A 56,279-nucleotide genomic window follows, 5' to 3' on the forward strand; every position below is an offset into this window, starting at 1 on the left:
AGAAAATCCTTGCCATCGATAACGCTGCGCCGCACTTCATCCAGCAGTGCCAGTTGTGTGCGTTGTTCCGTTACCGGCGCCATGCGTAACCAGTCAGGGAAATCCTGCTGGCGGACGAAAGCCTGGGCCAGGTCGATGGCCCGGCGCAAGTTGGTATCGATGGCGGTGTTTGTTATTCGAGTAAGGAAACTGGCGAGTACATCCTTGTCCGTGATGCAAACGCGTAACGCCTCACAATGGGCCAGGAAGTGTTCAATGGCCGATTGCATGCGATCGTTCAACACGTTGCCTTCAATCAACTGGAACGGGCCCAGTGTGTATTGTTGGTCCAGTTGATAGTGCGCCGTTGACAGATTTTCCAGCAGTGTCTGAGACTGGTTATTGTCGTCCAGGCGCTGTTGCAGTTGCTTCTGCGCGATGGCGATGTCGTCGAACGATTCCAGACCCATGGCCGGCGTCCACAGGATCGCACGCCCGGAATGCTCGACGTCCATGCCTCCGCGCTCGGTCAACAGTACGCAATGCGCAAGCGACAGTGCATCGGCTTTGCCTGCGCAGGTAACGCTGAGCGACCAGGCATCCGGCCGGAAGCCATTGAGCGACTGACGATCCCTGCGTTTGGCGTGTTTTGCATCGAACACGGCGTCGACAATCTTTCGTTCGGCCGTCAGCCAGGAACCGCTGAGATTCCTTATGTGTGCCTCAGCGCGCACGCCATCCTCAAAGGCCTGTGCCAGTTTCCATCGAATACCTTCGAGAAACACGCGTTGTTCGGCGTTGCTGGTGGTCGGCTGATCCTTGAAGTGACTGCCAAGATTCTCCTCGGCGCGTTCAAGCTGTATCGCCAGTTGCCTGGCCTTGTCGGTCTGCACCCGTGACGACAGCGGTGCACTGGAAAACAACGGTCGGGTACTCCAGCGCTCGTTGACGTCGAGCTTGAGCAGACGCTCATGAATCATCGAACGGATATCCAGCGCTTTGTCGAAAAGCGCATGGATGTCGGTTGTGCGTTCACTCTGGCGGAAGAGCTGCAAGACGAATTCAATGTTTTGCCGTTGTTTGGTGAGGATTGCTTCAAACAGCGTGCTGATGATGTCGCCGCCGATGTTTTCCCCGGACACTTGCGCGTGGGCAAATCCGAGATAGCGATTGCGCTCCTCCAGGTTCATCAGTCCGTACAGCTCGTCTTCATGGCCGGCGGCATTGAGTTTGGCGGTCAGCGTCTGTTTGAGATCGGCGTAGTTGGTGACGACTTGCAAGCCTTGGGTAGGGGTGTAGAGATAAGCCTTGTCATGGTTGATCATCAGCGACCCGGCCAGTTCGATGTAGGCGGTGTCCTCGCGCAAGCACACGGTTTCGAAGTTGGGCCGCCGGGACGCCACATTCGGTTCGCGGATCACGCTGTGCAGGGCGTCGAATTCAGTGGCAGACAGGATTTCCGCTTCGCGCTTGAGCATCAGATCTGCACGCATTTGATCCTTTAACGCCTGGCTGAAGTACGTGCGCCTGGGCGAGCCATCGAATGCAGCGGCATTCCAGTAGGCCTCCAGCTGTCGAAACAGCAGCATGGTCAGTCGTCCCGATGCGGACTTGATCGCATCGGCCCAGGCGGTCTGGTCAGCCGCCTGGCTTGCGCGGGCCGGGTGGGAAAATTCCGCTGTCTGGCCGCGCGGCCAGCCCTGACGGCGAAAGTGCAGCAGCAGCGCTTCACTCAATGACAGCGAACTGACCCATTGCCTCATCTCCGCGTGCAACGGGGCGCTGTCGAGGTAAAAACCGACGCGGGTGCGCGACTGCGGCAAATCGGCAAAATGCGGCTCGAGCAGTTCGTCGAGAATGTTCTCCAGCAAGCTGGCGAACGACGGCAGACGTTTCAGCTCATCCAGCACATCGCGGGCGCAGGTGTCCTGAGACTGGCTGATCGCCGTTTTTTGATCGTCAAACACATCACCTTCGATGGTTTCGCGGGTGAGGGTGATGCCGCGTTTCTCTACCAGTTCCTTGCGCAGCAAGACACTGAGAAAGGCCAACAGATCATCGGTTTCTTCAGCGTTATCGAGGCGTGTTTGCAGCGCGTCCATCAGCGTCTGGTAATCGCTGTATTTTTTCAGACCGTCGTAAGGTGTGTACAAAAACACGCCATGGTCATCCGGCCCGGTGCCGAGAATAAAACTGCCGGGCAGGGGGATGGCGAGTTGCTTGTCGGCGTTTAGCAGAATGCGTTCGGCCAGCATGGGTGGGGTTTGTTCGCTGCGCAGGGCGTGGGTCGCCAGTTGCACATGCGCGAGCCAGCTGAAATCTTTGCTGTTGAGGCCGTGGGTCGGACCCAGGCTGGCATGCCGGCCCGGGGATTTGAGTATCTCGGGGAATAGCAGGAGGCTGGACATCATTGGAACTCTGAACGGGGCGCCGTGGGCGGGGAGTTCAAGAGTAGGTACGCAGGTCGCTGTGCAGGCGGTACATAGTTACCGCACACGTCGAGTTGAAATGTGCCATGAGCCAATGCCCGTCATCGCCAATACAAGGGTTGACAGCCGACAGCTGTGGCATGGTTAATCGGCGGGCAAGTCGTCCGTACGCTGTTGTTCCCTCCAATAATCATTCTGGAGCTTCAGATGTCTGCGCCACACGATCATGTGTCCTCTGCTGTCTCGTCCTCGTTGTCTCTTGAAGCGCTGACGCAACTGCTTGAAACGATTTTTCTGCGCCACGGCACTTCCGCCGAAGTCGCCCGAGTGCTGGCCGCCAACTGCGCCGGCGCCGAGCGCGATGGTGCCCACAGCCATGGCGTGTTCCGCATACCCGGGTATGTCTCGACCCTGAACAGCGGCTGGGTCAACGGCCACGCGGTGCCGCAAGTCGAAGATGTCGCTTCCGGTTTTGTGCGTGTCGATGCCGGCAACGGTTTCGCCCAACCGGCACTGGCCGCCGCCCGGTCGTTGCTGGTGGAGAAGGCGCGTAGCGCCGGGATTGCCGTGTTGGCGATTCGCAACTCGCATCACTTCGCCGCGCTGTGGCCGGACGTCGAGCCATTTGCCGACGAGGGGCTGGTAGCACTGAGCGTGGTCAACAGCATGACTTGCGTGGTGCCGCACGGCGCCGACCGGCCGCTGTTCGGCACCAATCCGATTGCGTTCGCCGCGCCACGGGCTGGCGCCGCGCCGATTGTCTTCGACCTGGCCACCAGCGCAATCGCCCATGGCGACGTGCAGATCGCTGCGCGCAAAGGCGAGCGGTTGCCCGCCGGAATGGGCGTGGACAGCCTCGGTCAGCCGACTCAGGATCCCAAGGCGATTCTCGAGGGCGGGGCGTTGCTGCCGTTTGGTGGGCATAAAGGTTCGGCGCTGTCGATGATGGTTGAGCTGCTGGCGGCCGCATTAACCGGAGGGAATTTTTCTTTCGAGTTCGATTGGGCCAATCATCCCGGGGCGAAGACGCCGTGGACCGGGCAATTGTTGATCGTCATCGACCCGAGCAAAGCCGCCGGGCAGAGTTTTGCCGAGCGCAGTGGTGAGCTGGTGCGGCAGATGCACAGTGTCGGCCTCAAGCGGTTGCCGGGCGATCGCAGGCATTGGCAGCGCAGCAAGTCGCTGGCTGAGGGCATTGTGCTGGATGCGCAGACGCTGGCGCAGTTGCGTGAGCTGGCGGGGGCGTGATCAAAGATCAAAAGCCCCTCACCCTAGCCCTCTCCCCGGGGGATAGGGGACTGACCGCGGTGAATGGCGGATGTGCGCCGACGTGAAAGATCGAGTTGAGCTCAGGTTCTGAAAGCCCGGAACTGGTTCAAAGCCGGCAAAAATACGCAGGCATAAAAAAGGCGAACCCAGCGGGTTCGCCTTTTTTGTGTGCCTTGACTCAGCGACGGCCGAGCAGCAAGCCAACCACCAGACCGAAACCGGCGGAGATCGCCACGGTCTGCCACGGATGACCGCCGATGTAGCTTTCGGTGGCATCAACCGCCGGTTTGGTGCGATCACGTACGCTCGACACCGAATCCAGCGCCTGTTGCAGTTTCAGGGCGATTTGTCCGCGCAGCGTTTCCGCTTCCTCGCCGACCAGTGAGGCGCTGCTCTTGAGCAGTTTGTCGGACTCTTGGATCAGAGCCTGAAGTTCGCTGAAGGCCTGATCCTTGATTTGATCTTCGGCGGCTTGCACGGCGGATTTGCGGGCCATTGGGTGACTCCTTGCAGTTGAATGGACAGTGATCAATGGAGTGTGGCGCTTGCTGAAAAGTTGCACTGAATTTAGGTCAGAAATAAAAACCTGCGCGGGAGATTTCCGTCGAGCGTGTAAGATGTCGCCATTTTACGCAGCAGGATAATTCCCCATGAGTTTCAATCTGGCCGACAAATCACTCGCAGAGCGCGCTGCGCTGGAAGACGAGAAATCCCGTCTGTTCGAACTCTGGCAAAACAATCTGGGCAAAGCCAAAGGCGAAGCCGCGCGTTTGTTCGGCGAGCGCGGCAAGCGCAAAGGCAAATGGGCCGAGTGGGTCCGCGCAGAACTGGACGGCATGTCGCCGCCGGAGTTCGCCAACATGGTGCGCAGTGAAGTCAATCGCCTGATGGCCGCGAACAAGTAACGCTTCAGGTGAACGTCGCGGCAATCGCTTCGCGGACTTTGACCACCACCGGATCGATCTGCGTGCTGGTACGCCAGCCCAGTTCGATCGGATAACGCGGCAGCTTCAGCGGGCAGGGCAGCAGCGCCAGGCCGCTGAGCTCAGCAATACTTTCGGCGGCATGCGTCGGAATCGTCGCCACCGCCCGACTGCCCTTGAGCAAATACGGCAGCGCGGCGAAATGCGTGGTCGACGCGCACACCCGTCGAGTCAGGCCCAGCGTCGCCAAGCCCTCATCGGTGATCCCGATAAAGCCGCCGGACGACACCAGGATGTGCTCGCGGTCGACAAACTCCTCAAGATCGATCTGCTGCTGACCGGACGCAAGGCTCGCCGGATCGACCAGACATGCATAACCGCCTTCGCCCAACACCTGACGGCTGAGCAAGCGCTCGGCAAAGCCTCCGGCGGTAATCGCCAGATCGATGCTGCGCTCCATCAGCGCGCGGGCGACGATCTGGCTATGGGTCTGACGAAAGATCAGGCGCAACTTCGGAGCGCTGCGGGCAATTTCCTCGATCAGGCGGCGACCGTAGGCAATTTCGAAATCATCCGACAGTCCTACGGTGACCGAGCGGCCGTCGTACTGGTTGGCCGCCGGGTCGACCATCGCCAGGCTTTGCCGGCACTTGTTCAGCGCTTCGCTGACCACCGGTTTCAATTGATTGGCCTTGAGCGTTGGCGCCAGGCCGCGCCCGGTACGCACAAACAATTGATCGCCGTAGACCTCGCGCAAGCGGCGCAGCGCCGCACTGACCGCCGATTGTGTCACCCCCAGTCGCAATGCTGCGCGGCTGGCGCTGGACTCTTCATGCAGGGCTTCCAAGACTTTCAGCAGGTTGAGGTCGACCGTGGCGATATTCATTTGGCTCATATCATTCAGCAGTGAATGGGGCTTTATTCATGATCGCGTGGCGCCGCAGAATCGGCAACCACTGAACCTCATGGAGTTATCGCGATGGCCAAATCGATTGTTGCTGCGCTGCAAATCGGCGCTTTGCCCGAAGGCAAAAGCGCGACCCTGGAACAGATTCTGAGTTGGGAGGGCGCGATCATCGAGGCGGGCGCGACACTGGTGGTGATGCCGGAAGCGCTGTTGGGTGGTTATCCGAAAGGCGAGGGCTTCGGCACGCAATTGGGTTATCGCCTGCCCGAGGGGCGCGAAGCCTATGCCCGATATTTTGCCAATGCGATCGATGTGCCGGGTGCCGAAACGCAAGCGCTCGCCGGTCTGTCGGCGCGCACCGGGGCCAACCTGGTGATCGGCGTGATTGAACGGGCTGGCAGCACGTTGTATTGCACGGCGCTGTATTTCGATCCGCAGGCCGGGCTTGTCGGCAAACACCGCAAACTGATGCCCACCGGCACCGAACGGCTGATCTGGGGCAAGGGCGACGGCTCGACCTTGCCCGTGTTCGACAGTCAGGTTGGCAAGCTCGGCGCGGTGGTGTGCTGGGAAAACATGATGCCTCTGCTGCGCACGGCGATGTACGCCAAAGGCATCGAAGTCTGGTGCGCGCCGACCGTCGACGAACGCGAGATGTGGCAGGTCAGCATGCGCCACATCGCTCATGAAGGCCGTTGCTTTGTGGTCAGCGCCTGTCAGGTGCAGGCGTCACCGAATGAACTGGGCATGGAGATTGCCAACTGGCCGGCGGATCGCCCGTTGATTGCCGGGGGGAGCGTGATTGTCGGGCCGATGGGCGACGTGCTGGCCGGGCCGTTGCGGGGCGAGGCGGGGTTGCTCACGGCGCAAATTGACACCGATGAACTGGTGCGGGCGCGGTATGACTACGATGTGGTCGGGCACTACGCGCGGCCGGATGTGTTTGAGTTGAGTGTGGATGAGCGCGCCAAACCGGGTGTGCGATTCAACACATAACCCCAGTCTTATTGAGAACCTGTGGGAGCGAGCTTGCTCGCGAATGCGTCATCACATTCAACATTTTGGTTGACGGATATTCCGCTTTCGCGAGCAAGCTCGCTCCCACAGGAGTTAGTTACAAGCTTAAGTTTTGTGTTGTTGCAGCCATTCTTCCCGGGAAATTTCCCAGATTTCTCGTGGAAAACGCCCACCGACGAAATCATCTTCATCGGTCCGGATCAAGCGCATCCCGGCGCGCTCCGAGAGTTTGCGCGAGCCGGTATTCGGCGCCGCTTTCGGCACGCGCATCAGCGGGCGTTGAAGTACGTTGAACCAGTAATCGGTCACCGCTGCGCTCGCTTCGGTCATAAAGCCCTGACCTTGCCACGCCGGTGTCAGCCAGAATCCACGGTGGTTGTCAGTTTGATCCATCAGGCTGATGTTGCCGATCAACTGTTCGGGCGCGGACTTGCGGCGAATCGACCAGTGCCATTCGTTGCCCGCCGCCACGGCCGGCAAGGCAACATCGCGCAAATAGGTGAGGGCGCCGTCTTCGGGATACGGCCATGGCACCGCCGCGTTCAGATAACGCACCACATCCCAGTGGGGAAACAGTTGCTGCACGGCGTCGGCATCGGCCAGTTGCAACGGGTGCAGGATCAGTCGTTCGGTGTACAGCGTCGGTGTGTCTTCCATAAACCTGCAGCCTCCCTGAATGTCTTTGGGGAAAGAAGCAGGCTAACGCATTTTTACCAGGTCGCGGCAGTGGCCTTGGGCAGGCTGAGCTTGCCGCTGTCGACAAAACGCATGGTGCCAAACAGGCCGCCGGCAAGCTTGCCGCGCAGCACATAGGGCAGATTGTCGAGGGTTTGCGTCTGGCTCAGGCCCAAGGTCTGGCGCAGTACCGAGAACGCCGAGATGCTGACCGGCACGCTGACAATGGTTTCGGAGAAGCGTGGGATCGAACCGCTCTGATCGCTGACACCCGAGGCCAGTGAATGACCGTTGACCTCCAGATCCAGCGCGATGCCGTTGTAGTCGATGGCCGTCTCATTGGGGTTCTGTACGCGAATCTTGATGGCGAAGCGCACTTCCAGATCCTGGCTCGGCAACGGTTCGAGGCCGACTACGTTGATGTTCACCGGATCACGGTTGGGGAATAGCGCACAGGCGCTGAGGGACAGCAGAAGCAGTGACAGAATGACGGCTTGAAAACGGCGCATAAACGGTCTCTCAACAAAAAAGGGCTGAACCGTCGCCGGCTCAGCCCTTTCTATTGAAGGCCAGACGTTAGCGGTTCAACTGTGCGACAGCCGCCGCTGGGGCAGGTTCACCTTTGGCCGGCATATCCGGATTTTCCATGACCTGAAGAATAGAAGCTTCCGGGTCGAAATCGTCTTCTTCCAGCTCAATGAATTCTTCCGGCAGGAAGATGTTCAGCACGATAGCGCACAACGCGCCGACAGTGATCGGTGATTCGAAGATGTTGCGCAGCGCTTGCGGCAGTTCGCGCAACACTTCCGGCACCGCCGCGATACCGAGGCCCATGCCCAGCGAAATCGCCACGATCAGCATGTTGCGTCGATGCAGACCGGCTTCGGCGAGGATCTTGATCCCGGCCACCGCCACAGTGCCAAACATCACCAGTTCGGCGCCGCCGAGTACCGGTTTCGGCATCAGTTGCAACACCGCGCCGATCATCGGGAACAGTCCCAGCAGCACCAGCAAACCGGCAATGAAGAAGGCCACGTAACGGCTGGCCACGCCGGTGAGCTGAATCACGCCGTTGTTCTGCGCGAAGGTCACCATTGGCATGCTGTTGAACACGGCGGCCATGGCCGAGTTGAGGCCGTCGGCGAGCAGGCCGGACTTGATCCGCCGGATGTACAGCGGGCCTTTGACCGGTTGCCGGGAAATCATCGAGTTGGCGGTCAGGTCACCCGCGGCCTCCAGCGGCGACACAAGGAAAATCACCGCCACTGGCACGAACGCCACCCAGTCGAAGTTGAAACCGTACTTGAACGGCACTGGCACGCTGACCAGCGGCACCTCTGGCATCGCGGCGAAATCCACGGTGCCCATCAGCCATGCGACTACGTAGCCAAGGGTCAGGCCGATAACGATCGCGCCCAAGCGCAGAAACGGCACGTCGACGCGGTTCAACACAACGATGGTGCCTATCACCAGCGCCGCCAGAAACACATGGCTGGCTGCGCCCAGATCCGGCGCGCCGAAACCGCCGGCAATGTCGGTCATCGCCACTTTGATCAACGACAGCCCCATCAGCGTGATGATGGTGCCGGTGACCACCGGGGTAATCAGCATGCGCAGTTTGCCGATGAACTGGCTCAGCACCACCTCAATGAACGCGGCAAAAAAGCACACGCCGAAGATCGTCGAGAGGATTTCATCGGTGCCGCCACCGCGCGCCTTGACCATGAACCCGGCGCTGAGAATCACGCTGATAAAGGAAAAGCTGGTGCCTTGCAGACACAACAACCCCGAACCGACCGGGCCGAAACGCTTGGCTTGCACAAAGGTGCCAAGCCCGGAAACGAACAGCGCCATGCTGATCAGGTAGGGAATTTCACTTTGCAGACCGAGGGCGCCGCCCATGATCAGGGTCGGGGTGATGATGCCGACGAAGCTGGCCAGCACGTGTTGCAGCGCGGCAAACACTGTGGCGGTCAGGTGCGGACGATCGTTGAGGCCGTAAATCAGGTCGTTGTTGCGCGGGGCTTTTTCAGAGGCGGTCATGGTGTTTTGCGCGCCGCGAGGCGGGGCCGGGTCAGAAAATGGAGGCGCAGAATGCCGGAAGAGGGCGGTAAGGGCAACGAGCAATAACTGCCTGAAAGGTCAGGTTTTATGGGTCGCTACGGCAAACGCCCGTGTAGGAGCTGTCGAGTGAAACGAGGCTGCGATCTTTTAAGATCAAAGGATCGTCCGATCGCGGCCCGAGCCTGCGGCAGCTCCTACACGAGATTGAATGCGCCCAGTAAATCCTCTTCAAAAGCTTTTTGCGCATCCCCCGGCACCTGCGCCCGATGCCGGGCCAGATGAAAGTCGACTTCGAAACTCAACTCACCTTCACGGATCGGCTTCAGTAGGCCCTTCACTTGCCAGCTCCGCGCATAGTGATCCGGCAGATACCCCACGTGTTTACCCGACAAAATGAAGGTCAGCGTGCCTTCAACCTGCTCCGAGCGCGCCGAGCAGACCTTGCCCTGAAACGGCTCGTCACTGCGAAAAAACCGATACGGGTGATCGACCCGGTCGCAGGCCTGCAACGCGGCATCGCTGGGTGCGTCATCAGTGAACAAGGGATGGCCGGCAGCGCAGTACAAATGCTGGGTTTCGCTGAACAACTGGCGATAGTCGAAGGCACTTTGCACCTGCGAAAAATAGCCGATCGCCAAGTCCAACCGCTGTTGCAACAGCAGCCGCTCCATCTCGCCGGGCATGGCGCTGATCAGTTCGATGCGCACCGACTCATCACGCTCGCGAAAACGCCGGATCGCCGCCGCCACCCGTTGCAGCACCGATTGATCCACCGACTCGGAAATCCCCAGGCGCACTTCACCGATCAAGCGCCCGGCGACGCCGTTGGATTGATGGCGGAACGTTTCAATCGATTCAAACAGCGTGCGCACCGCGATCAGCAACTGCTCGCCCTTGGGCGTGACACTGAAACCGCCCTTGCCACGGCTGCACAGACGATAGCCGAGGCGAGTTTCGAGTTTGGCCATTTGCTGGCTGATGCTCGACTGGCTCAGGCCCAGATCACCCTGGGCTGCACTGAAACCACCGCACTCGACCACCCGCACAAACAGGCGCAACAACTGCAAGTCCACGTCGTGGAGTTGACCCAACATCACATTACTCCGGGGTAAAGTCAGGATAATTATTCGGCTATTTTTCTAATGTATCCGACGGCGCATCCTGCAACCACTTCCTCCGGTCAGGTGTTCGTCATGGCTCCCGTGTTCAAGCTGTGTTTCCCCGCGCTTTTGTTGTCGGTGGCTGTTCAGGCTCAGGCCGAGGACAAGACACTCAATCTCTACAGCTGGGCCGATTACGTACCGCCGCCAACCCTGCAACGGTTTGAGCAGGAGACTGGCATTCATGTGCGCTACGACACCTTCGATACTTCCGAGGTGCTGGAAACCAAGTTGCTCACCGGCGGCAGTGGTTACGACGTAGTGGTGCCGTCGTCCAGCGTTCTGGCGCGGGGACTCGCGGCCGGCGCATTGAAGGAAATCCCTCACGAGGGACTTAAGGGTTACACCAATCTTGATCCGGATTTGCTGGAGAAAATGGCCGCTGTCGACCCCGGCAATCGCTATGGCGTGCCGTACACCTGGGGCACGCTGGGCCTGGGCATGAACGTCGAGGCCGTGAAGCAGCGGCTGCCTGATGTGCCGCTGAACAGCCTCGATCTGCTGTTCAAACCGGAGAACGCCAGCAAGCTCAAGGACTGCGGTATCGCGATCCTCGATTCGCCGCAGGAGGTCATCGGTCTGGCCCTGCATTACTTGGGCAAGGATCCCTACAGCACCGACAAAAACGACCTGGCCGCCGCCGAGGCGTTGTTGCAGAAACTCCAGCCGTCGGTGCTCTATGTCGCCAGCGGCCGGCAGATCAATGACCTGGCCAGCGGTAACGTGTGTCTCGCGCTGACCTACAACGGCGACGCGAGCATGGCCGCTGATCAGGCGCACAAGGCCAATAAACCGTACGAAGTGGCCTACCGCATTCCCAAGGAAGGCACGCTGGTGTGGCAGGACAATCTGGCCATCCCCAAAGACGCGCCGCACCCCGAAGCCGCGCGGGCGTTCATCGAGTTCATGCTGCGCCCCGATTCCGTGGCCGAACTGACCAACACACTGTTTTTTGCCACCGCCAACCAGGCCGCCACGCCGTTGGTGGATGAGGCCGTGCGTAACGATCCCGACATCTATCCGCCGAGCGAAGTTCGCGCGCGGCTGTATGCCGATCGCAGCATGAGCCTCAAAGACATGCGTCAGCGCACGCGTCTGTGGACCACTTTCCGTAGTCATCAATAACAACAGGAGCCCCACGATGGATGTGCCTATGCAAAACGACCAGGCCATGACCCGCGACAGCCTCTACGGCACCGCCGCCGAAAGTACTTACGCCGGCATTACCAGTTTCATGCGTCGGCGCTACAGCCGTGACTTGCGCGGTGTCGATGTCGCGGTCAGCGGCGTGCCGTTCGACACCGCCACCAGCAACCGTCCCGGCGCCCGCTTCGGACCACGCGGAATTCGCGCCGCTTCCACCGGGATTGCCTGGGAACGCCACTGGCCGTGGACGTTTGACCCGTTCGATCATCTGGCGGTCATCGATTATGGCGACTGCGATTTCGATTTCGGCGCGCCACACAGCATTCCGCAAAGCATCGAAGCTCACGCCGAGCACATTCTGACCGCTGGCAGCGCGATGCTGACGTTTGGCGGTGACCACTTCATCAGCTACCCGCTGCTCAAGGCCCACGCGCGCAAACATGGGACGTTGTCGCTGATTCACTTCGATGCGCACAGCGACACCTGGCCGGACGAAGAGGGCAAACGGGTCGATCATGGCACCATGTTCTGGCACGCCGCTCGGGAAGGGCTGGTGGATCCGGCAAGCTCGGTGCAGATCGGCTTGCGCACGACCAATGACGATCATATGGGGTTTCAGGTACTCGATGCGCGGCAGGTGCATCGGCGTGGTTGCGACGCCATTGTCGAAGCGATCCGCGCGCGGGTTGGCGATAACCCGGTGTACCTGACATTCGATATTGATTGCCTCGATCCGGCGTTTGCACCGGGCACCGGCACGCCGGTGTGCGGCGGCTTGAGCACCGCGCAAGCGCTGGAGATTCTTGGCGGTTTACGCGGCATCAATCTGGTCGGGATGGACGTGGTGGAAGTCGCCCCGGCTTACGATCACGCCGACGTCACCTCACTGGCCGCTGCCACACTGGCGATGGAAATGCTCTGCCTCTACGCCGCCCGCCACAAGGTTGATATTTAACCCGCACACGATAACCCCTGTGGGAACGAGCCTGCTCGCGAAGGCGTCAGCTCAACCAACATCTTTGTTGACTGACCCGCCGCTTTCGCGAGCAGGCTCGCTCCCACATTTTCAGCCAAGGCTCCTGCCAGTTTCTGACACCAGCCTCTGCTAAGCTCGAACATCTTTGCCCTCCAGAGCCTGCCCAACGTGTCGCGTACCACTCGTCTTTTGACTTTGCTGCAAGTGCTGCGCGGTAAGAAGCGCCCGGTGACGGCGGCGACCCTGGCTGCCGAGCTGGAAGTGTCCGAGCGCACGCTTTATCGCGATATCGCGGAACTGACCGCCCTCGGCGCGCCGATCCATGGCGAGGCGGGGATTGGTTATGTGTTGCGCAGCGGCTTGTTTCTGCCGCCGCTGATGCTCAATGCCGACGAAACCGAAGCCATCGTCCTCGGTTTGCGTTACGTCGATCAGCGCGGTGACGAAGTCCTCGGCAAAGCCGCAGCGGATGCGCTGGCGAAAATTGCTGCCGTGCTCGATCCGCAGGCCCAGGAAGCGCTGCGCAATCCCACCGTGATGGCGGGCCCGCCGGGTTATGGTTTTCCGCAAAACGCCGTGCCGTTGAACGTGTTTCGCCATGCCATCCGCGACCAGGCCAAACTGCACATCGATTACGCCGACGCGCAACAGGTGGCCAGCCAGCGGTTGATCTGGCCCTTGGCGCTGGGCTTCCTCAATGAGGTGCGAATCATCGTTGCGTGGTGCGAGTTGCGCAGCGCCTATCGTACGTTTCGCACCGACCGCATCAGCGCAGCCAGCCGCCAGGGCGAGGGTTATCCGGGACGGCGCAGCGATCTGTTGCGCACATGGCGCGAGCAGATGCAACTGGATGAAAGCGGACGTTTCACTCCTGACAAAAACTGACGCAACGCTGTTTTAGGATGGTCGCAGAACCAAACAAAAAGGAGCTGCAACCATGTCTCATCCCGTCTCTGCACTGGCCCCGGCGATTGCTGCGTATATCGATGCGGCCAACGCACGCGATACTTCCAGGGTCGCCAGTTTTTTTGCTGAGGATGCCAACGTGTTCGACGAGGGCCAACATCAGGTCGGCCCGCAAGCCATCGCGCAATGGATGCACGACACCGGGCAGCGCTATCAGCCACGGGTCGAAGTGCTGGACGTGCAGCAGCGCACCGGCAAAGTGCTGGTAAACGGGCTGATTTCCGGAACTTTCCCCGGCAGCCCGGCGCAGCTGCGCTACACGTTTCGCTTGAACGAGCAGGGGAAAATCGCCCGACTGGATATTTCCCTGTAACCATCGTGGCATACTGCCGCGCATGACTTTCGACTCTCCTCTCAGCGCCTGGCAACACGCCGTGCAACACAAGGGCTTCATCCAGGATGAAGCCCAGGAACACGCGGTCTGGGCGTTGCAAAAATGCCATGAAGCGCTGCACGCCGGGGCCGCTTCGGTCAGCGGCGTTTATTTGTGGGGGCCGGTCGGGCGCGGCAAGACCTGGCTGATGGATCAGTTCTATCAGAGCCTGCGGGTGCCGGCGCGACGCCAACACTTTCATCACTTCATGGGCTGGGTCCATCAGCGTTCATTCCAGTTGACCGGGATTGCCGATCCGTTGCGTGCGCTGGCCAGGGAGCTGGCGGCCGAGGTGCGGGTGCTGTGCTTCGATGAGTTGTTCGTCAACGACATCGGTGACGCGATCATTCTTGGTCGGTTGTTTCAGGTGATGTTCGACGAAGGCGTGGTGATCGTCTGTACGTCCAATCTGCCGCCGGATGATCTTTACGCCGATGGCTTCAATCGCGACCGGTTTGTGCCGGCGATTGCCGCGATCAAGGCGCATATGCAGGTGGTTGCGGTGAATGGCGCCGAGGATCATCGCTTGCATCCGGGGGCAGGTCTGCAACGCTACTTTGTCGCCACGTCTGCGGTGAGTGCGCTAGAGGAAGTCTTTCAGGCATTGACCGCCGGCCAAGCAGCCAGCGCCGAACCGGTGGCGGTCGGTCATCGCCAGTTGAACGTAGTCCAGGCCAGTGAAACTGTGTTGTGGTGCCGCTACGCCGATCTCTGCGAGCAGCCGTTCGCCGCCATGGATTTCATCGCGCTGTGCGACCGCTACACGGCTATTCTGTTGAGCGAAGTACCCAATCTCAGCGCACAGAAACGCGAAGGGCGCATTGCGCGCGGCACCGAAGACGCCGCGCAGCGGGTAGTTGCGGGCGACCGTGAGTTGCCGCAATTGTCGGTTCACGACGACGGCGTGCGGCGTTTCATTGCGCTGGTCGACGAGTGCTACGACCGCAAGGTGCCGCTGTACATCGAAGCGCAAGTACCCATGGACGCGCTGTACACCGAGGGTTATCTGGAATTTCCGTTCCGCCGCACCCTCAGTCGCTTGCAGGAGATGCAGCTGCAGCGTTTTGCCGAAGCTTGAATGGAAGAGGGCGCCGACATGAGCCAAGCGTTATCCCATCATTTGCTGACCATGGCCTACCAGAATGCCTGGGCCAATCATCGGCTGGCCAAGGCCTGGACGCAGTTGAGTGCGACGGATCTGGCGGCGCCTCGGGTGAGTTTTTTTCCGAGCATTCGTCTGACCCTCAATCACATCCTCACCTGCGACTGGTTCTACGTCGATGCACTGGAGCGCGAACTGCGTGGGGCCGAGCCGCATCCTGACTGCTACGTGTTTTTCAACGTGGATGAACCGTTTACCGACGCCACGCATTTGCGCGAAGAGCAGGCTCATGTTGATCGGCGTCTGATCGCCTATTGCGAGCAACTGCGCGATGCCGATCTTACCCGCATCGTCACCATCGCCCGTGATACGCCGCAGCACGACAGCCGCTTGCGCATGCTTTCGCACCTGTTCGAACATCAGCTTCATCACCGTGGGCAGGTGCATGCGATGCTCAGTGATACGTCAGTCAAGCCGCCGCAGCTGGATGAGTTTTTCTGCGTCGGCGAGAGCAGTCTACGCGCCGAGGACTTTGCCGAACTGGGCTGGACCGAAGAGTTGATCTGGGGCCACTGAAAAAGCAAAAGATCTTTTGCATTTGTCGGTTGCCCGCCCGATCCCCCCGCGCTAATGTCAGGCAGCCTTTCAGTACGCACTTTGCGCGCCGGGGCTTTTGTGTTCGGGGATGGAAATGGATTCCGCAGAAATTCTTGTACTTCAGGCCAGCTACAGCAATCCAACGCACGCCGAGGCCATCGGTATCGTGCTCAACCACTATGCAGAAGACCCGATGGGCGGCGGTCATTCGCTCGACCCTGAGCTGCTGCGTCGGCTGCCCGAAGAACTGGCCCGGCGCCCGCATGCGTTCAGTGTGCTGGCCTTTGTCGGTGGTGAACCGGCGGGGCTGGTGAACTGCTTTGAAGGGTTTTCCACGTTTGCCTGCAAGCCGCTGGTCAACATTCACGACGTCGCGGTGGTGAGCCAATTTCGCGGGCTCGGCCTGAGCCAGAAAATGTTGCAGAAAGTCGAGGAGATTTCTCGCCAGCGCGGTTGCTGCAAAATCACCCTCGAAGTGCTGGAAGGCAACGCCGTGGCGCAGAATGCCTACAGCAAGTTCGGCTTTGCGCCGGGCATGTTCGACCCGGATCACGGGCGCATGCTGTTCTGGATCAAGAATCTGCAGGCCTGAAAGCCTGAAAAGCCCCTCACCCTAACCCTCCCGAAACGTCGGACCGCCCAGAGGGAGAGGGGACTGACCGAGGTGTTTGGGCAACGTACGCCGACCTGAAACATCGAGCCGAACTCAGGTTCTGAACAGCCCACAAAACTGCTCCCTCTCCCTCGGGAGAGGGCTGGGGTGAGGGGCGAATTCACCACAAATCAAAAGCCGGACATCCAATCCTGACTAATCGACTGAATGAACCCCAAAAAAAAGGCGCCCCAATCAGGGCGCCAAACTGTCTTCTTCCAGGCCAGAGCGGAGCCACGGAAGGTCCATCGGTTGCTCGGTCAATCTCAGTCGCGATACGACTCGGTCACTTGCGCCGTCTGATCGGCGGGAACGCGAATTTCCTTCGCGTTGGCGTCGCTCTTCTGCTCGCTCTGGGCCTGGTGAACCGGGAAATTGTCGTAGTAATAACGCATACGCTCAGCGCCGCCCTCGGCAAAAACGCTGGCAGAACCCAAGGCAAATAGCCCGGCAAGGATTGCGGTAGTGATTTTCATGGTGCCTCCTACTGAACAAGTGGGAGCCGTTCGTCCATGAAGCAGATCTCGAAAGAGAGTCTGGGAGGCCTGAATTAACTCGGGGTTAACGCCCGTTCAGTGGAGTTTTTGCAGCATGTTGCAGAACATTTGATAGTCGGGAACGGGGGGCACCTGTCAGAGCTGACCGTGGCGACGCATTGGATGGGGCAGAGGTAACAATCGAAATTCGAGGCCGGCTGGATGAGTTTTCTGCGGACATGAAAAAGGGGCCGGTTTCGGCCCCTTCTGGTGTTACTTCTGCGCGACATCCGCCGGCGCGGCGTCGGGTTTCTTCGGCTTCATCAAGCTGAAGTCGATCAGCGCACGCTGCTCGGTCTGGTACGGGTCGCCGATCAGCAGGGGGCGAGCCTTGAAGCTGTCGCTGACCAGGCTCTTGCTGTGGTCGAGTTCATCGAAGCTCAAACCGGCCAGGTCAGCCCAGGTGTGGATCAGATGCGAGCTGCTGTACGGACGATCGAGGTCGGCGGCGAAGTTCCAGTCGTGGTTGGCTTTCCACTTCGGCGACGCCCAGGCCATGAACGGGATGGTGTACATCGGCGCGGTCGGTTTGTTTTCGTTGCGGCCCAGAGTCTTGTGGCCCACTGAGTCGAACACGTCTTCACCGTGGTCCGAGAGGTACAGCAGGAAGCCGTTCGGATCGGATTTGGCGTAATCCTTGATCAGGCTCGACACCACGAAGTCGTTGTACAGCACGGCATTGTCGTAGCTGTTGTAGGTCGGGACCTGGTCGTCACGCACGCCGGCTGGTACGCCGGTGCGGTCCTGGAACTTGTCGAACGTCGGCGGATAGCGGTACTGATAGCTCATGTGCGTGCCGAGCAAATGCACAACGATCAGCTTGCGTGGCGCGGCGTCAGCCAACGCCTTGTTGAACGGCTCGATCACATCACCATCGTACTGCGCGGCGTTCTGGTTGCGGTTGTTGTTCAGGTACACCTGCTCGTCGGCCTGTTCGGAGAACGTGGTGAGCATGGTGTTGCGCTTGGTCATGGTCTGCTGATTGGTGATCCAGAAGGTCTTGTAGCCAGCCTGTTTCATCATGCTGACCAGCGACGGCGTCGACAGGTACAGATCCGGATGCTCTTCGTCAGCGAAGGTCAGCACTTGCTGCAACGCTTCGATGGTATACGGACGCGGGGTGACGACGTTATCGAAGATCGCCAGTTGATCCTTGAGCTTGTCCAGTTCCGGCGTGGTGTTGCGCTGATAGCCATAAAGGCTCATGCGCTGACGGTTGGTCGATTCACCGATCACCAGCACCAGGGTCTTCGGCTGGTCGGCCGAGGCATCCTTGAGGTTTTTCAGCGGCGGGATCTTGCTCACGTTATGCAACATGCCCTGCATGTCGGCAAGGGTATCCAGATAACGGTGGTAGGCCACGGCCATCTGCCATGGCACCGCCGGTTCGATACGGGTTTCGAATTTCTCGAAGCCTTGGGCGAAGGTGCCCATGCGCAGGGTTTGCTTGACCAGTGGGTAGCCGACCACCGCGATCACGATCGCCGTCGCCGCGACCAGCGCACGGCCACGGGGCATGTACACCGGGCGCAGGCGGGTCCACAGGAAATACGCGAATGCGGTATGGGCAAGGAACGCCACCACCATCCACCAGGCAAAGTACTGGGTCATGTACTCGCCGGCTTCAGAGATGTTCGACTCGAACATGATGAAGATGACGCTTTGCGAGAATTCCTGCTGATAAATGAAGAAATAGCCAAGACTGGCCATCGAGCAGGCCCACAACACCACGCCGATCACGGCAGCGAGCAGTTTGGTGCGTTTGGGGAAGAGCAGCATGGGCGCCAGCCACAGCGCGCTCATGAAGAACGCCTGACGGAATCCGCTGAAGCCGGAGGTGCCGGTCAGCTGGATCAGCAGTTGGGTGATACCCGAGAAGTACCAGAAGAATACAAACAGCCAGATAAAACCGGCCCAGTCGAAACCTGTCGCAGTCGTTTTGCTGCGTTTGAACAATGCCATTCGGCGCTCCAGCTCACTCGTTACAACCACCGCCGGAACATCCATGAAGCCGACGAACGGAGGCCGTACGCGCAGGTACGGCCAGAATGGGGCGGAGTATTACGAAGAGAATGTGAAAAGTTTGTGAGTTGCCGCTTTGCTCTATAGAGAGGCGGGCAGCGATGGATCATGTCGGGAACAGCGGTGGCCGTTCCCGAAACAGGCGGGGATCAGGCGTGGGGGTGACGCTGAACGACCGGCAAAGGTTGCGGCTGCACACCTTGGGTCAACAGGCGCAGCTGCGCCAGCTCCTGTTTCAACTGGTCGCGTTCGTCTTTCAACTGGCGCAATTCATCGCGACGGATTGTCACGTACAGGGTTTGTGGCGGCATTGCTGTGTGTACTGTGCCCATTGCTCACCTCGCAAATGGCGTGCATCAACTGTAGGTCGTCCCCGCTTTGGGGTACTGACTTACTATCGGCGCCGATTTTGATTTCTTTTGCCTGTGAATGGAACTTTTTTATTTTTCATGGTCGGTGTGTCTTCGGCAGGATTCGGGGCGTTATCAGTCTGGATCGGGCACAATGCCCGGAAACTTCATCGCAACGCTCTGGACTAACCTCCATCAGTCGCGTTGGGCTATAACCAATGACACACATTTATTTGTAGTAAGGAGCATCAGCACATGCAACTCGGGATTATTGGACTGGGCCGCATGGGCGGCAATATTGCGCGACGTCTGATGCTCAACGGTCACACCACCGTTGTTTACGACCGCAATACCGCTTTCATCGAGAACCTGGTCGCCGAGGGCTCCACCGGCGTCGCCGACTTGCCGGCAATGGTTGCCGGCCTGGCCAAACCGCGTGCGGTCTGGGTCATGTTGCCGGCCGGCGCGCCGACCGAAGACACCATCAACACCCTGAGCACTTTGCTCGAAGCCGGCGATACCATCATCGACGGCGGCAACACCAACTATAAGGATGACATCCGCCGGGCCAAAACTCTGGCCGAGAAAGGCCTGCACTACATCGACGTCGGTACCTCCGGCGGCGTCTGGGGGCTGGAACGTGGCTATTGCATGATGATCGGCGGTGACGCCGAAACCGTGCAGCGCCTCGACCCGCTGTTCGCTGCTCTGGCGCCGGGCATGGGTGATATCCCGCGCACCAAGGATCGCCAGTCCGACGACCACCGCGCCGAACACGGCTACATCCATGCCGGTCCCGCCGGTGCCGGGCACTTCGTGAAGATGATTCACAACGGTATCGAGTACGGCATGATGGCCGCGTTCGCCGAGGGCTTCGACATCCTCAAGACCAAGTCCAGTGAGCGCCTGCCGGAAGATCAGCGTTTCGACCTCAACGTGGCCGACATCGCTGAAGTGTGGCGCCGTGGCAGCGTGGTGTCGTCGTGGTTGCTCGACCTGACTGCCGATGCACTGGCCAGCGATCCGAAGCTCGACGGCTTCTCCGGTTCGGTTGCCGACAGCGGTGAAGGTCAATGGACCATCGAAGCGGCCATGGAACAAGCAGTGCCGGTACCGGTGCTGTCGAACTCGCTGTTCTCGCGCTACCGCTCGCGCGGTCAGGGCACCTTTGGCGACAAGATTCTTTCGGCCCAGCGCTTCGGCTTCGGCGGCCACGTGGAGACACCGAAGAAATGACCCATACGATCCGCAGAAAATCCAAGGCAGAACCCGCACCACCGACCACGCTGTTTTTGTTCGGTGCCCACGGCGACCTGGTCAAGCGCTTGCTGATGCCGGCGCTGTACAACCTCAGTCGCGACGGCTTGCTTGACGACAATCTGCGGATCGTCGGCGTTGACCACAACGCCATTACCGATGAGGCCTTCGCGCAGAAGCTCGAAGATTTCATCCGCACCGAAGTGGCGGCGAAGGTCGGCAAGGGCGATCAGATGCTTGATCCGGCCTTGTGGGCCAAGCTCGCCAAAGGTATCAGCTACGTCCAGGGCGACTTCCTGGACGACAGCACTTATTCCGCGCTGGCGGCGAAAATCGCCGACAGCGGCACTGGCAATGCGGTGTTCTACCTGGCCACCGCGCCGCGTTTCTTCAGTGAAGTGGTGCGCCGACTGGGCGCTTCCAAATTGCTGGAGGAAACTCCCGAAGCGTTCAGGAGGGTGGTGATCGAGAAGCCGTTCGGCTCAGACCTGCAAACCGCCGAAGCGTTGAACGCCTGTTTGCTCAAGGTGATGTCCGAGAAGCAGATCTATCGGATCGACCATTATCTGGGCAAGGAAACTGTACAGAACATTCTGGTCAGCCGGTTCTCCAACAGCCTGTTCGAAGCCTTCTGGAACAATCACTACATCGACCACGTGCAGATCACTGCCGCTGAAACCGTCGGCGTCGAAACCCGTGGCAGTTTTTACGAACACACCGGCGCCCTGCGTGACATGGTGCCCAATCACCTGTTCCAGTTGCTGGCCATGGTCGCCATGGAACCGCCGGCCGCGTTTGGCGCCGACGCGGTGCGCGGCGAGAAAGCCAAGGTTGTGGGGGCAATTCGTCCGTGGACCACTGAAGAGGCGCGGGCCAACTCGGTGCGCGGTCAGTACAGCGCCGGTGAGGTCGACGGCAAGCCGCTGAGCGGTTATCGCCAGGAGCCCAACGTCTCGCCTGACAGCAACACCGAAACCTACGTGGCGCTGAAGGTGATGATCGACAACTGGCGCTGGGTCGGCGTGCCGTTCTACCTGCGCACCGGCAAGCGCATGAGCGTGCGCGACACCGAGATCGTCATCTGCTTCAAACCGGCGCCGTACGCGCAGTTCCGTGATACCGAAGTCGACGAATTGCAGCCGACTTACCTGCGCATCCAGATCCAGCCCAACGAAGGCATGTGGTTCGACCTGCTGGCCAAACGGCCGGGGCCGGCGTTGAACATGGCCAACATCGAGCTGGGTTTTGCCTACAAAGACTTTTTCGAGATGCAGCCGTCGACCGGGTACGAAACCCTGATCTATGACTGCCTGACCGGCGATCAGACGTTATTCCAGCGCGCCGACAACATTGAAAACGGCTGGCGTGCCGTGCAGCCGTTCCTCGACGCCTGGCAGCAGGATGCGAGCGTGCAGACTTATGCCGCTGGTGAGGACGGCCCGCAGGCTGCTGAAGACCTGCTGACTCGCGATGGTCGCGTCTGGCATGGCCTCGGATGAGTGACTTTCCGCAACAACCTATCCGTTTTCTGCTCAGTGACATGGACGGCACGCTGCTGCTGCCCGACCACACGCTGAGCCAGCGCACCATCGAAGCAGTGCGTTCGCTGCGTGAGGCGGGCGTGCTGTTCAGCCTCGCCACCGGTCGACCGCCGAAAGCCATGTTGCAGCAGATCGAAGCCTTGGGTGTTGATCTGCCGACGGCGGCGTTCAACGGTGGCACCATCGTTAACCCGGATGGCAGTTTGCTGGTCGCGCATTACTTGCCGGCCAGCACCGCGCTGATTGCGCTGGCCACGTTTGCTGATCAGCCGGAAGTCGAGATCTGGGTGTTCAGCGGCGGCGACTGGCTGCTCAAGGATCCGCACGGGCCGATGGTACCGCGCGAGCAGCATGGCCTCGGTTATCCGCCGGTGGTGGTGGAGAGTTTCGAGCCGTATCTTGAGCGCATCGACAAGATCGTCGCGACCAGTAACAACACTGAGCTGTTGATCGAACTGGAGGCGCGCCTGTTGCCCAAGGTCAATGGCATGGCGCAAGTGTCGCGTTCGCAACCGGTGTATCTCGACGTCACGGCGCTGGAAGCCAACAAAGGCACCGCGCTGGCGACGCTGGCCGAACATCTCGGTATTCCGTTGGAGCAGACAGCGGCCATCGGCGATGGCGGCAACGACCCGGCGATGTTCCATTGTGCAGGCTTTTCGATAGCCATGGCCCAGGCGGAGGACGCGGTAAAGCGCCAAGCCGACGTGGTCACCGCGCCGAACACTGAAGACGGCGTGGCGCAAGCGATCGAGAAATACATCCTCCCTCGCTGAAAGCACGCAAAACCAAATGTAGGAGTGAGCCTGCTCGCGATAGCAATGTATCAGTCACCATTTCCTGGGCTGACACACCGCTATCGCGAGCAGGCTCACTCCTACAGTTTTTACGCGGTGTTGATCAGAGCCAATAGCTCACGGCATACCAACCCAGCAGTCCCATCACAAAGGTGTACGGCAACGCCATCCACACCATCCGCCCGTACGACAGGCGCACCAGCGGTGCAATCGCCGAGGTCAACAGGAACAGGAATGCGGCTTGGCCATTCGGTGTCGCCACGCTTGGCAGGTTGGTGCCGGTGTTGATCGCGATCGCCAGCGTCTCGAAATGCTCGCGGCTCATGTGGCCGGCGAGGAACGCCTGTTTCACTTCGGTGATGTAGATCGTGGCGACAAACACGTTGTCACTGATCGCCGACAGCAGGCCGTTGGCAATAAACAGCATGCCCGGCTGTTGCTCGACCGGCAGGGCCAGCACCCACTCGATCAACGGCGCAAACAGCTGTTGATCGTGAATCACCGCGACCACCGCAAAAAACACCACCAGCAACGCCGTGAACGGCATGGCGTCCTTGAATGCGCTGCCCAGACGATGTTCGTCGGTGATGCCGGTAAACGCGGTGATCAACACAATCACCGTCAACCCGATCAAACCGACTTCGGCGATGTGAAAGGCCAGGCAGCCGATCAGGATCAGTGCCGCCGCGCCTTGCACCAGCAGGGCTGCGCGTTGGCGCGCTGTGCGCTCGGCATTGTCTTCGGCGGCGTAGTTGGCCAGCACGGCGCGAACATTGTCCGGCAGCAGTGTGCCGTAGCCGAACCAGCGCAGCTTCTCCAGCAACACGCAGGTGACCAGACCCGCTGCCAGCACCGGTATCGACACCGGCGCGACTTTCAGGAAGAACTCGGCGAAGTGCCAACCCATTTCGTGGCCGATCAACAGGTTCTGCGGTTCGCCCACCAATGTGCAGACACCGCCCAGCGCCGTACCGACCGCGCCGTGCATCAACAGACTACGCAGGAACGCACGGAATTGTTCCAGATCGTCATGGTGAAGTTTCGGCAGGTTCCGGTCGTCAGCAAACTCACTGTCCTGGCGCGGATCGTTGCCCGACGCGACACGGTGATAAACGGAATAGAACCCGACCGCCGCACTGATGATTACCGCGGTCACCGTCAATGCATCGAGAAATGCCGACAGGAACGCGGAAAGAAAGCAGAACAGCAAGGCCAGTATCGCTTTTGAACGCACGCCCAATAGCAGGCGCGAGAATAGAAACAGCAACAGATCTTTCATGAAGTAGATACCGGCCACCATGAACATCAGCAGCAGGATCACCGGGAAGTTGTGCACCAGCTCATCGTAAAGCGCTTGGGGGTGGTCATCTTCAGCAGCAGTGCTTCGATCAACAACAAACCGCCGGGCATCAGCGGATAGCACTTGAGCGCCATCGCCAGGGTGAAGATGAATTCGATCACCAGCAACCAGCCGGCCGCGACCGGGCCGACGCTGAACAGCACGACGGCGTTGAGGATGAGGAAACCGACGATGGTCGCCTTGTACCAGCGTGGCGAGTGCCCGAGAAAATTTTGCGCGAACGCCTGGGCCATTGAACCGGACATCGGCTGCTCCTTGTCTTTAGAAGCGCGCAAGTTGCCGGATGCGTTGCGGAAGATCAAGTACAGTGCGTGTTTTTCAATGGTTCAGGTAACGCGCCACCATGGCCCGGTAGTTGCCATCCAATGAATAACCGCCGACGAGGATGGCATTGTCCGCTTGCACGGCCAGCGAGTTGGCGGTGTCGAGACTGCGCCCCAGACGCGTGCGCAGCCAGCCTTTGCCGTCACCGAAGCTGTGATCCAGGCCGCCGTCCCTCTGGTAACGGGCAACAATAAAATCCGCTTCGAATCCGCCAATGGTTGCACCGACCGCGATGATGCGGCCGTCCGCCATGCGCTGGGCGGCACTCCATTGGCAGCCGCTCGGGCCGATTTCCAGCAGTTGTGGCTGGCCACCATGGTTGTGCAGGTTCGGTCGGCCATTGGTATGCAGGCTGTACGCCATGCACCGAATCGGGTCGCGACTGCTGCCGAAACAATGCAGTGCATCGGCCGATTCCAGGACCTGACTGACCTGGGCGCTTTGCCCGTGAGCCTTGAACGCCATGAAGCCGTCCACGGCAAAACGTTCGTCGAGGCGACCGTCGGGCTGGTAGCGCGCCAACAAACCTTCCTGCGGAAAGTCGATGGAGCCGGCCACTACGATTCGCCCATCCTTTTGCAACATCAGGCTGCTGAGCCAGGTGTTGAGCAGTAAGTGACGAATCATCACGAAGCCGCGGCCGTTGAAGGTTTCATCGAGGCTGCCGTCGGGCTTGAGGCGGATCAGCATGCCGGCATGGTCGGCGAGTTCGAAATGGTGATTGGCGATCAGCAGAATATGGCCGTCGTCCTGGACTACAAAGTCGCAGGCTTCAGCACCCGGGACGCCCGGCGGTAGCCAGGCATCACGGCTGCCCATGGACAAGTCGCCGGGCAGGCGCACCACCTGACGACCGTTGTCACCGAAGCGCAGGTCCGGCTTGCCCTGTGCGTCAAACATGGCCAGAGCCGGCAAGGTGCGATGAGCGTTTTCATAATGCACGCCGGCGAGCAGGATGCGTCCATCGGGGAGTACCCGGACTTTGCCGGCCGTGGCTTCAAAGCCCGGGGCAAAGGTTTCGATCACGCTGCCTTGATCGCCAAAGGTCAGATCGGCCGAGCCATCGGCAAGCATCCGTGCCAGGCCGAATCGGCTACCGGTGGCGACGCCAACCTTTGCTGCGACCAGCACCCGTCCCTGCGCATCGAGGGCGATGTCCTCGGTCAGGCTGGACACACTGCCAGCGAAATACACTTGAGCAACGCCGTTAGCGGCAAATGTTCTGTCGAGTTGACCGGCTCGGCTCAATAAAGAAGTCGATACCACCGGCAGCGCGAAAGTGTTCAGAGTGGACATGCACGCATCTCCTTGCGAGTTGACCTGGTACCGGGAACCGGGCGGGTAACTGCATGAGCGAAACATTCAATCCCTGAACCGGGAGAAGTACAACTGTAAGAACTAACAGGTGGACGGTCGCACTGTGCCAGAACAGTGTCTTTTTGAACCAATAGCAAGCCGGCCAAGCAGTTACGCCTGAATAAGTTGCAAATGGTTGTGCAAAAGTACGGAAAGTTAAAAAGACTGGAACTAACAGAGTAGGGCGGATGACCTGAGCGTCATCCGCATCGCCCGGCGGTTAGTGTGGCATCGACCAGGATTGCAGGCTGTAACCTTCTTCGCTGAGTTCAGCGCGAGCCTGCTCCAACAGTTGTTCGAGTTGCGCCGGATCGGAGTAGGCGCTGCTCGGGATCTGTTTGCGACCGATGTGCGAGTTGGTCCGGTCGATCACGGTCAGGCTGAGTTCGCCATTGCCGTCTTGTGGCGCCCAGGCCACGCACTGGAACGGTTTGAACGCGTGGTTGGCAATCAAAAGAGCTTCGTTGATACGGAGCGGGGCGGTCATGGGGTTTTCTCTCTGTCGTGCCCAATCAAATGATGTGCCGTCGGTTGGGCTTACCGTTCGGCTGGTACTTGTACTGATGCACCGAACCGGTAGGCAGGTCACACATGAAACAAAGAAATTTCAACTTTCTTTCAGGGTGTTGCTTTGTTGGCAGGTTTTGAAAGCTCACTGAAAGGTTGAAACAGCAATTTAGTCGATAGCTAACTAACAACCTGGTTTCTTATAACGCGTTTGCTTGTACACCTATAAGCAATCGATACAAGGCCCTGTCAAAATCTTGCTAATGTTACAGTCGGGTCTGCCAAATGACTGTTTTTACAATCATTTCTAATAATTTGGCGCCAAGGAACAGTCATGAGCGAAGCGCCAGCGTTACGACGTTTATTGGTAGTCGATCCGTGTGACGACTGCCACCGCTTATTGCCCGGATTACGCGCCGTAGGTTGGGATGTTGACAGTTGCACCCTGGAAAATGCCGCCGACCGCAGTTGTGATGTCGGCTTGTTGCGATTACAGCCGTTTCATCTTGAACGCCCCGAGGCGGTCAAGGAGCTGATCAGCCGCAGCGGCACTGAATGGATCGCCGTGCTCAATCAGGAAGTCCTGCGTTTACAGAACGTCGGTGACTTCGTCTGTGAATGGTTTTTCGATTTCCACACCTTGCCGTTCGACGTGTCGCGGGTGCAGGTGACCCTTGGCCGGGCATTCGGCATGGCGCGCTTGCGCGGGCAGGGCACGATTCACGTCGATCAGCCCGAACATGAACTGCTCGGTGACAGCAAGCCGATCCGCGAATTGCGCAAGTTACTCAGCAAACTGGCACCGACCGAATCGCCGGTGCTGATCCGCGGTGAAAGCGGTACCGGCAAAGAACTGGTCGCGCGCACGCTGCATCGGCAATCCCAACGTCACAGCAAACCATTTGTGGCGATCAATTGCGGGGCGATTCCCGAACATTTGATTCAGTCCGAGCTGTTCGGCCACGAGAAAGGCGCGTTTACCGGTGCGCATCAGCGCAAGGTCGGGCGCATTGAGGCAGCCAATGGCGGTACGCTGTTTCTCGATGAGATCGGTGATCTGCCACTGGAACTGCAGGCCAATCTGCTGCGCTTTTTGCAGGAAAAACACATCGAACGCGTCGGCGGCAGCCAGCCGATCCCGGTGGATGTGCGTGTGCTGGCGGCGACTCACGTCGACCTTGAGGCGGCCATCGAGAAGAAACGTTTTCGCGAAGACCTGTATTACCGGCTCAACGTGCTGCAAGTGGTCACCGCGCCGTTGCGTGAACGCCATGGTGATCTCTCGATGCTGGCCAACCACTTTTCCCACTTCTACAGCCATGAAACCGGTCGCCGTCCGCGCAGTTTCAGCGAAGACGCGCTGATTGCCATGGGCAAACATGACTGGCCGGGTAACGTCCGTGAACTGGCCAACCGTGTGCGACGAGGTTTGGTGTTGGCTGAAGGGCGGCAGATCGAGGCCCGGGATCTGGGCTTGATCAGTCAGCACTCGATCGCCACACCGATGGGCACGCTGGAAGATTACAAGACCCGCGCCGAACGCCAGGCGTTGTGTGATGTGTTGAACCGGCACAGCGATAATCTCAGTGTGGCGGCCAAAGTGCTCGGGGTGTCTCGGCCGACGTTTTATCGCCTGCTGCATAAACACCAGATTCGCTAGATACCTGAAGATCAAAAGATCGCAGCCTGCGGCAGTTCCTACATTGGGTTTGTGTAATCCCTGTAGGAGCTGCCGCAGGCTGCGATCTTTTGCTTTTTCCTAGAAGTAGTAAGGGAATTTCAGGCTGAAGGAAAAGTCCGGTGCATCGTCGGTCAAACCGATCGACAAGTTCGGAACAATGGTCAGGTTGTCGGTGGCCGCAATGGTCATGCCGACGTTGAAATAACCGGCGTTGGCGTCACTGGATACCACCGATTGCCAATCGCCGCCATCCTGCTTCAGCTTGCTTTTACGCTGCACCAGGTCAGACATCGAGAACGACATACTCATCTTCTCGTTCAGCGCAAACGCAATACCGGCGCCGATCTGGAAGCTGTCGCCGATCTTGACCTTGCCCGGGTTTTTCTGGTTGACCGTCGAGCTGATGTCGTCAAACGACTCCTCCAGGTTGTGGGTGTAGGACAAGCTGCCGAACAGCACCGCCGGGTCGAACGTCTTGACCAGCGAGATCCCCGGAGTGACCGACCAGACGCCGTTGCCGGTGGGCAGGGTGTCAGGCACGAACAGGTTGGAGTTGGCGTCGGTCTGGCGCAGCTTGATCCCGAACGGATCCTTGCCGGTTGGCGCCTTGACGCGCAAGGTGACGACCGCATCCGGCGTGTTGGCTGACTCATCGAGGAACTTGTAGGCGATGCCGAAGTTGACGTCGCCAATGGTTGGATCGCGTGTCACGTCCTGCTCGGTCGTGACGTTGGACGCTCCGCCGTTGCCGCCGCCGGATTGATAAGTCGAATCGCGGTAGACCACCGGCACGTTCAGGTCGAACTGCCAGCGATTGTCGAAGTTGTAGCGGCCCGTGAGGTCAAGGGTCCAGGTGTCGGCCTTGATCCGGTCGAGGTTGATGTTGCCGAGAAAGATCGAGTCGAGGGCCAGAAAGCCGTTGAGGATCAACTGACGGGTGTCATAGCGCGAATAGGTGATACCGGTTTCGAAGCTGAATTTGCCACCGCCGAAGAAGCCACTGGCCTCGTCATACAGGTTGGACACACTCTGTGCCGGTTGCGAATCATCTGCCAGCGATTGCCCGTAAGAAGCCCCACTGCCTCCGGCTGCGCCCCCCGACGCTGCTGCGGCCCCGGTACCGGTGGCCACTTTTGGATTGCCTTTCATATCCGACGGCGACTTGGCCAACCTTTTGGGTGGTGGCGCCGCCGGTTGATCTTCGACCTGGCGAACCCGTTGTTCGAGTACCGCCAGGGCCTTTTGTTGTACTTCGTAACGTTGTTTCAGCTCCAGAAGCTCTTGTTTCAGGACTTCTACGTCGGCGTCCGGTGCCGCTTGCAGCATCGCTGCAGGTAGAAGGGTGCTCAAGCAAACAGCGGCACGCAGTGATACTGATCGATACATGAATAAGCCGTCCCTTTAAGCCCAATGATCGAGACTCAGCGTAGTTCAATATCCAATATTTCGTAGTGCCCTGAGCTGAGTCAGGTTGCAATCCAGTGCGCCGGCACTCATGCCGTTATTGTTCAGGACGACGTTGAGTTGAGTCATGTTATTGACCACGTTGGCACTGCCGAGCAAACGGGTGTTCTGCAGCAAGCCGCCTTGGGCGACCTGTTGCAGGGCCGTACCTTGATTGCCGGAGGCCTGAATGGCCATTTGTACGCCGCCACCGTTGGCCGAAACCGCCACGCTGCCTGCGGCATTGCTGCCGCCGATGGTTTGCCCGGCCATCAGCGCCTGCCCTTGGGTGGGCACCAGTGCTGGCGCCTGACTGGCTTCTTTAACGTTGATGGCAACGTTGTTATAGGCGGTATTGCTGTCACCCGCAGCGCGTACGCTCTGTGTTACGCCCTGGCTGCTGTCGAGGCCGGCGCCACCGGTGATTGTGCCGGTACCCGTAGAAAGGGTGCTGCCGTTGCCGTGTTCCTTGATGGTTTGAACATAGAATTCAGGTTTTACCGTTGCTGCCTGAAGTTGCATCGAGGTTGAAGCCCCGATCAAATCGCCACTGGCGTTGCGCCAGGTACTGCTCATGACAATGCCGAAGCTGATAATCCGCCCCGGCATGACATAACGACCACGTAGTTCGGACAACTCCTTGTCTTGTATTTCTATAGGTTTGAATCCTGCATTGGCATAGCCTGACGCACTCGCTGCCAGGCAGGCGGCGGCCAGCCAGTATGAGGTTTTCATTTGCTGCTCCCGGGACATCCAGCCCCATTCTTTATAATCGGCGATTAAAAGAAGTCGCTCTGTATGAACCCGAAGTCCATCAATTCAGCATCTCTGACAGGGTTGAAGTTATCCAGCTTGTTCTTCGCCGTCAGCGGTGTCGGCGGGCTGCGCAATGCATTGGTTTTGTCATAACCGGGGCCGACGATGGCGAAGACAATGCCGTTCCAACCTTTGACAAAGTCATCATGTTTGTAGCGCTTGTGGCCTAAAACCGGGTCTCCGATGTAAACCCAATCCTTGTCCGAACGCTGCAGAACCACGAAATGCTTGTAGCCGCGAATTTCCATCAGTACCACCACCGGGATGGTTACAGCATCGAGTTTTTCCGGCGGAATCTTGTAACCCCTGGCGCGCATGCCGATGCTTTCTATGTAGCGCTTCATGTCCAGCATGGAAAACCCTTGAGTACGAACAAGGTCCTGGTCAGCGTTGACCAGCATGCCTTTGATGATGTGCTCCTCATCGACGTCGAGCCAATAGGCCTGGCGTAACACCGTAGCCAGTGCAGCAGCGCCGCAGCTGAAATCGGTTTTCTGTTCGACAATGTCGGAAAACTTGCGCTCACGAATGCTTTGCACGTTCTTGTAGACGAGTACGCCGCCTGGGAGGGCAGCGACTGGCATCTGGGCAGCCTGGGTCAGGCCGGACAGGCAAAGCAGAGCGAAAAGGGCAGTCTTACGCATGATCGATACGCCTTTGCGGACTGAGGAAAAGCCCCGTTTCCGGGGCTTTCGTTTCGATCGCGATTACAGGCAGGCTTTGCAACCTGCAGCGATGGACAGCGAGTTGCTTTGTTGGTTACCAACACCAGCGGCGTTGTTGTAACCAGCGTTGCCGGAGAAGTTGTTGCCAACGTTGGAGATGCTTGCGTTGTTGGTCACAGGGTTTTTCCAGCCATCAGGGGTCAGCACTTGTTGCGTGGTTACACCGGCGAGACCGAAGATGCCGACAGCTTCAAAGGTCGCTTTCTGATCTTTGCTGCCGCCGTTGCCGCCATGACCACGGTCGTTGTCGCCATAACCGCCACCACCATGGCCTTTGTCGCCTTCGATGGTCGCTTTGCCAGCTGCCACGAATGCGCCGGCAGCGGTGAAGGTGCCTCTCAGAGTATCGGTTTTGTAGGTTTGAGTGCCGTTGTTGGACACAGTCAACCCAGTGGAGCTTTGGTTGGCAGCGGCAGCGGCGTTAGCTACACGACCACCGGATACAGCAATGGCCAGGTTGTTTTTCTGTTGGTTGAAGTTGCCGGCACTGTTGTTCACACCGATGTTGCCGGAACCGCCGTTACCCACGTTGTTGAGGTTGGCGTTGTTGGTTGTCGAGTAGTTGGCAACCGCGTTGTTGTTGTTGACCTGAGTCGCGCTGGAAACGGACACGGCACTGCCGAAGATGAAGCTTTCGTCGGCAGTTGCCAGTGCAGCGGCGTTGTCTTGTTGGTTGCCATCCCCGGCGGTGTTGTTCATGCCGACGTTGCCGTTGGTGCCATTGGCGGAGTCGCGAACGGAGGCATCATTTTTGGTGCCTTGGTTGCCCACCAGGTTGCCATCGCTGTTCTGCGTGTCGAGTACGGCAGCACCAGCGCCGGCGCCGATTTGCAGAAGTTGTTCCAGGGTAGGGCCTTTTGGTTCATGGTTGCCATGACCATTGCCGTGCCCGTTACCATGATCGTCATCACGACCGCCTGCCTGTGCTGCGATTGCCATCACTGCTGCAAGTGCGAAAACCAGTGGTTTGAGAGCCATTGTAGGTTTCATGGTGTTTCTCCATCGTGCTTATTAGTTGGTTAAGTGTTGGTACTTTCTAATTGCACTGCTTTTGTTGTTTGGGTCAGTCAGCGACCCGGATGCTCAGGGTGTTAGCCATACGGTTCCCCACCCCAGCACTCTGGTTCACCTGGATTACCCCGCGGCTGCCGGTGAAGGCCTGATCACTTGTCGTGACCTGGCGACTGCCGGGTGAGGTACCAGTTGCTCCTGAGCTCGGTAGAAGCGCCACGTTCTGTTGCGAAAGGGCACTGTCGTCAACGCTCTGCGGGGCAGCACTGATGCTGACGCGCGTGACGTTGGCCATCTGGTTGTTGGCACCGGCGCCCTGGTTCACACCGAGGATCCCGTTGCCATTACTGAATGAGTTGCCGCCAATGGTCGCGCTGGCATTCGTCGACGGGTTACCGGGTGTGTCGATGTGCTGGCGGACGATTGTGGTGGCGCTGGCCGAGGTGCCGATGGCAATGGCCTTGGTGTTGGTCTGTTGCATCTGGTCGCCGGCGGCCTGGTTGACGTTGTAGTTGCCGCGGTACTGGATGCCGGTGTCCTGAATGTTCGCGTTGTTCACTGAGCTGGGGTCGGCGGCCATGGCGTTGGCGCAACCGAAGAGGGCGAGCAGGAGCAGGGTGCGATTCATCTTATTGGCCTCCAGCCATGCGGGTCAGCGGAGCCAGGCCTGCGCCCATTGCGCGGTTGACGGTGTTGGAGATGGAACCGCCGGCGCCGCCGCCGTGGCCGCTGCTCATACCGGGCAGGCCGTTGGTATTGGTCAGGGTGTTCATGCCGGGCAGATTCGCCGTCGGTGTGCTGATGTTGCCGCGGATCGAGGAGCCACTGGCTACGCTGGCAAACTCACCGTCATTGAGCTCAGTGCTGCTCATCGCCTGATTGATGCGGGCTGAGGGGTTAGCATTGACTGTGGTTGGATAGGGGTCTTTACCGCCGCTGCGACCGATAGGAATAGGCTGAACATCGCGGTTGAGGACAATCACGCCATTGCCTTCTGCCTGCACGTTGAAGCTGATGAACGTACTGGCTGCTGATCCGATCAGCAGAAGGCAGGTCAAACTTTTTTGGATGTTCCCCACGGCTGCAATTCCTTCTTCAGTGGGCTGGCCCTAGTCAGCGTTGTGAAGGAGAGAGCGAAAGCTGTGCCGCTTTTGAAATATCTTTCAATTTCAATTGCTTGGGGAATAGATGCGCCGGCCTGATACACCGCCTGTTTCATGGCTGATACACGCAGGGTGGCGTTCACCTGTCTATTGGCTGAATAAAGCTCTGGCACAAGGGTTTGCGCCAAGGTGTTTCAGCCACTTAACAACCGGCATGACAAAGCTGTGAACCGTGCTGAAACGGGCACTTTGCACGCGGGCGAGTGTTTCAGGATTGGACACTTTGTCCCCAAAACAGGGGAAATCGCGTGGGAAGGAACCCTTTGACCGGGTCACTCAGCCAGCAGTTGCTCGACGGCGGCAAACGCCTGCGACTGGCGCTCGGCCCAATTGCCCTCGATGACCTGAAAGCGTTGATGGTGGTTTTCCAGCCAGTTCTGCGTGGCCTGGTAAAACGCCAGACGCTCGTCCAGATCCGGCTGGCAGCGCTGACCGTCATCGGTCCAGTCGATCTGCTCTGGCGAGAGTAAAAGGTGCAGGTCGTAATGCCGCGCCAACAATTCGGATTCCAGCCAGGCCGGGCAGTCACCGAACAGCGTCTGGCTCCAGAGCATATTGCTCAGCAAGTGCGTGTCGAGGATCAGCAATGACGGCTGTTGCGCCCGCGCTTCATCTTCCCAGTGCAACTGGCCCCGAGCGATTTCCGGGATATCAGCCAGACAAGTGTCGCGAGGATTGAGTTCGATAAACCGACGCACGTATTCATCCACCCGCAAGCCGCCAAAGCGTTGTTGCAGGCCCGCCGCCAGCCAGCTCTTGCCGGTGGATTCGGGGCCGGTCAGGACCACAACCTTCATGTGCGCAACGCCGGGTCAGCACGCCATTCACGAAAGCCCTGGATCGCCAGCAGAGTGAACAGCCCGTACAGCGCAGCGGTCAGGTACAGCCCCTTATAGATGAACAAGCCGACAAAGATCACATCCAGCACAAACCACAGCGCCCAGCATTGCAGGCGTTTCTGCGCCATCCACAGTTGCGCGACCAGGCTGAAACCGGTCAGCGCGGCATCGAGCCACGGTTGCGCGGCGTCGGTCCAGTGAGCCATGGCCGCACCGAGCAACAGGCTGCCGACCGCGCCAACGCCCAAGCCGATCAGGACCGAGCGTTGATCGAGGCGCGTGACCTCACGACCGTCATGCATCGTCCCGGCGCGGGTCCATTGCCACCAGCCATAGACTTGCAGCGCGGCGTAGATCACTTGCAGCAACATGTCCGAATACAGCTTCACTTCAAAGAAGATCCAGCTATAGAGCAGCACCATGACCAGACCGATCGGCCAGCACCACGGATTCTGTTTGACCGTCAGCCACACGGCGATCACCCCGAGGGCGGCGGCAAACAGTTCAAGCCCGGACATGGGGGTTCCTTGGGGGAAATTGAGGAGGGGGCGGATTGTACTGCATTCGCCCAGACACTGAAGAACCCTGTGGGAGCGAGCTTGCTCGCGAAGGGGCCTGTGCAGTCGAAATCTTCTTTGACTGACCTGACGCTTTCGCGAGCAAGCTCGCTCCCACAGGTTTTGGGTCAGACGCGGAACTGGCGCAGGAGGGCGTTGAGTTGTTCGCTCAACTGGCCAAGCTTCAGGCTGGCCGCACTCGACTGTTCGGCGGCGATCGCCGTGCTATGCGAGAGGCCGGCCGCCTGAGTGACGTTCTGATTAATGTCCTCGACCACATGCGCCTGCTGCAACGTGGCGCTGGCAATCGACGCGTTCAGGCCATTGAGATTACGCAGTGCCTGGCCAATCGCATTCAGACTCGCACCGGCCAACCCGGCTTGTTCGATGGTCAATTGCGACGCCTTGCTGCTGTCGCCGATCACTTTCACAGCGGCTTCGGAATGGTTCTGCAGACGCTCGATCATCGACTGGATTTCCGCCGTCGACTTCTGCGTACGTTGTGCCAACAAGCGTACTTCATCCGCCACCACGGCAAACCCGCGACCTTGCTCACCGGCCCGCGCCGCTTCAATCGCGGCATTAAGCGCGAGCAGGTTGGTCTGTTCGGCAATCGAGCGAATCACTTCCAGCACGCTGCCGATCTGCGTACTTTCGGCGGCGAGGGTGCGGATCACCTCCACCGCTTGATCGATAGTGCCGGACAGTTTGTCGATCTGCTGCAAGCTGCCGTCGATGTTGATCTGGCCCTGTTGCGCCTGCGCTTCGGCATCGCGCATTTCGGCGGCGGCGTGCTCGGCGTTCTTCGCCACGTCCTGCACGCCATAGGTCACCTCGTTGATCGCGGTGGCCACCAGTTCCATCTGCTGCGATTGCTGCTGGCTGCGCTGCTGGGCCTGCGTGGCGTCGTTGCCCAGTTCGCTGGACGACTGACCCAGTGCACTGGCCGACACCTGCAAATCGCCGATCACCCGCCGCAGTTTGGCGGTGAAGGCGTTGAAGTGATGCGCCAGTTCAGTGACTTCATCTTTGCCATGGGTATCGAGGCTGCGGGTCAGGTCGCTTTCACCGCTGGCAATGTTGGCCATGGCGTTCACGGTTTCCTGCAGCGGACGGACGATGCTGCGCGCGATGAGGATCACCAGCAGCGCCATGATCACGGCAATCGCCAGGCCGATAACCGTAGCCTTGATCACTTGGCCCTGGAATTCCGCCTGCACGTCGTCGACGTAAACCCCGGAGCCGAGCACCCAGCCCCACGGTTCGAACAGTTTGACGTAGGAGGTCTTGGCCACCGGCTCACTGGCCCCGGGTTTCGGCCAACGGTAGTCGACCATGCCGGCGCCTTTGGACCTGGCGATGGCGACCATTTCGTTGAACACCGCAAAGCCGTCCGGATCGCGGATCGCCGAGAGGTTCTGGCCTTCGAGTTTCGGGTTGGTCGGGTGCATGACCATCACGGGCGTGAGGTCGTTGATCCAGAAATAATCGCTCTGGTCGTAGCGCAGGCCACGAATCGCCGTCAGCGCCTGTTTCTGCGCCGCCTCTTTGCTCAGGGTGCCGGCGGTTTCGAGGTCGTGGTAGTAGGTCAGCAGGCCGCTGGCGGTCTGTACTACGTGCTGGGTTTTCTGGGCCTTGGCGTGGTAGAGATCGTCGTGGATCTGCTTGAGCATCAACACGCCCAAGGTCAGCAACATGACCACCGCCACAATCAAGATGAGCCACAAGCGTCGGCTGATCGACACACTGCGCAAGCTGTTCATAACGCTGTCACTCCGGATTCTTTTTCTTGTAATAAACGACCGCCAGCATCCAACCACGATTTCGTGAGCGGGCATACGCGACCCAAGTCGTATAACGCGGCAGCGCTAATAAGGCTTGTCTGTTAGGATTTCGGCCCCGCGCGTGAAAACCTGAATCCAAATTGATATTTCACGGAATTTTGACCGTTTCGTGTGGATCCTGTGCGTGCGGAATCGGTACAGCCATAAACAGCTACGCTGATCGCAGTGAACGCTAGAAAAATACTATCGGGGCATGCCGGCGCGCATCGCTCTTTGGGGGATTGATGGATCTTTGGACGGCCTTGCAGGCACTGATACTAGGAGTTGTAGAAGGGCTGACGGAGTTTTTGCCCATTTCCAGTACCGGACACCAGATCATTGTTGCCGACTTGCTGAATTTCGGCGGCGAACGGGCCATGGCGTTCAATATCATCATCCAGCTCGGCGCGATCCTCGCGGTGGTCTGGGAGTTTCGCCGCAAGATTTTCGATGTGGTCATCGGTTTGCCGACGCAGCCCAGTGCCCGTCGTTTCACCGCTAACCTGCTGATCGCGTTTCTGCCCGCCGTGGTGCTGGGCGTGATCTTTGCCGACCTGATCCACGAATACCTGTTCAATCCGATTACCGTTGCGACCGCGTTGGTGGTGGGCGGCATCATCATGTTGTGGGCGGAAAAGCGTCAGCATGCAGTGCACGCCGAAACAGTCGACGAGATCACTTGGAAAGATGCCTTGAAGGTTGGTTTCGCTCAGTGCCTGGCGATGATTCCCGGTACTTCGCGTTCCGGCTCGACGATCATTGGCGGGTTGCTCTTCGGTCTGTCGCGCAAGACTGCCACCGAGTTTTCCTTCTTCCTCGCGATGCCGACCATGGTCGGTGCGGCGGTCTACTCGGGCTACAAGTACCGCCATCTGTTTGTCCCGGCGGACTTCCCGGTGTTTGCCATCGGCTTTGTCACCGCGTTCATCTTCGCCATGATCGCCGTGCGCGGCTTGCTCAAGTTCATTGCCAGCCATAGCTATGCGGCATTTGCCTGGTATCGGATCGTTTTTGGTCTGGTCATTCTGGCGACGTGGCAGTTTGGCTGGATCGATTGGGCGGCGGCCAAGCCATGAGTGATTCCCGCGCACGCCGGCCCGAAGGGCGACCTTCGGGCGGCAACAACATCCAGCATCTGAAGCTGAAACTGCTGGTTCTGTTGATCGTCTGCGCGCTGCCGCTGTTCGGCTCGGTGTCGATGTGGTTGCGCGGGATTTCGTTGGTGCCGCTGACGGCTTACGGTGTAGTGAGTGTGTTGGCGTTCTTCATGTACTGGGCAGACAAGCGCAAGGCGCGCGCCGACGCCTGGCGCACACCGGAGAACATCCTTCATGCTGTGGAACTGGCGGGCGGCTGGCCGGGTGCAATGATCGCCCAGCAGGTGTTCCGGCACAAGACGCGCAAGGTGTCGTTTCAGATTCTGTTCTGGGTGATTGTGTTGCTGCACCAGGTGTTCTGGATCGACCAGCTGTTTCTTGGCTCGAATCTGCTGAGGCTGTTCTGAATACACCGCAACTCCCTATGTAGGAGTGAGCCTGCTCGCGATAGCGGAGTGTCAGCCAAAGAAATTCCAACTGACACTCCGCTATCGCGAGCAGGCTCACTCCTACAGGGATCGGGTTTACAGCAACAAACCGATTTGGGTCTTTTTCGGCAACTTGCTCACCACCAGCTGATGCGAACGTTGCAACAACCCGCGCAATTCCTCGGCGCCCAACGGGTAGGGCGGATGCATGATGATCCACTGCGCCCGCGCCAGATACGGCGCCGGATGAATGCCGGGACGGTCGCAATGACCGAGAAACAGATCTTTATCAACCTTGAACGCCAGCGAATCCCCACGCAGCCCCTGCAAGGCAAACATCTTGTTGCCGGCAATCGAAAACACTCGCACGCCGCCCCATTTGTAATCTTCCCGAGCGCCCGGCAATGCCAGGCAGAACGCCGCAACGTCGGCTTCGTTCATCTTTCCCTTGTTCATAACAACCGCTCCCCACAGGCATTGAACGACTCGACCAGATGATCGATCCACGCGCGCACCGCTGGCATCACCCCGCGCCGATGCGGATACACTGCTTGCAGCCAGCCGCCGGGCAGTGACCACTCCGGCAACATCTGCACCAGCGTGCCGTTTTCCAGCTCGGCCTCGCAATACATCATCGGCAACAGGGTAAACCCCTGACCGGCAAGGACGCAGGCCTTGCGTACGACAAAATCATCGATGCCCAGGCGAGCCTCCATGTTCAGTTCGAAACTGTGGCCCTGCTGATCGAGCAGGCGCACATGCACCATACGATCGGCCTCCAGCGCACCCAGTACGGGCAGATGCTTCAGGTCTTGCGGATGGTTGATCGTCTTGCCCTGTAAAAACGCCGGGCTGGCCACCACGACCATCTGCGCCTGACGCAGGCGCCGGGTCACCAGCAGCGGATCCTCGTCACCGTGCTCACGCACGCGCAACGCGACATCAAAGCCCTCACCGACCAGATCAACACGGCGATTGAGCAGTACGACTTCCAGTTGCACCTGGGGGAATTTGCCAAGGAAATCGCTGATCACCCACGGCAACATTTCCCGGGCCAGACCTGTAGGGCAGGACACGCGCAGTCGCCCGCGCGGCTCGCTGGACATGCTCGCCACCGCTTCATCGGCCATTTCTGCTTCGAGGAGCATCGCCTGACAGTGGCGCAAGTAACGTTCGCCAACTGCAGTGAGATTGAGTTGCCGGGTGGTGCGTTGCAGTAAACGCGCGCCAAGGCGTTCTTCAAGTTCGGCAATGCGCCGCGACAGCCGTGATTTGGGAATCCCGAGCAAGCGCCCGGCCGCAGCAAAACCGCCGGCTTCGACGACTTTGGCGAAATAGTAGAGATCGTTGAGGTCTTGCATCAGGGATATCCGACTGTTCTATCAGTGGGACAAACTATCGCATTTCAGGCGGCTAATCATCCATTGGTTTCTTGCGTAGGATTGTCTCCATTCCGTCGCCACCGGCGATTCCTTCCAGGAGATTCCACATGAAACTGCTGCATATCGATTCGAGCATTCTGGGCGACAACTCGGCTTCCCGTCAGTTGAGCAGCGAAGTCGTCAAAGCCTGGCAAGTCGCTGAGCCAAGCGCCGTGGTGACCTACCGCGACCTGGCCGCCGATGCCATCAGCCACTTCTCGTCGACCACCCTGGTCGCCGCCGGCACCACCGCTGAGCTGCGTAACGCCGCACAACAGCACGAAGCCGAACTGAGCGCTTCGACCCTGGCCGAGTTCATCGCTGCGGACGCCGTTGTGATCGCGGCTCCGATGTACAACTTCACCGTGCCGACCCAACTCAAGGCGTGGATCGACCGCGTTGCCGTCGCCGGTCAAACCTTCCGTTACACCGAAGCCGGCCCTGAAGGCCTGTGCGGCGGCAAGAAAGTGGTGATCGTATCCACTTCCGGCGGTATTCATGCCGGTCAGGCCAGCGGCATCGCTCACGAAGAGTACCTGAAGCTGGTACTGGGCTTCCTCGGCATCACCGACATCGAAATCGTCCGCGCTGAGGGCCTGGCGTATGGCGAAGAAGTGCGCAACAACGCGATGACCGCTGCACAAGCGAAGATCAGCGAGCAACTGTTCGCCGCCGCGTAAGGCTTGCGTAAAGAACAGCTGATGTTCAGGTAATACCCAAAAAACTCTGTATTCTGGTTCCGCAAGGGGCGAATACGGAGTTTTTTGTTTCTTACTGTTACATAATCTGGCCCGGGTTATGCAGTCACACAATCAGCGTCTGAGTGCATTGTCGTACCGGAACACCGAATCCCCGGGGTTTCAGGCCCGCAACGCAACGGAACTTTCGATTGAGTAACAACAGGGTGGGGCATCCCATGATGCGTCTTTGTGCAACGTTACTGATTTGCCTGCTCGGCAGCCTTAACACAGTGCATGCCGCGCCTGGGCGACACCCGGTCTGGAGCGTCGGTTATCACGAGATGACCTTCCTCGATCCGCTGGACCTGCAACCGATGCGCGCCATCGCCTTTTATCCCTCCAGCGATCGTGAACACCTGAGCCTGCTCGAGGGCTATTCGGTCGAGGCCGGCGAAGACACCAAAGTCGCCATCGGCCGTTTCCCGATGCTGATGCTCTCCCATGGCAACACCGGCACGCCGCTCGCACTGCACGACCTGGCGACTTCGCTGGCGCGCAAAGGCTTTGTCGTGGTGGCGGTGATTCACCCCGGCGACAACTCCAAAGACCACAGCCGACTCGGCACCCTGAGCAACCTCTACGGGCGGCCGATCCAGATTTCCGAAGCCATCACCGCAACCTTGGGCGATCGCATGCTTGCACCGTACGTCAATGCGGATCAAGTCGGGGTGATTGGTTACTCGGCGGGCGGCGAGACCGCGTTGATCCTGTCCGGGGCGCAACCGGATCTCGATCGCCTGCGTCGGTATTGCCAAGAGCGCCCGGACGATCGTGATGCTTGTAACACCCAGGGTGAGTTGATCGTTGATCGGGATGATCTGCAACCGGTGGCCGATCCGCGCGTTCATGCGCTGCTGCTGATGGCGCCGCTGAGCCTGAAGTTCGGTCGTCACACCTTGGCTGACGTGCATGTGCCGGTGCTGCTCTACAGCGGTGATGGTGACAAACTGGTGGCCTTCGACAAGAACGCCGCCGCGCTGGCGCGCAAACTGCCGACGGCACCGGATTTCAAATTACTCGCCGGGGCTGGGCACTTCGTGTTTATGGCGCCGTGCAACGAAGAACAGATTCGCGCCATGCCGGCGTTGTGCACCGATGCTGATGGGGTGGATCGCGAGGATATTCACCGCAACCTGATCTCGGAGGCGGGAAGGTTCTTCTCGCACACCTTGGGTAAACCGACCCGGGCCGGCATGCAGACCGCGGATCAATAATCCGATCCCCGCAGCACCGCAGCAACTGTGGGAGCGAGCTTGCTCCGGGCGGCGTTCCGACGAAGGCGTAGTGACAGTCAATACATGTGCTGACTGACTCACCGCCTTCGCGAGCAAGCTCGCTCCCACATTGGTTTTGCGTCGATGATTCAGGAAATCGCCCGGCGCTGCAGCAGCAAGGTCAGCCCCAATCCGATCACCGACAACAGCGCCGCGCTGAAGAATATCCACGAATACCCCAGGTTCAACGCCACCGCGCCCATCAACGGCCCGGCAATCGCCAGCGCCAGATCGAAGAACACTGCATAAGCGCCCAACCCGGATCCTCGGCTGGAACTGGGCACCTGCTTGATCGCCTCGACACCCAGCGCCGGGTACACCAGCGACAAACCAAACCCTGCCAGTCCGGCACCGATCAAGGCGAATGCGGTCGACGGTGCCAGCCACAACAGCACAAGCCCCACGGTTTCGATGCTCATGCAGGCAATGGCTGAGCTGAAACCGCCGAAACGACTGATCGCCGAGATAAACATCAGCCGTGACAGGATGAAGCACACGCCAAACACCGTCAGGCAGTACGCCGCGCCGGTCCAGCCTCGGTTGAGGTAATAGAGGGTGATGAAAGTGGTCAGGGTGCCGTAACCGATCGAGGCCAGGGTCAGACTGGCGCCATACGGGGCGATCCGCCCGAACACGGCCCAGAACGGCAGGCGTTCGCCACGGATCACCGGCACCGACGGTTTGTTGCGGATCAGCAGCAGTGCACCGGCCGCCAGCACGGCTAGCGCGATGCCGAGGCTGGTGAAGCCGTAATCGGCGACCATCACCACGCCCAGCGGCGCACCAATCGCAATCGCGCCATAGGAAGCGATGCCGTTCCAGCCGATGGATTTTGCCGTGTGTTCGACGCCGACCTGGCCCATGCACCAACTGATCGTACCGACACCGATCAAGCCCTGCGCGATGCCGAGCAGCAAGCGGCCGATGATCAGAATGACCAGGCTTGTCAGCGGCCAAGTCTGCAACAGGGTGGAGAGCAGCGTCAGCAAGCCACTGAGGACAATCCCCCACAAGCCATAAATGATCGCCCGTTTCGTGCCGACCGTGTCCGACATGCGCCCGGCCATTGGCCGGCTGAGCAGGGTGGCCAGGTATTGCGAGCCAATCACCAGCCCGGCGATGACCGCGCTGAAACCCAGCTGCTCATGCACATAACCGGGCAACACCGCGATCGGCAGGCCGATGCAGAGGAACGCAATAAAGGTGTAGAAAACGATAGAAACGATCTGCAGGGTGATCGCCATGGAGCTTTGCGGTGGCAGTTGCTGCGCAGACATGAGGACTCGTTCGCGGGCGGCGGTGGGAGAGTTCGCATCATGGCTTGGGTGTCAGATAAAAGAAAGCAGGCTAACTATCTTTCCAGATTGATCGTTCCCACGCTCTGCGTGGTAACGCCGCCACGGACGCTCCGCGTCCCGCTCGTGTGACGCGGAGCGTCACGGGATGCATTCCCACGCAGAGCGTGGGAACGATCAGAACCCGAAAATCCCTCAACCTGAAATGCAAAAAGCCCCGTCACATGGACAGGGCTTTTCAGGTTGCAGCAGCGTTTTAGAACACCACACCCTGACTACGCAGGTAGTCATCGTAGGTGCCGCTGAAGTCAGTCACGCCATCCGGGCTCAGCTCGATGATGCGTGTGGCCAGGGACGATACGAACTCACGGTCGTGGCTGACGAAGATCAGCGTGCCCGGGTAGTTTTCCAGCGCCAGGTTCAGCGCCTCGATCGATTCCATGTCCAAGTGGTTGGTCGGTTCGTCCATGATCAGCACGTTCGGCTTTTGCAGGATCAGCTTGCCGAACAGCATGCGACCTTGCTCACCACCGGAAATCACTTTGACCGACTTGAGGATTTCGTCGTTGGAGAACAGCATGCGCCCCAAAGTGCCGCGAATCATCTGTTCGCCCTGAGTCCACTGACCCATCCAGTCGAACAGGGTGACGTCGTCTTCGAAGTCGTGCGCGTGATCCTGGGCGTAGTAGCCCAGTTCGGCAGCGTCGGTCCACTTGATGCTGCCGGCGTCCGGGGTCAGTTCGTTGACCAGAGTGCGCAGCAGGGTGGTTTTGCCGATACCGTTCGGGCCGATGATCGCCACGCGCTCGCCGGCTTCAACCTGGAAGCTGAAGTCTTTGAACAGTGGTTTGCCGTCGAAGCCTTTGGCCATTTTTTCGACGATGACCGCCTGGCGGTGCAGCTTTTTGTTCTGATCGAAGCGAATGAACGGGCTCACGCGACTCGAAGGCTTGACCTCGGCCAGCTGGATCTTGTCGATCGCCTTGGCGCGGGAAGTAGCCTGCTTGGCTTTCGAGGCGTTGGCCGAGAAGCGGCTGACGAACGATTGCAGCTCGGAAATCTGCGCTTTCTTCTTGGCGTTGTCCGACAGCAGTTGCTCGCGGGACTGGGTCGCCACGGTCATGTACTCGTCGTAGTTGCCCGGGAACAGACGCAGCTCGCCGTAATCCAGGTCAGCCATGTGCGTGCACACGCTGTTCAGGAAGTGACGGTCGTGGGAGATGATGATCATCAGGCTGTTGCGCTGGGTCAGCACGTTTTCCAGCCAGCGAATGGTGTTGATGTCCAAGTGGTTGGTCGGTTCGTCGAGCAACAGCACTTCCGGATCGGAGAACAGCGCCTGCGCCAGCAATACGCGCAGTTTCCAGCCTGGCGAAACTTCGCTCATCGGGCCGAAGTGTTGCTCGATGCCGATACCCAGGCCCAGCAACAGTTCGCCGGCACGGGATTCGGCAGTGTAGCCGTCCATCTCGGCGAATTCGGTTTCCAGCTCGGCCACGGCCATGCCGTCTTCTTCGCTCATTTCCGGCAGCGAGTAGATGCGGTCGCGCTCGGCCTTGACCTTCCACAGCTCTTCGTGACCCATGATCACGGTGTCGATCACGGTGAATTCTTCGTAGGCGAACTGGTCCTGGCGCAATTTACCCAGACGTACGTTCGGCTCGAGCATGACCTGACCGCCGGACGGGTCGAGGTCGCCGCCGAGGATTTTCATGAAGGTCGACTTGCCGCAACCGTTGGCGCCGATCAGACCGTAGCGGTTGCCCGCGCCGAATTTGACCGAAACGTTTTCGAAGAGCGGCTTGGCGCCGAACTGCATCGTGATGTTAGCTGTAGAGATCAAGAGTTTTTCCTGCGAAGCATTCTGAGTAGCGAGGGTGCGGCTGGAGCGCTTGGCCCGAGTCAAAGTGCGCTGAAGCGGGGAAGTCCCGTCATCAACCAAGGGGGGCGCGTAAAGTTTGGCGGCGATTGTACTGGTCTGGCTCTTTAAACGATAGGGCGATCACGCCACGATCGCCGATTGGCACCTGCGCGGGACAGTTTTTCACAGATGAACGCTCACCTTTGGCGACAAACTGTGGCTAAAATGCCACCTTTCACCGAGCGTCCGGTTACGGCGCGGGCCAAGGACGAGCCATGTGTATTCAGACCACTGCATGAGACGCTGGGCCTCAGGCCGCCAGGCGCGCAGTTTGTTCACTTCTGACGTGTGACGATTTCCGTGAAACTCATCATTGCTGCTATTTATGTCATTTCCATTGCATACGTTCATCTGCGTGGGCGTGTGCGACACAAACTCGGTCGACAACTGAGCGACCATTCGACGTTTCTTGCGCCGATCAACTGCTTCCTTTATCTGTTTTCGAAAAAACCGAACAAGCCGTACCTGGACCCTAGCGAGTTTCCTGACTTGAGCCCGTTGCAGGCGCACTGGGAAGAAATCCGTGAGGAGGGGCAGAACCTGCTGCGTGCCGGCGAGATCAAGCGCTCCAACCAGTACGACGATGTCGGTTTCAACTCGTTCTTCAAAAGCGGCTGGAAGCGGTTTTATCTGAAGTGGTACGGCGAGAGCCATCCGTCGGCCATGAAGCTGTGCCCGCGCACCACCGAATTGGTGCAGAGCATTGGTTCGATCAAGGCCGCGATGTTTGCCGAGTTGCCCCCGGGTTCGAAACTGGTCCGTCACCGCGATCCGTATGCCGGTTCCTATCGCTATCACTTGGGCCTGGACACGCCGAACGATGCCGGCTGCTACATCAACGTCGACGGTGAGAACTACCATTGGCGCGATGGTGAAGCGGTGATGTTCGACGAGACGTTTATTCATTACGCCGAAAACACCACCGACAAGAACCGCATCATCCTGTTCTGCGATATTGAACGGCCGATGAAGTACCGCTGGGCCGCCGCGTTCAACGCCTGGTTCAGCCGTACGGTGATGTCGGCGGCAGGCGCACCGAATGATGCCAGCGACCGTACTGGCGGGATCAACCGCTTGTTTACCCGAATCTACAAGATTCGTCTGCGTGGCAAAGAGCTGAAAAAGCGCAATCGCAAGCGCTACTACATGGAAAAGTGGGCGATCTTCGGTGGTTTGCTCGCGGTATTCATTCTGATCTGATCAATGTAGTGAATTAACTTGCGCCTTCGCGAGCAGGCTCGCTCCCACAGTGGCACTGGGTGAATGCGAATTTCACGCTCGACTCAGAACCTTGTGGGAGCGAGCTTGCTCGCGAAGACTCTCTCAAATACAACCTGTCAGTTGCCTGACGATCCCTGGATTGTCATTCACCGGAAACCTTCTTTGTCCTCTTGGCTGGCGCAGACTTGCTTGCGGCTTTCGCTTTCGGCTTCGCCACCGCTTTCCCGCCCAGGCTGCGTTTAAGCAGTTCGGTCAGGTCGATAACATCGGCCGTCTTACGCTCTTCTTCGCCGCCCACCGTCTCAACATCCTCGATCTTGCCTTCATGGGCCTTTTTCTCGACCAGGGCCATGATCTTGTCTTCAAATTCATCCTTGTAGTCTTCGGGCTTCCAGTCGGCGCTCATGTCCTGCACCAGCCGTTTGGCCATGTCCAGTTCACCCTTGGCCAACTGCGGCTTGGTCACTTCGCTGCCCAGTTCCAACTCATCGAGACCGCGTACCTCCTGCGGCCAGCGCAGTTTCACCAGTACCAGCGCAGATTCCAGCGGCATTAACGCTGCGAGGTATTGGCGCGTATGCAAGACCACGCGGGCGAGGGCGACCTTGTTGGTTTTGCTCAGGGTTTCACGCAGTAACGCGTAGACCTTGCCACCGCGTTTGTCCGGCGCCAGGTAGTAGGGCGTGTCGATGTTTTGCAGGGGAATCTGATCGGCGTCGACAAACGAGAATATGTCGATGGTCTGCGTTGAAACAGGGTGTGCCGAGCGGATCTCTTCTTCGCTGAGCACCACATATCGGCCTTTTTCGTAGGCCACACCTTTGACAATGTGTTCCTTGGTAACTTCTTTGCCGGTGACCTTGTTTACCCGTTTATAGCCAACGGGATCCATGCTGCGGCTGTCGAGCCAATCGAAATCCACGCCCTGCGACGAGGTCGCCGAGACCAGTGCGACAGGGATGTGCACCAGTCCGAAACTGATTGCGCCTTTCCAGATTGCCCGAGCCATGGTGAGTTCTCCGAGTGATGATCGGATGACCAGCGGCCACGACTGAAAGTTTCCCCGGGATGCGCGGGTTGCCAGCCACTTGGTCAAGCCGTGTTACATGTTGTTTAAGCCTGACGGGTTAACAAATCCGAACCCTCGGCGTAGCGTGGACTCGAAGGCTCTATCCCACGCCCATCGAGAGGCAGCGTCATGAACCGAATTCTGCTTGGCATCGTCGTCCTTGCCCTCAGTGGCGGGCTGGTTCATGCCGACATGCTGTTGGCGCAAAGCCCCACCGGTAACAGCAATAACCCCTATAACAGCCCGATCCGCCGGGCCAATCCGAACAGCATGCAGGGCACTCAGCCCAGCGCTCCCCTCATTCGGGGGCCGAACACCGTACCAACGCCGCGCCAGCCTACGGTCGAGAACCGGGGCATTGGCAACGGCCAGCCGATCCGTTCGGTGCCGAGCACACCCCCCACGTTCATTCCCAACCCACCTTCGCGCGGCGGAGACAGCAATCGTTGAGCGGCAGGACTGAAGTTCTGTCGGCCCTTGAAACGAACAAAAGGAATCGTGCATGTTGCGTAAAACCCTTCTAGCCACACTGTGTGCTGGTGCGCTGATCAGTGCTCCGACCTTTGCCGCCGCGCCCAAAGAGCTGCAAAGCGAACAGGGCAGCCTCGAAGTCACGACCATCACCGCAGACCTTGAGCATCCATGGGCGCTGGCGTTTCTGCCGGATCGCCAAGGCATGCTGGTCACTGAGCGTCCCGGCAATCTGCGCGTGGTGGCGGCAGACGGCACGCTGTCGGCGCCGATCTCCGGTGTGCCGCAGGTCTGGGCCAAGGGGCAGGGCGGGTTGCTGGATGTCGCGCTGTCGCCGGACTTCAAACAGGATCGTCTGGTCTATCTATCCTATGCCGAAGGCGGCGGAGCCGGCGACAAGGCTGGCACCGCCGTAGGACGCGGGCGGCTTGCGGATGACCTGAAGACGTTGAAGGACTTCAAAGTGATCTTTCGCCAGGAACCGAAGCTTTCGGTCGGCAATCACTTTGGCTCGCGGCTGGTGTTTGACCGCGACGGTTATCTGTTCATTACCTTGGGCGAGAACAACGACCGGCCGACTGCGCAGGATCTCGACAAGCTGCAAGGCAAGGTCGTGCGCATCTACCCCGACGGCAAGGTGCCGGACGACAACCCCTTTGTCGGCCAGTCCGGCGTTCGCCCGGAAATCTGGGCCTACGGCGTGCGCAATCCGCAGGGCGCGGCGCTCAATCCATGGACTGGCACGGTGTGGGAGAACGAGCACGGCCCGCGCGGTGGCGACGAAGTGAACATCATCGAACGCGGCAAGAACTATGGCTGGCCACTGGCGACCCACGGCATCAATTACTCGATGCAGCCGATTCCGGAAGCCCAGGGCAAAACGGCCGAAGGCACCGTCGCGCCGCATCATGTGTGGGAGAAATCGCCGGGCGTTACCGGTATGGCGTTTTACGATGCCGATCGTTTCAAGCCGTGGCAACACAATGCGTTTATCGGCGCGCTGGTGACTCAGGAACTGATCCGCTTGCAGTTCGATGGCGACAAGGTCGTGCATGAGGAGCGTTTGCTCGGCGAACTCAAGCAGCGGATTCGTGATGTGCGGCAAGGGCCGGATGGTTATTTGTATGTGCTGACGGATGAAGAGAACGGCTCGCTATACAAAGTTGGCCTGAAGCCCGAACTTTAAAGAAGATCCCCCCTGTAGGAGCTGTCGAGTGCAACGAGGCTGCGATCTTTTGATCTTGTTTTTTAAGATCAAGATCAACAGATCGCAGCCTTCGGCAGCTCCTACATGTGGAGGCTTACGTTTCGCGGGAATACAACACCACCGCCGCACGCAATTTACCCCGGCCAAACCGGCACATCTTCTCGAACTCGCCATGACTCACCGGCACATGCTGGCAGTCCATGGGTTGGCGATGCTGGCTGTGATCGACATCCGGGTCATGCAGGTAAACGAAATCCTCGTCGCAATCGGTGACGATCACCCAATGCGGCGACTTCGAGCGGGTCAGTCGATAGCTGCTGATCAACACCAGTGGCTGCCCTCCGGCATCCAGCAAACGCGGCAGATCCAGCGACGCACCGATCACACACTCGACATCGGTCTCCTGCAATTGCGCCGTGAACTCTTCGTGTACCAGGCGCATGACGTCTTTTTTATGCGCATCCCGCACTCCATCGAGGAATAACGGCCCGCTCATGCTCAGCGCCATACGCACGCGAAACCCCCGACGCCACGCCGCCAACGCCAATCCCTGCGGGCTGCAACCGCCATGCCCGGAGGTCATGAACACCGTCGTCGCTTCCCGCCAGACTTGCAACTCTTCCCGACGCTCCAGCAAACGCTCCGATTGCAATGCGCCCATGGCCATCAACAGGCACGCCGGGCCACAGGTGAAATCGGTGGTTTGCGGGTAGTAAGGCACCTTGATGCTGCGCGAGTCGCGGTGCTGGAGAATGCGTTTCTCCAGGCGCAGCGCGTCGGCGTGGTCTTCGTAGTAATCGTGAATCAGCGCAAAGCGCCGGTAGCCATTGCGTTCATACAGGGCAATGGCCGCAGGGTTATCGATGCGCACCTCCAGCCGCAGATAGGCACAATCATGCTCCAGCGCCATCGCTTCGATGCGTTGCAGCAGTTGCTTGCTCAGACCGGTTCCTCGCGCTTCAACGGCCAGTGCAATGGAATACAGCCGCGCGAGCGAAGTGCCGCGATGAAACAACACCAACGCATAACCCAACAATTGACCGTCGCACTCCGCCACCAGCAACTGCCCGTGAGCACGGGTGATCATCCACTGAAAGCTGCGACTGGTGAGCCGGTCTGTGGTGAAACATTGCATTTCCAGTGCCAGCAGCGCCGGCAAGTCTTCAACTACCGCCAAACGAAAAACAGCCTTCATATGACCACCGTAAAAGTTGCGTAACGAAACGAGACTTTCAAAAAACTTCGTGCTTAATAGAAAAGGTCTTGTTCTCCAACGGATCAATCTCTATGTCAGCGGTACAGGGTCATTGGCGCGAAGTATCCGAGCAAAGTTTGCCGGCGGCAACTTATTTAAGTTCGGCGATTAAGGCATCCAGCCAAGTGTTGATTATTGTCGAGCGCAAGGAAGACTGGGCTTCATATTTTCCCAGTGAAGACATCCTGACGGCGCAGGAATACCTCGAGCACAGCTGTGACAGCGAGCCGGGCAAGCGTGTGCAGGTGATCAATCTGTGCCGCAGCTACAAGTATCTCGGTCATGGCTACTACTGCTCGTTGCTGGCCGAAGCGCGGGGGCACAAGGTGATTCCCTCCGTGCGCACCATCAGCGAACTGACGAAAAAATCACTGTATGGCCTGGCGCTGGATGACCTCGATAAAACGCTCGAGAAAGCCCTCAGTCATCATCTCTACAGTGATACCGAAGGGTTTACCCTGACCCTGTATTTCGGTCGGACACATATCGAACCATTACAGGATCTGGCGCGGCAATTGTTTGAAGTGTTTCCCTGCCCGATATTGTTAGTTGAGTTCCGTCGAACTAATGGTTGGCACATCGAAGGTATAAAGTCCGGCGCTCTGCACAAGTTGCGTGATGATCAGGAAGATCAGTTCGCCAACGCGCTGGACGGGTTCAGCCGTAAAGTCTGGCGGGTGCCGCGCTCGCCGCAAGTGGCACGCTACGACCTGGCGATATTGCACGATCCGCAGGAGGCGTTGCCGCCGTCCAACGCCAAGGCACTGGCGAATTTCGTCCGGGTCGGCAAAGGCATGGGCATCGACGTCGAACTGATTGAACGCAAGGATTACGCACGTCTGGCCGAGTACGACGGTTTGCTGATCCGTGAAACCACCAGCGTCGACAACCACACTTATCGCTTCGCCAAGAAGGCCGAAAGTGAAGGATTGGTGGTGATGGATGACCCGACGTCGATTCTGCGTTGCACCAACAAGGTCTACCTGACGGACTTGCTCAATAGCCATCAACTGGGCATGCCCGCCACCGAAATCCTCTACAAGGAGCGACCCGAAGACTTCGAGCGTGTGGGCGAGCGCCTCGGCTTTCCGCTGGTATTGAAGATCCCCGACGGCTGTTTTTCCCGTGGCGTGATCAAGGTCGAAAGCCAGCAGGCGTTGCTTGAGGCGACCGCCGAACTGTTCGAACACTCGGTGTTGCTGCTGGCGCAGGAGTTTTTCTACACCGAATACGATTGGCGCATAGGTGTGCTCAACCGCAAACCGATCTTCGCCTGCCAGTACTTTATGTCCAAGGGCCACTGGCAAATCTACAATCACAAAGCCAAGGGTCAGGACGTTAACGGCGAATGCCGGACCATGGCGATCCACGAGGCGCCGCGGGCGGTGGTGGATCTGGCGGTGAAAACCGCAAACCTCATCGGCGACGGCCTCTACGGCGTCGATCTGAAACAGGCCGGTGACAAGGTGGTGGTGATCGAAGTCAACGACAACCCCAACCTCGACGCCGGTATCGAAGACGCCTATTTGCACGACGATCTGTACGCACTGGTGCTGGAGGAGTTCGTGCGCCGCCTGGAGCTGAAGCGTCGCGGTCAGGCGTGGTGAGGCGCCGATGATCAACAGCTTCGCACTGAGCCACGGCGCCCTGCAGCGGGTCGAACGACTGGATGCCGAGGTGATGCTGTTCAGCAACCCCGATGCTGCCGAACGCGACTTGCTGCACAGTCATTTCAAGGTCGATGAGCATGCACTGGCGTCAGCGCTGGACCCGGACGAGGTGTCGCGCATCGAGTTCCATCCCGACCATTTGTTTCTGATATGGAAACGCCCGGAAAACTATTCCGGCGGTGGCAGTCTGGCGTTTGAAGTGTCGTCCTGCGGGCTACTGTTCGCGCCCGGGCAACTGCTGGTGATCGCTACCGACGACACGCCGCTGCACGGCCTCGGTACCCGCCAGCCGTTGAACACGCCGCTGGATGTGTTGCTCGACTTGCTGTTCAACAACATCCATCACTACCTCGGGCACTTGAAGGTGATCAAACTGGTCGCCCGCGAACTGCAGCAGAAATTCAACGCCTCGATGCAGAACCAGCATCTGGTGCAGATGTTCAACCTCAGCGAAAGCCTGATCTATTACATCAACGCGTTGCACAGCAACGGCGCGGTCCTCACGCGCCTGCGCAATCATGCCGAGAAGCAGCATTTCGGCAGTGAAGCGCTTGGCCTGATCGACGACCTGATCATCGAGAACAACCAGTGCTACAAGCAGGCGGAAATCTACTCGACGGTGTTTTCCGGGCTGATCGACGCGCGTGGCAACCTGATGAACAACAGCATGAACAACCTGCTGCGCAAACTGACATTGATCAACGTGGTGTTTCTGCCGTTGAACCTGATTGCGAGTATTGGCGGCATGTCGGAATTCAGCATGATGACGGCGGGGACGCCGTGGTGGATTTCCTATCCGCTGTTTCTGGCGGTGATGTTGCTGGGGGCAGGGGGGATGTTGTTTGGGTTGCGGCGTTTGGCCAGATGATTTGTAGTGACTGATCGGACGTCTTCGCGAGCAGGCTCGCTCCCACAGTGGGAATGCATTTCAACAGGGTGGGAGCGAGCCTGCTCGCGAAGAAGCCGGCGCAGGCAAAGTAAAACTCAGGACAGTCCCGCATTTGGCCGAACCGCCACTGTGATGCCTTGTTATAGTTCGGGCCTCATTTTCTGCCCGGTAAAGGATCACTGCCATGACTCAATACTCCGCCTTCAGTGTCGAACTGGCCGACAACATCGCCCATGTGCAGATCAATCGCCCGGAAAAGATCAACGCGATGAACGCGGCGTTCTGGAGCGAGATCGTCGAGATCTTCCAGTGGATCGACGACACCGACGAAGTGCGCGTGGTGGTCCTCAGTGGCAACGGTAAACACTTTTCCTCCGGCATTGATCTGATGATGCTCGCCGGCGTCGCCAATGAACTGGGCAAGGATGTTGGCCGCAACGCGCGCCTGCTGCGCCGCAAGATCCTCACCCTGCAAGCCTCATTCAACGCCGTCGACAACTGCCGCAAACCGGTGCTTGCCGCTATTCAGGGGTATTGCCTCGGTGGCGCGATTGACCTGATCGCGGCCTGCGACATGCGTTACGCCGCTGAAGACGCCCAATTCTCGATCAAGGAAATCGATATCGGTATGGCCGCCGATGTTGGCACTTTGCAACGGTTGCCACGGATCATCGGTGACGGCATGCTGCGTGAACTGGCTTACACCGGTCGCACGTTCGGCGCTGACGAGGCGCGCAGCATTGGCCTGGTCAACCGCGTCTACAGCGACAAGGACGCGCTGCTCGAAGGCGTGCTGGACATCGCTCGCGAGATCGCTTCGAAATCGCCGATCGCGGTTACCGGCACCAAGGAAATGATCAGCTACATGCGCGACCATCGTATCGACGACGGTCTCGAATACGTTGCCACCTGGAACGCCGCCATGTTGCAATCCACCGACTTGCGCGTGGCCATGGCCGCCCATATGAGCAAACAGAAACCCGAATTTCTGGACTGAGAAACCATGACATCTCGCTGGACCACTGCAGTACTGGACACCGATCAACCCGGCGGCTGGGCCGTGGCGCGCAGCCCGGAAGGCTTTCTGTTCGATGACAACGGCGCACTGTTCCCCCGGGAATGGCTCAAGCGTCAGGACTTGTCGGTCCTCGCCGAGCACGGCATTGGCCATCTCGACGGTGAGCCGGTGTACTTGTTGGAGTTGCGCAGTGCCAGTGAGGTGCCGGGTTGTAACTGGAAAGGGCTGCGGGCGTTCATGCTTGATGGCGAGCACACGATCTACAAAGTCCTCGGTTACGCCGCACAGATTGGTACGTGGGCGCGCGAGCATCGTTTCTGCGGTAATTGCGGCCAGGCGATGACGCAGGTACCGCTTGAGCGGGCGATGTATTGCCAGCCGTGCGATCTGCGCAGTTACCCGCGGATTTCACCGAGCATGATCGTACTGATTACCCGTGGCGACGAGATTCTGTTGGCGCGCTCACCGCGATTCGTCACTGGGGTCTACAGCACGCTGGCCGGATTCGCTGAACCCGGCGAGTCGGCCGAGGATTGCCTGATTCGTGAAGTGCGCGAAGAAGTGCAGATCGAGGTGCAGAACATTCAGTACATGGGCAGCCAGTGCTGGCCCTTCCCGCATTCGATGATGCTCGGCTTCCATGCCGAATATGCCGGTGGCGAGATTGTCTGTCAGGAAGACGAGATCGAAGACGCCCAGTGGTTCAACGTGCACGACCTGCCGCCGTTGCCGGCGTCGAAGTCGATTGCCCGTTACCTGATCGACGTCTACGTGGCGCGACGCTTAGGCCACGCTGAACCAGTGCTGCCAGGCTAAACGCACGGTCAAACCCAGCACCACGGTGATGAACACCGGGCGAATGAACTTGGCGCCGCCGCTGATCGCGGTGCGCGCGCCAAAGAACGCGCCGACCATCACCGACAGGCCCATGCTCAGGCCGATGATCCAGTCCACCTGCCCGGAAAACACGAACACCGACAGCGCCGCAATGTTGCTGACGAAGTTCATGCTGCGTGCCACGCCGCTGGCCTTTACCAGATCGATCGGGTAGAGCAGCAGGCTGCTCACCGTCCAGAACGCGCCCGTGCCGGGGCCGGCCACGCCGTCGTAGAAACCGAGGCTGAAGCCTTGGCTCGATTGCCATTTCTTTTTGATCGGCGCGTCGCTGTCCAGTGGCGCTTTTGGCGTGCCGCCGAACAACAGATACAGGCCGCAGGCAAACACAATCACCGGGAGCATCTTGTTCAGCCATTCCGCCGGCAGGTAATGCGCGACGATGGCGCCGGCCAGGGCGCCGACCAGTGTGCCGACGATGGCGTGGGTCCACTGACGCGGGTGGAACAGCTTGCGTTTGTAGAAGGTGAAACTGGCAGTGGCCGAGCCGAACGTCGAACTGAGTTTGTTGGTGCCGAGCACCAGATGGGGCGGCAGGCCAGCGGTCAGCAGTGCGGGCGTGGTCAGCAGGCCGCCACCGCCGGCGATGGCATCGATGAAACCGGCAATGAAAGCGACAAAGGCCAGAATGGCGAGGGTGGTGAGGTCAACGCTGAGTTCGAAAGGCATGGAATCGGCTTATTCGGCAGGGCGCAGATTTGGCTGCGGGGAGGGCGGTCATGTTACCTGTATCCAACTGTTGCGGCGACCCGTCTGACGCCTTCGCGAGCAGGCTCGCTCCCACAGTTTTTTGGGGTGTTCACAAAATCAATATTCACTACAAATCCCCTGTGGGAGCGAGCTTGCTCGCGAAGGCGGCATCCCAGCCAATGCAAAACTTACTGTTGCCCACTCAACATCCAGCCAACAAATCCCCCTTAAAAAAACATCTTGATAGCCGGGAAACCCAACAAAACCGGGCATTCCAGGGCTGGCACGCTTGCTGCTCTACCACTCCCATCTCCGCAAATGTCCCGAGGACACGCCAATGAGTCAGCAAGCCGTAAAATTTGCCTACTGGGTGCCGAACGTCAGCGGTGGGCTGGTGGTCAGCAAGATCGAACAGCGCACCGATTGGGGCATCGACTACAACCGCAAACTGGCGCAGCTCGCCGAGGCCGCCGGGTTCGAATACGCGTTGACGCAGATCCGTTTCACCGCCGGGTATGGTGCGGAGTGCCAGCATGAATCCGTGGCGTTCAGCCACGCATTGCTCGCGGCCACCAGCAAACTCAAAGTGATCGCCGCGATCCTGCCCGGCCCGTGGCAACCGGCGTTGGCAGCCAAGCAACTGGCGACGATCGACCAACTCACCAACGGCCGCATCGCGGTGAACATCGTCAGTGGCTGGTTCAAGGGTGAATTCCAGGCCATCGGCGAGCATTGGCTGGAGCACGACGAGCGTTATCGCCGTTCCGAGGAGTTCATTCGCTCACTGCGAGGCGTGTGGAGTCAGGACAACTTCACCTTTCGCGGCGATTTCTACCGCTTCGATAATTACAGCCTGAAGCCAAAACCGCTGGGTCGTCCGGAAATTTTCCAGGGCGGCAGTTCCCGTGCCGCGCGGGACATGGCCGCACGGGTTTCGGACTGGTATTTCACCAACGGCAACAGCGTTGAGGGGATCAAGGCGCAGGTCGACGATATTCGTGCCAAGGCAGCGGCGAACAATCATTCGGTGAAGATCGGTGTGAATGCCTTTGTCATCGCCCGTGAAACCGAAGAAGAGGCGCGGGCGGTACTTGCGCAGATCATCGATCAGGCCGATCCGGAAGCGGTAAACGCTTTTGGCGATGCGGCGAAACAGGCAGGCCGTGCATCGCCGGAGGGTGAGGGCAACTGGGCGAAATCGACGTTTGAGGATCTGGTGCAGTACAACGATGGCTTCAAGACCAATCTGATTGGTACGCCGTTGCAGATTGCCGAGCGGATTGTCGCGCTGAAAGCGGTGGGTGTGGATCTGGTGCTGGCGGGGTTTCTGCACTTTCAGGAAGAGGTCGAATATTTCGGGCGACGGGTGTTGCCGC

General features: G+C 59.1%; 55 protein-coding genes and 1 pseudogene (2 of these 56 only partly in view). 26 read left to right on the plus strand and 30 right to left on the minus strand.

Annotated elements, in window-relative coordinates; all coding sequences use genetic code 11:
- Window positions 1-2,387: the start of a dermonecrotic toxin domain-containing protein gene (locus AB4O01_RS04545; protein ID WP_460090814.1), read on the minus strand. 2,479 nt of this gene lie to the left of the window's left edge; only the first 2,387 of its 4,866 coding nucleotides appear in the window; the start codon lies at window positions 2,385-2,387; its stop codon lies off the left edge, out of view.
- Window positions 2,388-2,615: 228 nt separating this feature from the next.
- Here AB4O01_RS04545 and AB4O01_RS04550 point away from each other — a divergent pair, with 228 nt between their 5' ends.
- Window positions 2,616-3,656 (plus strand): Ldh family oxidoreductase, encoded by a 1,041-nt coding sequence (locus AB4O01_RS04550; protein WP_186625567.1) that lies wholly within the window; start codon window positions 2,616-2,618, stop codon window positions 3,654-3,656.
- A 199-nt stretch (window positions 3,657-3,855) separates the two neighbouring features.
- On the opposite strand, the gene AB4O01_RS04555 is transcribed toward AB4O01_RS04550, so the two are convergent.
- Window positions 3,856-4,173 carry an ElaB/YgaM/YqjD family protein gene (locus tag AB4O01_RS04555; RefSeq protein ID WP_007917413.1) on the minus strand — a complete coding sequence of 106 codons (318 nt, stop codon included), beginning with the start codon at window positions 4,171-4,173 and terminating at the stop codon, window positions 3,856-3,858.
- Between the two features lie 154 nt (window positions 4,174-4,327).
- Here AB4O01_RS04555 and AB4O01_RS04560 point away from each other — a divergent pair, with 154 nt between their 5' ends.
- Entirely contained in the window at window positions 4,328-4,582 is a 255-nt protein-coding gene (locus tag AB4O01_RS04560) for a hypothetical protein (protein WP_007917411.1), read from the plus strand.
- Between the two features lie 4 nt (window positions 4,583-4,586).
- Here AB4O01_RS04560 and AB4O01_RS04565 read toward each other — a convergent pair whose 3' ends face one another.
- Window positions 4,587-5,495: a LysR family transcriptional regulator gene (locus tag AB4O01_RS04565; protein WP_460090815.1), complete on the minus strand. Its 909-nt coding sequence runs from the start codon at window positions 5,493-5,495 to the stop codon at window positions 4,587-4,589.
- An 84-nt stretch (window positions 5,496-5,579) separates the two neighbouring features.
- Here AB4O01_RS04565 and AB4O01_RS04570 point away from each other — a divergent pair, with 84 nt between their 5' ends.
- Window positions 5,580-6,503, plus strand: coding sequence for a carbon-nitrogen hydrolase family protein (locus tag AB4O01_RS04570; protein ID WP_460090816.1), 924 nt, complete (start codon window positions 5,580-5,582; stop codon window positions 6,501-6,503).
- 126 nt (window positions 6,504-6,629) lie between these two features.
- On the opposite strand, the gene AB4O01_RS04575 is transcribed toward AB4O01_RS04570, so the two are convergent.
- The 4 genes from AB4O01_RS04575 to AB4O01_RS04590 form a co-directional block, all read right to left on the minus strand.
- A complete protein-coding gene (locus tag AB4O01_RS04575) occupies window positions 6,630-7,181 on the minus strand; it encodes a GNAT family N-acetyltransferase (RefSeq protein WP_460090817.1) in 552 nt (183 codons plus the stop codon).
- 53 nt (window positions 7,182-7,234) lie between these two features.
- Window positions 7,235-7,708, minus strand: coding sequence for an LEA/WHy family protein (locus AB4O01_RS04580; protein WP_093432857.1), 474 nt, complete (start codon window positions 7,706-7,708; stop codon window positions 7,235-7,237).
- A 67-nt stretch (window positions 7,709-7,775) separates the two neighbouring features.
- Window positions 7,776-9,242 carry a nucleobase:cation symporter-2 family protein gene (locus AB4O01_RS04585; RefSeq protein ID WP_186625561.1) on the minus strand — a complete coding sequence of 489 codons (1,467 nt, stop codon included), beginning with the start codon at window positions 9,240-9,242 and terminating at the stop codon, window positions 7,776-7,778.
- A 215-nt stretch (window positions 9,243-9,457) separates the two neighbouring features.
- Window positions 9,458-10,357 (minus strand): LysR family transcriptional regulator, encoded by a 900-nt coding sequence (locus AB4O01_RS04590; protein ID WP_460090818.1) that lies wholly within the window; start codon window positions 10,355-10,357, stop codon window positions 9,458-9,460.
- Between the two features lie 99 nt (window positions 10,358-10,456).
- Between AB4O01_RS04590 and AB4O01_RS04595 the strand changes: the two genes are divergently transcribed.
- From AB4O01_RS04595 to AB4O01_RS04625, 7 genes are all read left to right on the plus strand, one after another.
- Window positions 10,457-11,548, plus strand: coding sequence for a polyamine ABC transporter substrate-binding protein (locus AB4O01_RS04595; protein ID WP_186625551.1), 1,092 nt, complete (start codon window positions 10,457-10,459; stop codon window positions 11,546-11,548).
- A gap of 16 nt (window positions 11,549-11,564) precedes the next feature.
- A complete protein-coding gene (gene speB / locus AB4O01_RS04600; protein ID WP_095126277.1) occupies window positions 11,565-12,524 on the plus strand; it encodes an agmatinase in 960 nt (319 codons plus the stop codon).
- Window positions 12,525-12,713: 189 nt separating this feature from the next.
- Entirely contained in the window at window positions 12,714-13,430 is a 717-nt protein-coding gene (locus AB4O01_RS04605) for a helix-turn-helix transcriptional regulator (protein WP_099759072.1), read from the plus strand.
- Between the two features lie 52 nt (window positions 13,431-13,482).
- Window positions 13,483-13,824 (plus strand): nuclear transport factor 2 family protein, encoded by a 342-nt coding sequence (locus AB4O01_RS04610; protein ID WP_099759073.1) that lies wholly within the window; start codon window positions 13,483-13,485, stop codon window positions 13,822-13,824.
- Window positions 13,825-13,846: 22 nt separating this feature from the next.
- Complete coding sequence (gene zapE, locus AB4O01_RS04615) at window positions 13,847-14,962, plus strand: cell division protein ZapE (RefSeq protein ID WP_460090819.1); 1,116 nt, start codon at window positions 13,847-13,849, stop codon at window positions 14,960-14,962.
- 18 nt (window positions 14,963-14,980) lie between these two features.
- A complete protein-coding gene (locus AB4O01_RS04620; RefSeq protein ID WP_460090820.1) occupies window positions 14,981-15,562 on the plus strand; it encodes a DinB family protein in 582 nt (193 codons plus the stop codon).
- 115 nt (window positions 15,563-15,677) lie between these two features.
- Entirely contained in the window at window positions 15,678-16,175 is a 498-nt protein-coding gene (locus AB4O01_RS04625; protein ID WP_414925957.1) for a GNAT family N-acetyltransferase, read from the plus strand.
- 326 nt (window positions 16,176-16,501) lie between these two features.
- On the opposite strand, the gene AB4O01_RS04630 is transcribed toward AB4O01_RS04625, so the two are convergent.
- From AB4O01_RS04630 to AB4O01_RS04640, 3 genes are all read right to left on the minus strand, one after another.
- On the minus strand, window positions 16,502-16,711 hold the full coding sequence (locus tag AB4O01_RS04630) for a hypothetical protein (protein ID WP_093432836.1): 210 nt from the start codon (window positions 16,709-16,711) through the stop codon (window positions 16,502-16,504).
- A 273-nt stretch (window positions 16,712-16,984) separates the two neighbouring features.
- Window positions 16,985-18,733, minus strand: a complete 1,749-nt coding sequence (locus tag AB4O01_RS04635) for a phosphoethanolamine transferase CptA (protein WP_320336830.1) — start codon at window positions 18,731-18,733, stop codon at window positions 16,985-16,987.
- A 209-nt stretch (window positions 18,734-18,942) separates the two neighbouring features.
- Window positions 18,943-19,125 (minus strand): DUF6026 family protein, encoded by a 183-nt coding sequence (locus tag AB4O01_RS04640; protein WP_007914840.1) that lies wholly within the window; start codon window positions 19,123-19,125, stop codon window positions 18,943-18,945.
- A gap of 273 nt (window positions 19,126-19,398) precedes the next feature.
- Here AB4O01_RS04640 and gnd point away from each other — a divergent pair, with 273 nt between their 5' ends.
- The 3 genes from gnd to AB4O01_RS04655 are packed head-to-tail and all read left to right on the plus strand — an operon-like array spanning window position 19,399 to window position 22,717.
- A complete protein-coding gene (gnd, locus tag AB4O01_RS04645; RefSeq protein ID WP_093432832.1) occupies window positions 19,399-20,379 on the plus strand; it encodes a phosphogluconate dehydrogenase (NAD(+)-dependent, decarboxylating) in 981 nt (326 codons plus the stop codon).
- Window positions 20,376-21,899 carry a glucose-6-phosphate dehydrogenase gene (gene zwf, locus AB4O01_RS04650; RefSeq protein ID WP_460090821.1) on the plus strand — a complete coding sequence of 508 codons (1,524 nt, stop codon included), beginning with the start codon at window positions 20,376-20,378 and terminating at the stop codon, window positions 21,897-21,899. Before gnd ends, zwf begins: the two co-directional genes overlap by 4 nt.
- On the plus strand, window positions 21,896-22,717 hold the full coding sequence (locus AB4O01_RS04655) for an HAD family hydrolase (RefSeq protein ID WP_320336828.1): 822 nt from the start codon (window positions 21,896-21,898) through the stop codon (window positions 22,715-22,717). The genes zwf and AB4O01_RS04655 overlap by 4 nt, the downstream gene beginning before the upstream one ends.
- A gap of 124 nt (window positions 22,718-22,841) precedes the next feature.
- Here AB4O01_RS04655 and nhaB read toward each other — a convergent pair.
- The 3 genes and pseudogenes from nhaB to AB4O01_RS04670 form a co-directional block, all read right to left on the minus strand.
- A pseudogene (gene nhaB / locus AB4O01_RS04660) lies at window positions 22,842-24,343 on the minus strand (sodium/proton antiporter NhaB).
- 73 nt (window positions 24,344-24,416) lie between these two features.
- Window positions 24,417-25,718, minus strand: coding sequence for an NHL repeat-containing protein (locus tag AB4O01_RS04665; protein WP_460090822.1), 1,302 nt, complete (start codon window positions 25,716-25,718; stop codon window positions 24,417-24,419).
- 280 nt (window positions 25,719-25,998) lie between these two features.
- Window positions 25,999-26,265 (minus strand): hypothetical protein, encoded by a 267-nt coding sequence (locus tag AB4O01_RS04670; RefSeq protein WP_095048857.1) that lies wholly within the window; start codon window positions 26,263-26,265, stop codon window positions 25,999-26,001.
- 354 nt (window positions 26,266-26,619) lie between these two features.
- Here AB4O01_RS04670 and AB4O01_RS04675 point away from each other — a divergent pair, with 354 nt between their 5' ends.
- On the plus strand, window positions 26,620-27,945 hold the full coding sequence (locus AB4O01_RS04675; RefSeq protein WP_016983762.1) for a sigma-54 dependent transcriptional regulator: 1,326 nt from the start codon (window positions 26,620-26,622) through the stop codon (window positions 27,943-27,945).
- A gap of 99 nt (window positions 27,946-28,044) precedes the next feature.
- On the opposite strand, the gene AB4O01_RS04680 is transcribed toward AB4O01_RS04675, so the two are convergent.
- From AB4O01_RS04680 to AB4O01_RS04725, 10 genes are all read right to left on the minus strand, one after another.
- The gene (locus AB4O01_RS04680; RefSeq protein ID WP_093432820.1) at window positions 28,045-29,352 is read right to left on the minus strand and encodes a transporter; all 1,308 of its coding nucleotides are present in this window, start codon (window positions 29,350-29,352) and stop codon (window positions 28,045-28,047) included.
- A gap of 45 nt (window positions 29,353-29,397) precedes the next feature.
- The gene (locus AB4O01_RS04685; protein ID WP_093432818.1) at window positions 29,398-30,144 is read right to left on the minus strand and encodes a hypothetical protein; all 747 of its coding nucleotides are present in this window, start codon (window positions 30,142-30,144) and stop codon (window positions 29,398-29,400) included.
- Between the two features lie 44 nt (window positions 30,145-30,188).
- Window positions 30,189-30,869: a C39 family peptidase gene (locus AB4O01_RS04690; RefSeq protein WP_093432815.1), complete on the minus strand. Its 681-nt coding sequence runs from the start codon at window positions 30,867-30,869 to the stop codon at window positions 30,189-30,191.
- A 63-nt stretch (window positions 30,870-30,932) separates the two neighbouring features.
- Entirely contained in the window at window positions 30,933-31,940 is a 1,008-nt protein-coding gene (locus AB4O01_RS04695) for a heme utilization protein (protein WP_093432813.1), read from the minus strand.
- Window positions 31,941-32,013: 73 nt separating this feature from the next.
- Complete coding sequence (locus tag AB4O01_RS04700; protein ID WP_460090823.1) at window positions 32,014-32,589, minus strand: adhesin; 576 nt, start codon at window positions 32,587-32,589, stop codon at window positions 32,014-32,016.
- A 1-nt stretch (window position 32,590) separates the two neighbouring features.
- Window positions 32,591-33,040: a hypothetical protein gene (locus tag AB4O01_RS04705; RefSeq protein WP_320336825.1), complete on the minus strand. Its 450-nt coding sequence runs from the start codon at window positions 33,038-33,040 to the stop codon at window positions 32,591-32,593.
- Window positions 33,016-33,252 carry a hypothetical protein gene (locus AB4O01_RS04710; RefSeq protein ID WP_320336824.1) on the minus strand — a complete coding sequence of 79 codons (237 nt, stop codon included), beginning with the start codon at window positions 33,250-33,252 and terminating at the stop codon, window positions 33,016-33,018. Before AB4O01_RS04710 ends, AB4O01_RS04705 begins: the two co-directional genes overlap by 25 nt.
- A 144-nt stretch (window positions 33,253-33,396) precedes the next feature.
- Window positions 33,397-33,921 (minus strand): AAA family ATPase, encoded by a 525-nt coding sequence (locus tag AB4O01_RS04715; protein WP_116256216.1) that lies wholly within the window; start codon window positions 33,919-33,921, stop codon window positions 33,397-33,399.
- A complete protein-coding gene (gene pnuC, locus AB4O01_RS04720) occupies window positions 33,918-34,481 on the minus strand; it encodes a nicotinamide riboside transporter PnuC (RefSeq protein WP_099759084.1) in 564 nt (187 codons plus the stop codon). The genes AB4O01_RS04715 and pnuC overlap by 4 nt, the downstream gene beginning before the upstream one ends.
- A 167-nt stretch (window positions 34,482-34,648) precedes the next feature.
- Window positions 34,649-36,283 (minus strand): methyl-accepting chemotaxis protein, encoded by a 1,635-nt coding sequence (locus tag AB4O01_RS04725; protein ID WP_427120107.1) that lies wholly within the window; start codon window positions 36,281-36,283, stop codon window positions 34,649-34,651.
- 305 nt (window positions 36,284-36,588) lie between these two features.
- Here AB4O01_RS04725 and AB4O01_RS04730 point away from each other — a divergent pair, with 305 nt between their 5' ends.
- Window positions 36,589-37,419, plus strand: coding sequence for an undecaprenyl-diphosphate phosphatase (locus AB4O01_RS04730; protein ID WP_116256214.1), 831 nt, complete (start codon window positions 36,589-36,591; stop codon window positions 37,417-37,419).
- The gene (locus tag AB4O01_RS04735; protein ID WP_460090824.1) at window positions 37,416-37,847 is read left to right on the plus strand and encodes a DUF1294 domain-containing protein; all 432 of its coding nucleotides are present in this window, start codon (window positions 37,416-37,418) and stop codon (window positions 37,845-37,847) included. The genes AB4O01_RS04730 and AB4O01_RS04735 overlap by 4 nt, the downstream gene beginning before the upstream one ends.
- A 117-nt stretch (window positions 37,848-37,964) precedes the next feature.
- On the opposite strand, the gene AB4O01_RS04740 is transcribed toward AB4O01_RS04735, so the two are convergent.
- Together AB4O01_RS04740 and AB4O01_RS04745 are read right to left on the minus strand one after the other, a co-directional pair.
- Window positions 37,965-38,324 carry an MmcQ/YjbR family DNA-binding protein gene (locus tag AB4O01_RS04740; RefSeq protein ID WP_460090825.1) on the minus strand — a complete coding sequence of 120 codons (360 nt, stop codon included), beginning with the start codon at window positions 38,322-38,324 and terminating at the stop codon, window positions 37,965-37,967.
- On the minus strand, window positions 38,321-39,229 hold the full coding sequence (locus AB4O01_RS04745; RefSeq protein WP_093432790.1) for a LysR substrate-binding domain-containing protein: 909 nt from the start codon (window positions 39,227-39,229) through the stop codon (window positions 38,321-38,323). The genes AB4O01_RS04740 and AB4O01_RS04745 overlap by 4 nt, the downstream gene beginning before the upstream one ends.
- A 128-nt stretch (window positions 39,230-39,357) precedes the next feature.
- Between AB4O01_RS04745 and AB4O01_RS04750 the strand changes: the two genes are divergently transcribed.
- Together AB4O01_RS04750 and AB4O01_RS04755 are read left to right on the plus strand one after the other, a co-directional pair.
- Window positions 39,358-39,969, plus strand: a complete 612-nt coding sequence (locus AB4O01_RS04750) for an FMN-dependent NADH-azoreductase (protein WP_093432787.1) — start codon at window positions 39,358-39,360, stop codon at window positions 39,967-39,969.
- 236 nt (window positions 39,970-40,205) lie between these two features.
- A complete protein-coding gene (locus AB4O01_RS04755; RefSeq protein WP_095048871.1) occupies window positions 40,206-41,243 on the plus strand; it encodes an alpha/beta hydrolase family protein in 1,038 nt (345 codons plus the stop codon).
- Window positions 41,244-41,392: 149 nt separating this feature from the next.
- Here AB4O01_RS04755 and AB4O01_RS04760 read toward each other — a convergent pair whose 3' ends face one another.
- Together AB4O01_RS04760 and AB4O01_RS04765 are read right to left on the minus strand one after the other, a co-directional pair.
- The gene (locus tag AB4O01_RS04760) at window positions 41,393-42,580 is read right to left on the minus strand and encodes an MFS transporter (RefSeq protein WP_460090826.1); all 1,188 of its coding nucleotides are present in this window, start codon (window positions 42,578-42,580) and stop codon (window positions 41,393-41,395) included.
- Window positions 42,581-42,854: 274 nt separating this feature from the next.
- Window positions 42,855-44,441 carry an ABC-F family ATPase gene (locus AB4O01_RS04765; protein ID WP_007914779.1) on the minus strand — a complete coding sequence of 529 codons (1,587 nt, stop codon included), beginning with the start codon at window positions 44,439-44,441 and terminating at the stop codon, window positions 42,855-42,857.
- A gap of 378 nt (window positions 44,442-44,819) precedes the next feature.
- On the opposite strand from AB4O01_RS04765, the gene lpxO reads away from it, so the two are divergent.
- A complete protein-coding gene (gene lpxO, locus AB4O01_RS04770; protein WP_099759425.1) occupies window positions 44,820-45,719 on the plus strand; it encodes a lipid A hydroxylase LpxO in 900 nt (299 codons plus the stop codon).
- Window positions 45,720-45,882: 163 nt separating this feature from the next.
- Here lpxO and ku read toward each other — a convergent pair whose 3' ends face one another.
- Entirely contained in the window at window positions 45,883-46,749 is an 867-nt protein-coding gene (gene ku, locus AB4O01_RS04775) for a non-homologous end joining protein Ku (RefSeq protein ID WP_460090827.1), read from the minus strand.
- Window positions 46,750-46,938: 189 nt separating this feature from the next.
- On the opposite strand from ku, the gene AB4O01_RS04780 reads away from it, so the two are divergent.
- Window positions 46,939-47,259, plus strand: coding sequence for a hypothetical protein (locus AB4O01_RS04780; protein WP_093432775.1), 321 nt, complete (start codon window positions 46,939-46,941; stop codon window positions 47,257-47,259).
- Between the two features lie 52 nt (window positions 47,260-47,311).
- Window positions 47,312-48,466 carry a PQQ-dependent sugar dehydrogenase gene (locus AB4O01_RS04785; RefSeq protein WP_460090829.1) on the plus strand — a complete coding sequence of 385 codons (1,155 nt, stop codon included), beginning with the start codon at window positions 47,312-47,314 and terminating at the stop codon, window positions 48,464-48,466.
- Between the two features lie 115 nt (window positions 48,467-48,581).
- Here AB4O01_RS04785 and AB4O01_RS04790 read toward each other — a convergent pair whose 3' ends face one another.
- A complete protein-coding gene (locus tag AB4O01_RS04790; protein ID WP_186623284.1) occupies window positions 48,582-49,682 on the minus strand; it encodes a peptidase C39 family protein in 1,101 nt (366 codons plus the stop codon).
- A gap of 92 nt (window positions 49,683-49,774) precedes the next feature.
- On the opposite strand from AB4O01_RS04790, the gene AB4O01_RS04795 reads away from it, so the two are divergent.
- From AB4O01_RS04795 to nudC, 4 genes are all read left to right on the plus strand, one after another.
- Window positions 49,775-51,349 carry a RimK family protein gene (locus AB4O01_RS04795; protein ID WP_460090830.1) on the plus strand — a complete coding sequence of 525 codons (1,575 nt, stop codon included), beginning with the start codon at window positions 49,775-49,777 and terminating at the stop codon, window positions 51,347-51,349.
- 7 nt (window positions 51,350-51,356) lie between these two features.
- Entirely contained in the window at window positions 51,357-52,280 is a 924-nt protein-coding gene (locus tag AB4O01_RS04800; protein ID WP_414869596.1) for a magnesium transporter CorA family protein, read from the plus strand.
- Window positions 52,281-52,485: 205 nt separating this feature from the next.
- Entirely contained in the window at window positions 52,486-53,298 is an 813-nt protein-coding gene (locus tag AB4O01_RS04805; protein WP_095048882.1) for a crotonase/enoyl-CoA hydratase family protein, read from the plus strand.
- Window positions 53,299-53,304: 6 nt separating this feature from the next.
- Entirely contained in the window at window positions 53,305-54,135 is an 831-nt protein-coding gene (gene nudC, locus AB4O01_RS04810; protein WP_460090831.1) for an NAD(+) diphosphatase, read from the plus strand.
- On the opposite strand, the gene AB4O01_RS04815 is transcribed toward nudC, so the two are convergent.
- Complete coding sequence (locus tag AB4O01_RS04815) at window positions 54,103-54,882, minus strand: TSUP family transporter (RefSeq protein ID WP_093432755.1); 780 nt, start codon at window positions 54,880-54,882, stop codon at window positions 54,103-54,105. The two genes, nudC and AB4O01_RS04815, sit on opposite strands and share 33 nt — an antisense overlap.
- Window positions 54,883-55,240: 358 nt before the next feature.
- On the opposite strand from AB4O01_RS04815, the gene sfnG reads away from it, so the two are divergent.
- Window positions 55,241-56,279, plus strand: partial view of a dimethylsulfone monooxygenase SfnG gene (sfnG, locus tag AB4O01_RS04820; RefSeq protein WP_460090832.1) — the 5' portion only. Its footprint extends 44 nt past the window's final position; 1,039 of the gene's 1,083 nt are visible here — the first part of the coding sequence; the start codon lies at window positions 55,241-55,243; the stop codon falls past the right edge of the window.

The organism is Pseudomonas sp. S2_E02, from assembly GCF_054668355.1.

Coding starts and splice junctions, on each gene's coding strand:
- AB4O01_RS04550 (WP_186625567.1), top strand. CDS start 2,616: ATGTCTGCGCCACACGATCATGTGTCCTCTGCTGTCTCGTCCTCGTTG.
- AB4O01_RS04555 (WP_007917413.1), bottom strand. CDS start 4,173: ATGGCCCGCAAATCCGCCGTGCAAGCCGCCGAAGATCAAATCAAGGAT.
- AB4O01_RS04560 (WP_007917411.1), top strand. CDS start 4,328: ATGAGTTTCAATCTGGCCGACAAATCACTCGCAGAGCGCGCTGCGCTG.
- AB4O01_RS04565 (WP_460090815.1), bottom strand. CDS start 5,495: ATGAGCCAAATGAATATCGCCACGGTCGACCTCAACCTGCTGAAAGTC.
- AB4O01_RS04570 (WP_460090816.1), top strand. CDS start 5,580: ATGGCCAAATCGATTGTTGCTGCGCTGCAAATCGGCGCTTTGCCCGAA.
- AB4O01_RS04575 (WP_460090817.1), bottom strand. CDS start 7,181: ATGGAAGACACACCGACGCTGTACACCGAACGACTGATCCTGCACCCG.
- AB4O01_RS04580 (WP_093432857.1), bottom strand. CDS start 7,708: ATGCGCCGTTTTCAAGCCGTCATTCTGTCACTGCTTCTGCTGTCCCTC.
- AB4O01_RS04585 (WP_186625561.1), bottom strand. CDS start 9,242: ATGACCGCCTCTGAAAAAGCCCCGCGCAACAACGACCTGATTTACGGC.
- AB4O01_RS04590 (WP_460090818.1), bottom strand. CDS start 10,357: ATGTTGGGTCAACTCCACGACGTGGACTTGCAGTTGTTGCGCCTGTTT.
- AB4O01_RS04595 (WP_186625551.1), top strand. CDS start 10,457: ATGGCTCCCGTGTTCAAGCTGTGTTTCCCCGCGCTTTTGTTGTCGGTG.
- speB (WP_095126277.1), top strand. CDS start 11,565: ATGGATGTGCCTATGCAAAACGACCAGGCCATGACCCGCGACAGCCTC.
- AB4O01_RS04610 (WP_099759073.1), top strand. CDS start 13,483: ATGTCTCATCCCGTCTCTGCACTGGCCCCGGCGATTGCTGCGTATATC.
- zapE (WP_460090819.1), top strand. CDS start 13,847: ATGACTTTCGACTCTCCTCTCAGCGCCTGGCAACACGCCGTGCAACAC.
- AB4O01_RS04620 (WP_460090820.1), top strand. CDS start 14,981: ATGAGCCAAGCGTTATCCCATCATTTGCTGACCATGGCCTACCAGAAT.
- AB4O01_RS04625 (WP_414925957.1), top strand. CDS start 15,678: ATGGATTCCGCAGAAATTCTTGTACTTCAGGCCAGCTACAGCAATCCA.
- AB4O01_RS04630 (WP_093432836.1), bottom strand. CDS start 16,711: ATGAAAATCACTACCGCAATCCTTGCCGGGCTATTTGCCTTGGGTTCT.
- AB4O01_RS04635 (WP_320336830.1), bottom strand. CDS start 18,733: ATGGCATTGTTCAAACGCAGCAAAACGACTGCGACAGGTTTCGACTGG.
- AB4O01_RS04640 (WP_007914840.1), bottom strand. CDS start 19,125: ATGGGCACAGTACACACAGCAATGCCGCCACAAACCCTGTACGTGACA.
- gnd (WP_093432832.1), top strand. CDS start 19,399: ATGCAACTCGGGATTATTGGACTGGGCCGCATGGGCGGCAATATTGCG.
- zwf (WP_460090821.1), top strand. CDS start 20,376: ATGACCCATACGATCCGCAGAAAATCCAAGGCAGAACCCGCACCACCG.
- AB4O01_RS04655 (WP_320336828.1), top strand. CDS start 21,896: ATGAGTGACTTTCCGCAACAACCTATCCGTTTTCTGCTCAGTGACATG.
- AB4O01_RS04665 (WP_460090822.1), bottom strand. CDS start 25,718: ATGTCCACTCTGAACACTTTCGCGCTGCCGGTGGTATCGACTTCTTTA.
- AB4O01_RS04670 (WP_095048857.1), bottom strand. CDS start 26,265: ATGACCGCCCCGCTCCGTATCAACGAAGCTCTTTTGATTGCCAACCAC.
- AB4O01_RS04675 (WP_016983762.1), top strand. CDS start 26,620: ATGAGCGAAGCGCCAGCGTTACGACGTTTATTGGTAGTCGATCCGTGT.
- AB4O01_RS04680 (WP_093432820.1), bottom strand. CDS start 29,352: ATGTATCGATCAGTATCACTGCGTGCCGCTGTTTGCTTGAGCACCCTT.
- AB4O01_RS04685 (WP_093432818.1), bottom strand. CDS start 30,144: ATGAAAACCTCATACTGGCTGGCCGCCGCCTGCCTGGCAGCGAGTGCG.
- AB4O01_RS04690 (WP_093432815.1), bottom strand. CDS start 30,869: ATGCGTAAGACTGCCCTTTTCGCTCTGCTTTGCCTGTCCGGCCTGACC.
- AB4O01_RS04695 (WP_093432813.1), bottom strand. CDS start 31,940: ATGAAACCTACAATGGCTCTCAAACCACTGGTTTTCGCACTTGCAGCA.
- AB4O01_RS04700 (WP_460090823.1), bottom strand. CDS start 32,589: ATGAATCGCACCCTGCTCCTGCTCGCCCTCTTCGGTTGCGCCAACGCC.
- AB4O01_RS04715 (WP_116256216.1), bottom strand. CDS start 33,921: ATGAAGGTTGTGGTCCTGACCGGCCCCGAATCCACCGGCAAGAGCTGG.
- pnuC (WP_099759084.1), bottom strand. CDS start 34,481: ATGTCCGGGCTTGAACTGTTTGCCGCCGCCCTCGGGGTGATCGCCGTG.
- AB4O01_RS04725 (WP_427120107.1), bottom strand. CDS start 36,283: ATGAACAGCTTGCGCAGTGTGTCGATCAGCCGACGCTTGTGGCTCATC.
- AB4O01_RS04730 (WP_116256214.1), top strand. CDS start 36,589: ATGGATCTTTGGACGGCCTTGCAGGCACTGATACTAGGAGTTGTAGAA.
- AB4O01_RS04735 (WP_460090824.1), top strand. CDS start 37,416: ATGAGTGATTCCCGCGCACGCCGGCCCGAAGGGCGACCTTCGGGCGGC.
- AB4O01_RS04740 (WP_460090825.1), bottom strand. CDS start 38,324: ATGAACAAGGGAAAGATGAACGAAGCCGACGTTGCGGCGTTCTGCCTG.
- AB4O01_RS04745 (WP_093432790.1), bottom strand. CDS start 39,229: ATGCAAGACCTCAACGATCTCTACTATTTCGCCAAAGTCGTCGAAGCC.
- AB4O01_RS04750 (WP_093432787.1), top strand. CDS start 39,358: ATGAAACTGCTGCATATCGATTCGAGCATTCTGGGCGACAACTCGGCT.
- AB4O01_RS04755 (WP_095048871.1), top strand. CDS start 40,206: ATGATGCGTCTTTGTGCAACGTTACTGATTTGCCTGCTCGGCAGCCTT.
- AB4O01_RS04760 (WP_460090826.1), bottom strand. CDS start 42,580: ATGTCTGCGCAGCAACTGCCACCGCAAAGCTCCATGGCGATCACCCTG.
- ku (WP_460090827.1), bottom strand. CDS start 46,749: ATGGCTCGGGCAATCTGGAAAGGCGCAATCAGTTTCGGACTGGTGCAC.
- AB4O01_RS04780 (WP_093432775.1), top strand. CDS start 46,939: ATGAACCGAATTCTGCTTGGCATCGTCGTCCTTGCCCTCAGTGGCGGG.
- AB4O01_RS04785 (WP_460090829.1), top strand. CDS start 47,312: ATGTTGCGTAAAACCCTTCTAGCCACACTGTGTGCTGGTGCGCTGATC.
- AB4O01_RS04790 (WP_186623284.1), bottom strand. CDS start 49,682: ATGAAGGCTGTTTTTCGTTTGGCGGTAGTTGAAGACTTGCCGGCGCTG.
- AB4O01_RS04795 (WP_460090830.1), top strand. CDS start 49,775: ATGTCAGCGGTACAGGGTCATTGGCGCGAAGTATCCGAGCAAAGTTTG.
- AB4O01_RS04800 (WP_414869596.1), top strand. CDS start 51,357: ATGATCAACAGCTTCGCACTGAGCCACGGCGCCCTGCAGCGGGTCGAA.
- AB4O01_RS04805 (WP_095048882.1), top strand. CDS start 52,486: ATGACTCAATACTCCGCCTTCAGTGTCGAACTGGCCGACAACATCGCC.
- nudC (WP_460090831.1), top strand. CDS start 53,305: ATGACATCTCGCTGGACCACTGCAGTACTGGACACCGATCAACCCGGC.
- AB4O01_RS04815 (WP_093432755.1), bottom strand. CDS start 54,882: ATGCCTTTCGAACTCAGCGTTGACCTCACCACCCTCGCCATTCTGGCC.